We start from the raw sequence: 55,425 nt of genomic DNA, 5'->3' as shown, positions 1-55,425 counted from the left end.
GCCACGGCGACGATATTCTTCACGTTGGGCAGCAGCTTCACGCCGCGTTGCACCGTATGCGCGGTAATCTCGCTTCTAACCGCGACGCGGCTCGCCATCACGCCCGGCACGGCGGCGAGCGCCGCTTCGACCTGCACGCGCACCGCGTCGAACTGGCTCTTCGCCGGATAGCCGAGCACGATCTCGACGCCGACCGTCCCGCCTTCGACGGTGACGTTGCGCACGCCCTTGGCCACCGTGTAGGGATGGCCCGTGTTCGGATCCGTCAAGGCCGCGAGCGCGGCGTCGACCAAAGCCCGATCTATGCTCATTGAAACTCCGTGGGGAGAATGCCGGTCTGCATTAGCGCCGATCCGAGTGTGGACTGATCGCCTACGCGCCGGAAATCGAAAGAAATTGTTAAGCTGCATTGCGCAAAATTGCCCGACAGGGCACGCTTCGCGGCAGCATCGATTTTGTGTGCCGACCAGGTGGTCTCGAAGCCGCGACCTAGCGGCTTTCCGCCTGGCGGTGCAAACCTCAAGGCGTCATTGTAGTAGCTGCCGCCGCGCGCCGTTCGAAGACCCTGTTCGCATGCGGGGCCGCGGACGCCGCGGGCAGCGTCCGTTCCACTCAAGAAAGGAAAGCAAATGAACACAAAAATCCTGACTCGCCTGTCCGTCTTCGCCGTTGCCGGGGCGCTCGTCGCCGGCTGCGCGACGCAGCAGGGCACCAACACGGCTGTCGGCACGGGTGTCGGCGCAGGCACGGGTGCGGCGATCGGCGCCATCTTCGGCGGCGGCAAGGGCGCGGCAATCGGCGCAGGCGCGGGCGCACTGGTCGGCGGCATCACCGGCTACAACTGGCAGAACATCCACAACAAGCTCTCGGGCGCCACCAAGGGCACCGGCACGAAGATCACCGAGCAGCCGGACGGCTCGCTCAAGCTCGACATCCCGAGCAATGTGACGTTCGACACCAGCAGCTACGCGATCAAGCCGTCGTTCGCGCCGGTGCTCGACCAGGTCGCGCAGACGCTCCAGCAGAACCCGGAAGTGGTTGCGCAGGTGGTCGGCCATACGGATAACACGGGCTCCGCCGCGTACAACCAGACGCTGTCGGTCAACCGCGCCCAGAGCGTCGTGAATTACCTCGCGTCTCGCGGCATTCAGATGCAGCGCATGTCGGCAGAGGGACGCGGCGATACGCAACCGATCGCCGACAACAACACCGAAGCGGGCCGCGCTGCTAACCGCCGCGTGGAAATGTACCTGCGCGCGACGTCGCAGCACCAGGGCGGCTAAGCCGGCCAGGCGCAGTCGCCGGAATGCAGTTGCCAGCGACTGCGCCGCAAAAGAGCGACACATCAGCGGGGCGGCAGTCATGCTGCCCCGTTTGCATTTCGATGCGGGCCGAAAGACGCGCTCCGAAATCCTTGCTGGACGGCCATCCGACCCCCGCTTCCACGCGCTGGAAGAGAATCGAAAAAATTTTCGAACTCTCGGGAGAACGTGCTGTCTCTCTTTACGGTACGTGTGCGGCAGTGCCGCCGCGTCACCATTCTCCTCTTGTCGTTGTTGCTCCGGGGCCATTCTTGCCCCGGTTTTTTTTGGCCGCGATTTGTGCGACGCAGCATGACTGTTGCTTGCGCAGCCCGCGCTCCCTCCAGGCATTTCGCATACGAGCGTCCACCTGCCCGCCGAACGGTGGTGCGCCCGCCCTGCTAAAATCGCGCTTTCCCCCCGCAACATCGGACTTCCCCTCACTTATGCCAGCACCCGCCACCGACCTCGCTGCAGCCGGCGCGCACGCCAATCAAAGCGGCCGCCGCCAGGTTCTCGTTACGTCTGCTCTGCCGTACGCCAACGGTCAGATCCACATCGGCCACCTGGTCGAGTACATCCAGACGGACATCTGGGTTCGCGCGCTGCGAATGCATGGCCACGAGGTCTACTACGTCGGTGCCGACGACACGCACGGCACGCCCGTCATGCTGCGCGCGGAGAAGGAAGGCCTCACGCCGCAGCAGCTGATCGCGCGCGTGTGGCAGGAGCACAAGCGCGACTTCGACAGCTTCGGCGTCTCGTTCGACAATTACTATTCGACGGACTCCGAAGAGAACCGCGTGCTCTCCGAGTCGGTCTATCTGGCGCTCAAGGAAGCAGGTTTCATCGAGACACGCGACATCGAGCAGGCCTACGACCCGGTCAAGAACATGTTTCTGCCGGACCGCTTCATCAAGGGCGAGTGCCCGAAGTGCGGCGCGAAGGACCAGTACGGCGACAGCTGCGAAGTGTGCGGCTCGACCTACGCGCCGACTGATCTGAAGAATCCGTACTCGGTGGTCTCGGGCGCAACCCCCATCCGCAAGACCTCGACGCACCACTTCTTCCGCCTCTCGGACCCGCGCTGCGAAGACTTCCTGCGCGGCTGGGTGAGCGGCCTCGCGCAACCGGAAGCGACCAACAAGATGCGCGAGTGGCTCGGCGAGTCGGGCGAATCGAAGCTCGCCGACTGGGACATCTCGCGCGACGCACCCTACTTCGGCTTCGAGATTCCGGGCGCGCCTGGCAAGTACTTCTACGTGTGGCTCGACGCGCCGGTCGGCTATTACGCGAGCTTCAAGAACCTGTGCGAGAAGCGCGGCCTCGATTTCGAGGCATGGGTGAAGGCCGGCTCGAAGACGGAGCAGTACCACTTCATCGGCAAGGACATCCTGTATTTCCATACGCTGTTCTGGCCGGCCATGCTGCAATTCTCGGGTCATCGCACGCCGACCAACGTCTTCGCGCACGGCTTTTTGACCGTGGACGGCGCGAAGATGTCGAAGTCGCGCGGCACCTTCATCACGGCGGAAAGCTATGTGACCACGGGCCTGAACCCCGAGTGGCTGCGCTACTACTTCGCCGCGAAGCTCAACAGCACCATGGAAGACCTCGACCTGAACCTCGAAGACTTCCAGGCGCGCGTGAACAGCGACCTCGTCGGCAAGTACATCAACATCGCAAGCCGCGCGGCGGGCTTCCTGATCAAGCGCTTCGAAGGCCGCGTGCAAGATAGCGCGATGCATCATCCGCTGCTCGAGCAACTGCGCGCCGCGATTGCGCAAATCGCTGCGCACTACGAAGCGCGCGAATACAGCCGCGCACTGCGCCAGACGATGGAGCTCGCCGACGCCGTGAACGGTTACGTCGATACGGCCAAGCCGTGGGAGCAGGCCAGGGATCCCGCCAACTCGGCGGCGCTGCACGAGACCTGCAGCGTGAGCCTCGAAGCGTTCCGCCTGCTTTCGCTCGCTCTGAAGCCGGTGCTGCCCACGCTCGCAGAAGGCGTCGAACAGTTCCTCGCGATCGAGCCGCTGACCTGGGCCGATGCAGGCAAGGCACTCTCGTCGCAACAGCCGATCAACGCGTACAAGCACCTGATGACACGCGTCGATCCGAAGCAGATCGAAGCGCTGCTCGCCGCCAACCGCGATTCGCTGCAGGCAACCGAAGCGCCTGCCGCTGCGGCTGCGGATGCGAACAAGAAGTCGAAGGCTGCCAATGAAGCGAAGAAACCTGCCGCCGATGAAACGCCGGAAATCATCTCGATCGATGACTTCGCGAAGATCGACCTGCGCGTGGCGCTGATCGTCGACTGCAACCTCGTCGAAGGATCGGACAAGCTGCTGCAACTCACGCTCGACGTGGGCGAGGAAAAAACGCGCAACGTGTTCTCGGGTATCCGTTCGGCGTACAAGCCGGAAGACCTCAAGGGCAAGCTCACGGTGATGGTGGCGAACCTCGCGCCGCGCAAGATGAAGTTCGGCATGTCCGAAGGCATGGTGCTCGCGGCTTCCGCCGCCGACGAGAAGGCCGAACCGGGTCTGTACATTCTCGAACCGCATAGCGGCGCGAAGCCGGGCATGCGGGTCAGGTAACACCGTCTCGCCGGTGTCGTGTGAAACGCCCCTTGCGAGGGGCGTTTTTTTGCGCCTGGCTTTTCGAGGCGCTAGCGGCGAAGCCGATCGAAACGCCGCGTATAAAGAATATCGGCGCCGTTGAAGGTGCCGCCGTACACCACGAGCGACCAGTAACGCGAGAGGTTGATCGTGGCCTTCACCGCGTTCGACGCCGACTGCAGGCCCTGCTCATAGCCGATCACGAGACGCTGGTTGATGGCCTTGGCGATCATCACGACCTCGGTGTCGGTCAGGCCCACCTCGCTGCGCCCGATCGAAAATTCGTCGAGGCCGATGCTCTGCGCAATGCGCTTGCCTTGCGCGCTGCCGAGCAGGGCGAGCGCCGTCGTCATCGCGCTCTGCTGGCCGAGGTTGTTGCCCTGGTCGGTGCCGTGCCCGAATAGCAGCCAGGAGAGCTTTTCGTTATCGGGCACGCTGGGCTCGGAAACGAGACGCACCGACGGCGCCTGCACGGTGCCGGTGACCTGCACGCCCGCCTCAACCTGCTGGTTGCGCCGCATGGCGAGAATGTTGATGCCTGGATTGCCCACCGGCCCGTTGAACGTGAAGAAGCCGTTTTCGATATTGAGCTTGGTGCCGAACGCCGTGTACGTGGAGCCTTCGGTCACGCGCACGTTGCCGACCGCGCGCAGCGGGACGTCCGGCTCGCTGTTGACCGAGATCGTGCCCGCAAGGCCCAGATCCGCGCCCTGCCCGCGGAAGCGGAAGTCGTGGCCAAGATCGATGTCGATGTTTGCACGCGGCGCGAAGCGCGGCGCGGGCCTGGTCGATGCCGTTTCCTCGATGGGCGGCCTGCCGCCGACCGTCGTGCCGTCGGGGCGCACGATCACGACGTCGTCGCCGAGCGAAGGTGCGGGTAACTCGGGCATGTCGAAGAGCGCGTGATCGACGGTGAACTTGCCGTCGATCTGCATGCCGCCCAGATGCCCGCCGTTGGCGATGCTCGCGCTGCCGGACAGCGACAGCTTGCGGTCGGGCGAAGCGAAAAGCTCGAGCTTGTCCGCGACAATGCTAGCGGTGAGATCGGGCTCGGCGTTGTCGAGGCGCACCTGGCCCTTTGCGCGCAGCGTGCCGCTCGTCGCGCCGTGGAACTCCACCTGCTGGAAGTCGACGAGGTTCTGCGAGAGCGCGATGCGGATCACGCCGTCCTTCAACTCCACGCCCTGGTCGACCACGGTGGCCGAGATGCCGTCGCCGACCAGCGAGCCCGTGAGATTCGGCTTCGCGACCGTGCCGCCGAGCGCGAGTTGCAGCGCGAGATGGCCGTCGAGCAGGTAAGTCGGGCCGAGCATGCCGCCCGTGTTCCTGAGCGAGGGCACGTTCGCCTTGATGGTGCCGCCGATCGGCGCCTCGTCCGCGACAGTGAGAATGCCGTCGCGCGGCAAGAGTGTCGTGTAGGCATCGATGTCGAGCATGCCCACGCGGCTCGCCTGCGCATGCGCCGTGAGCGTGAGGCGGTTGCCGCCGCTGAAGGCCGCGCGCACGTTGAGCTCGCCCACGCCGAGCGAGGCAAAGCCGCGGCCGACCTCGGTCGTGATGTCGCCCGAGCGGCGCTTGATCTGCACATAGCCGGTGGCCGTCGGGCCGACGGCAAAGTCCCAGTCGCCGTCGAAGATCAGGTCGGTCCGGAGCGTGGACGGCACGCCCGTGAACTGCTGCCGGATCTGCATGATGCGCGCGAGCGACACGTTGGTGAGCGTGCCCGCCGAGCGGATGCGGCCATGGTCGAGATCGAACGATTTCAGGTCGAGCGACGCGCCTTCCCCCGCAATACGCGTCGCGCCAAGCGTGACCTTGCCGGGGCCCGCGCTCACCGTGAGCGGCGACTGCAGTTTCACACCGGGCACGCCGCGGTTCTCGAGTTGCGTCACCGTGCCGTTCCAGCGCGTGCCTTCGCGCGTGTCCTGGAGGCCGCCGTTGGCCGCCACGACGAAGTCGATCGGCTGGCCCTGCACCTTGCCCTTCGCGCTCGCGCTGAGCGTGTGCTTCGCGCGCGTGCCGTCGAGGCGCGCGGTGAGCGTCGCGATGTCGACGCCCGCCACGGCAATGTCGCTCGCGTCGGTGCTGAAGGCGAGCGCGCCGTTCGCGCCGTCGCGCGCGAGCGCCCGGCCCTCGGCATGGCCGACGCGGTTATCGCCGAACACCACGTGGTCGGCCTTGTAGTCGAGCGAGACGTCGGGATGCGCGAAGGTGCCGGTCACGTCGCCGTTCGCCGCGAGCTGGCCCGCGATGCCAAAGCCGAGCCGGTCGAGCTGCGGCGCATCCACGCGAAAGCGCAGGCGGTCGCCCCGCGCGCCGAAGCTGCCTTGCAGATCCACGGTATTGCCCGCGACCGAGAGGTTCGCGCGGCTTGGCAGAATACGCGAGCCCGCCAGCTGGATAAGGCCCTGGCCCGTGAGCGGCAGGTCGTCGTAGACGCTCGGGCCGAGCTTGAACTCGGCCCGCGTCGTGAAGGTGGGCGCGAGTGTGCCGCTCGCATTGAGCGTGCCGTTCACGCGCGCCTCGATGCGCCGGCCTGCGGGACGCGTGGCGGGCCGCGGCTTCGCTACGGGTTCGGCCGCCCCGGCCTGCTCGGTCTGTTTCGCGTTCTCCACGCGCTTTTGCTCGGCGGCCTGCTCGCCCGATTGCGCGGGATTGAGCGACGGGTTGAGCGCCGGATTGAGCGCGAGATTGCGTTGCGGGTTGAGCGCATCGGCGGCGGGTTGGGCCGCGGGTCGCGGCCGGGCGGCCGGCGCGGGCGACTTCGCGGCCGGGCGCGCCGGCGTTTGCGACGTGAGCGACAACGGATCGAAATTGGTCAGCACCGCCTTGAGTTGATACGTGGAACTGGCGTCGTGCTTGAGCGCGCCCGACAGGTCGATGCGCCCCGCCCCCGAAGTCAGCCGCACGTCGTTGAGCGAGAGGCGCGCGGGGTCCTGCGTGATTTTGCCCTGCACGCGCAGCGCCGCCCGCGGATCGACGAGATCGAGTGTGACGCTCTGCACGTCGCCGTTCAGCCGCACGCCGACCGGCCCCGCGAATTGCGTGGCGCGCACGCTCGACTGGATCGCGTTGAGGTCGAGGGCGGCCACCTTCAGGTCGAAGCGCCCGTCGCGCCCGCTGATCGTGCCGCCGCCGGTGATCGTCGCGTTCTTCACGAGACGCACGGCGAGCTTCGGGATGCGCTGCGTCTTCGCATCGAGCACGACATCGGCGTGGGCGTCGATGAGCGGCAGCAGCTTTTCGTCGATGGCGCCCGGCTTCGCGTTCACGATCGAGACCGCGCCCGCCACCGTGAAGCCAGCCGCATTGCTGCGCGCGCGCGCCGCGTCGGCTGCGCCCGAGGCGGCGGAGGCAGCCGCGGCATCGGGCTTCGCGCCACCCGCTGGCGCCGATGCCGACGCCGGCACGGAAGCCGGCGTCACGTCCGACACCGCCGCCGCCCCCGACGCTACCGCTGCGAGCGCCGCCGGCACGCCCGCCGCACCGCCCGGCACTGGCTGCAACTGCGCACGCACCGCGAGGTCGGCGAACGGCGCGCCCGGCGCAAACGCCTGCGGATTGACATGATCGAACGCAAGCGTGACGCGCTGCAGCGGCACGGAAGCAAACGGCGTGGCCTCCACATGCGCGCGGCCGGTGAGCTTCATGCCGCTTGCCTCGACATCAGCCGTGAGCGCCTCGAGCGAGCCGGCGAGGTTTGCGCTGACCTGCACGTCTTCGCCGTTCACCTTGCCGGAGTAGCCCAGGTCGCCCGTGAGCGCGAACGGCCGCACACCGTCGAGCTTCGCCTCGGCGCTCACCGCGCCAAAGGCCGTGTCGAGACGCTCGATGGCGGCCTCGTGATGGCGGCCGTCGCTGCGTCCGTGGAACTGGAAGTGCGAGAACTCGTTGGTCGAGGTGTCTTCGTGCACCGTGAGCTTGTCCACCTGCAGGTCGCGGATCTCGAGCCCGAGCGGCAGCTGCAGGTTTTCCGGCAGCTTCATGGGCGAGGAAGGCTCGTGCGACGGCACGATGCGCATCTCGATGTCGCCGGCGTGCAGATAATCCACCACGAAGCGCCAGGGTTTCTGGCCGAAACCCTGCAGCTCCCATTGGCCGCCGATGCGGTCGACCTTGAGCGTGGTGCCGTCCGTCCCGCGCCAGCTCACGTTGGAAAAACGCACACCGGTCGCGAGCGTGCCGCCTTCGAGCCTGCCCGCGAGCTTGCCGTCGAGCAGCCTGACTGCCGCGCGCCACGCGTAGGCCGTGCCGCGCTCGGTGGTCAGCACGCCATAGAGCAAGCCGGCGACGAGCCCGACGAGCAGCACCGGCACGACGATCGCCCAGGCAAGCGCCTTCCAGAGCCGCGGCCCGCGGCGCCGCGGCGGCGCACCATTGTTGTCACCTGCACCGCCCGCGCCGCCGGCGCCGCCATTGCGTCCGTGGCCGCCGGGTTCACCGCGCGCATCATCGTCCGGGCTGCGACCAGCCTCCCCCGGCGGCACCGCGAACGTGGCCGGGAGCCATGCCATCGCAGCGAGACGACGCGCGCTCATGCCGCCCCCTCGCCGTGCGGCGAAGAAGGCGTTGAAAAGCGGAACAGCGAGCGCGTCATCATCAGAAGGCGATCCCGAGTGTCAGATAAGGCCGCACGCTGTGAGTGCGAAAGCCATAGGCCAGATCGAGGTTGACCGGCCCGACGGGGCTGCGCCAGCGCGCGCCGATACCCGCGCCCGGATCGAACTCCTTTTCGCCCCAGGTGTCGGTGGCGGTGCCGACGTCGAAGAACGCTGCGCCGCCCCAGTCGTGACTGAACCAGTGCTGGTACTCGGCTGAGCCGGTGACGAGGTACTTGGTCGGCAGGATCGAGCCCGACTGGTCGTTACCGATGCTCTGGAATGAGTAGCCGCGCACCGAGTTCGAACCGCCTGCACGGAACAGCAGCGACGCGGGGATACCGTTCGACGGGCCGCTCGTGAACACGCCGCCCAGTTCCGCGCGGAACACCATGATGTCGCTGTGGCCGATCGGCAGGTATTGCTGGCCGCGCATGTAGGCGCGCAGGAAGCTTTGCTCGGCGCCCACGTTCTTGAGCGCGAGGCCCGCCTCCATGCGGATGATGTTGCCCGAGCGCGGAAAGAGCGGGTCGTCGACGTTGCGGCGCGTCCAGCCCCACGTCGGCACGAGCGCATAGGCCCGCGAGGACGGCCCCACGTTCTGCGTGAGGCGGTCGTCGTAGAACATCAGCGCGTACGCGTAGTCGATGTTCTGCGAGGTGCGCGTGCGCTGGACCCCGACACGCGCGCTATAGATGTTCGTGTCCGAGACGTCGGTGGTCGTGTAGGACGCGACGAGGCTGTTGGTCCAGGCGCGCGGCCCCGGCGGCATCGAAAGCTGGACCTGACCGAACTTCTGGATCTGGTCGAGCCGCCCCTGCACCTGGAACGGCCACGCCGCCCCGAACGTGTTCAGGTAGGTGTAGGAACCCTGGACGTGCGCGCCGGTGTCGGTCGAATAACCCACGCCGCCGCGGAAGTTGTTGTAGGGGAACTCGCTCACCTTCACATGCACGGGCGTCTCGAGCGGCTTTTGCGTGTTCGCGTCGACGTCGATCGCCACGCTCGCGTAGTACGGCGTGTTCTGCACCTGGCGCTGCAGTTCGGCCACGCGCTTCAGGTCGTAGATTTCGCCCGGCGAGAGCGGATTCACGTTGTCGATGATGTAGCCCGGATAGCGCCGCGGGCCCGAAACATCGAGCTTGCCCAGCGTGAAGGTCGGCCCGCTGTCGAACGTTACGGAAAGTTGCGCGTCATGTCTGAGCGGATCGACCCGCGCCTCCGAAAACGCGATCTTGGCGCCGAGGTAGCGGCGCGCCTGCAGTGCCTTGAGCGAGGCGTTCTTGGCGTCGTCCCAGCCCGACTGCGTAAAGGCGTCGCCGTCGTGCAGCGAGAACGCGAAGCGCGCGGTGTTCTCCTGCGCCGGGTCTTCCGTGAGGACCGGGCCGCGAAACACAAGCTTCACCGAGGAAATCGTCGTGCGCGGCCCCGGATCGACGCTCACGCGCACGTGCCGCCTGCCGTCGATCGTGCGCACGTCGGTACGCACGACCGGCGTGAAATAGCCCGCCGTCGAGGCGAGGTCGCGTACCTGCTGCGGCGCCGCGGTCACGAGGAACTCGAACTGGTCCTCGTTCACGTCGGCGCGCGTGGCAAAGCGCGCAATGTCGAGGTGCGTCTCGAGCAGCTTGCGCAGGTCGCGCGGCGAGGCCTGGATATCGACGTCGTAGTAGGTGCGCGGGCGCATCCACGGCAGCAGGGTGGTCAGGATGTCGGCCCGGGCGGGCGGCGTCACGGCGCAGAACTCGGCGAGGCACACGATCAGGCACGCGGCGAGCCGTGGCCGCGCCGCCCGCGAGGGGCGCCGCCGTGCGCACCATGCTTCGATCACCCATCCCGCCAAACGCCACCTCCGGCCGTCGTAGAACTGGTTGCCACCGGTTGCGCCGCTCGCGCGCAGGGCACGGGAAGCGGCAACGGGCGCAAACGCGTTATTTCACCACATCGGCGCGTCAAAACCCCAGGAGGAGGCGCAAAGCGTGCCACAACGCCGGCGCAGCCGGACGCATGGCGCGCGCGGAGCGGCCCGAGGCATGGCCGACGCGCGCTGCGCCCGCGCGGATGTTCCGCGGCGTTGGCTTGCGGTAAAATTGCCGCCGACAGAACTAGCGGCGCGGCGCAATCAGGCGCCCCGCCTTATTGGACGGACGTCAGCCATGTATCAGTCGGACATCACGCAGTTCATCAACCAGCTCAAGCAGCAAAAGCCGCAGCTCGAAGAACAGCAACGCAAGGGCCGCGCGCTCCTGTGGGACAAGCAGCCGATCGACCTCGACGAGCGCGAGCGCCAGCAGGCTTCGCGCGTGAGGCAAACGTCTTACGTCTACTACCAGAACTTCTGATGGCCGAGGCCGACGGAGCCGGCGCGCCGCCCGCAGGCGAGCACGCGGCCAGTCACGCGGGCCACGCTGCCGGGCAAACGCCCGGTGAGGCGCTGACCACGCCCGCAACCGACTCGACGCCCGACACGGTCGACGGCGTCGCGTTCGCACGCCTTTACGGCGAGCCGCTCTTCAAGCTCCCGCAGGACCTCTACATCCCGCCGGACGCGCTCGAAGTCTTCCTCGAGACCTTCGAAGGCCCGCTCGACCTGCTGCTGTACCTCATCCGCAAGCAGAACTTCAACGTCCTCGACATCCCGATGGCGGATGTCACGACCCAGTACCTCGGCTATGTCGAGCAACTGCGCAAGACCAACCTCGAACTCGCAGCCGAATATCTGCTGATGGCGGCCATGCTCATCGAGATCAAGTCGCGCATGCTGCTGCCTGTGAAGAAGGCCGATACCGGCGAGGAAGCCGAGGACCCGCGCGCCGAACTCGTGCGCCGCCTGCTCGAATACGAGCAGATGAAGCTCGCCTCTCAGCGCCTGGACCAGTTGCCGCAGCTCGGCCGCGATTTCCTGCGCGCCGAGGTCTTTATCGAACAGAGCATCACGCCGCGCTTTCCCGACGTGGACAGCAACGACCTGCGCGCCGCGTGGGCCGACGTCATCAAGCGCGCGAAGCTCGTCCAGCACCACAAGATCTCGCGCGAGGAGCTCTCGGTGCGCGAGCACATGAGCATCATCCTGCGCCGGCTCCAGGGCGAGCGTTTCATGGAGTTCTGCGAGCTGTTCGACACCACGCGCGGCGTGCCCGTCGTGATCGTGAACTTTATCGCCATGCTGGAGCTGTCGCGCGAATCGCTCATCGAGATCACCCAGCCCGAGCCGTTCGCGCCGATTTACGTGCGGCTCGCGTATTTGCCTGCCTGATTCCTGGGCCGCCCTTGCCCGGGCCCGCGCGCGGCGAGCCAATAAATAGCACCGCATCGCGCAGGACCCTCCGCCGGGCCGCACAGCGGAACGCCAGGACAACTCCCTACCCGAGGCGGGTGCGCCGCATGCACAAATCCACTACAATCGCCCGCGCCTGCCCGGTCTCGTCCCATATACGGGGCACACGAAACACTTGCCGCGCCACCCGCGCGGACCGGGCGCGCGACGTCCGCTCGCGGCCCTTCGTCCGGGTCTCTGGCTTGCGGCCGTGCCACCCAAGTCTTGCCCCGCGCGAGGCACAAAGCATCCGATCATGAAAGTCATTAGCTCGATTCAGGAATTGCGCGACCAGATGCGCGGCCAAAACCGCACCGCGTTCGTGCCGACCATGGGCAACCTGCACGAAGGCCATCTCTCGCTGATGCGCCTCGCACGCCAGCACGGCGACCCGGTCGTAGCGAGTATCTTCGTCAACCGGCTGCAGTTCGGCCCGAACGAGGACTTCGACAAGTATCCGCGCACGCTTCAGGACGACATCGAGAAGCTGCAGAAGGAAAACGTCTACGTGCTGTTCGCGCCGACCGAGCGCGACATGTATCCGCAGCCGCAGGAGTACCGCGTGCGGCCGCCGCACGACCTGGGCGACATTCTGGAAGGCGAATTCCGCCCCGGCTTCTTCGAGGGCGTGTGCACGGTCGTCATGAAACTGATGTCGTGCGTGCAGCCGCGCGTGGCCGTGTTCGGCAAGAAGGACTACCAGCAGCTCATGATCATGCGCGGGATGTGCCAGCAGTTCGCGCTGCCGACCGAGATCGTCGCCGCGGAAACCGTGCGCGACACCAACGGCCTCGCGCTCAGCTCACGCAACCGCTATCTGGGCGACGCCGAGCGCGCCGAGGCGCCGCAACTGGCGGGCGTGCTGCGCGCGATCCGCGAGTCGGTGCTGTCGGGCCGCCGCGACTTCCAGCAGCTCGAACTCGACGCCATGGCGACGCTCGCCGCGCGCGGCTGGAAGCCCGACTACATTGCGATCCGCAAGCGCGCGAACCTGCTGCCGCCCGCGCCGGGCGTGGCCGGCGACGCCGAGTCGCCGCTCGTCGTGCTGGCTGCCGCCAGGCTCGGCGCGACGCGCCTGATCGACAACCTCGAGATCTGAGGCCCGCGGGCGGCCGCGCCGTCCCGCTTTCACCCGATAGCCCCAGATTCCGCCTACCCGCGGCGGGCCGCGCGCCCGCCCGCCTGAGGAGACCCTCCATGCAACGCCATATGCTCAAGTCGAAGATCCACCGCGTCGCGGTCACGCACTGCGAGCTGCACTACGAAGGCTCGTGCGCCATCGACGAAAACCTGCTCGAAGCGGCGAACATCGTCGAAAACGAGCGCATCGACATCTGGAACATCAACAATGGCGAGCGCTTCACGACCTACGCGATCAAGGGCGAGCGCGGCAGCGGGATGATCTCGCTGAACGGCTCGGCCGCACGCCGCGCGCAACTGGGCGACCTCGTGATCATCGCAGCCTTCGCGAACGTGGAAGAGGAAGAGCTCAAGGCCGGCTGGAAGCCGGACCTCGTGTTCGTGGACGAGAACAACCGCGTCAAGGGCAGCCGCGACCACGTGCCCACGCAAAGCTGGAGCTAAAACGCGGGTCTGGCCGGCGCGGCTCATCGGGCCCGCGCCGCCGTCCCTGCACGCTTATTTGCCGTCGACCCAGCCGAGAATCGACTGCCACTGGTCGAGGTCCTTCTCGACCCGGCTCTTCGCGACGTCCCACAGCGTAAGGCCGTGCGCGGCGAGCTGCACGTAGTTCTGGGTGTCGCGCAGATAGCCCAGCACGGGCAGCTCCAGGCCCTCGACGAAGCGCTGCAGCTGCTCGGCCGAGCGCGTGCGCGCGTCCACCCGCATGCCCACCACGCCCACCTGGATCGCGCCCTTGCGCACGGCCTTTTCCTTGGCCAGGCGGTTCAGGAAGTCCTGGGTGGCGAGAATGTCGAACATCGAGGGCTGCAGCGGCACGATCACCCTGTCCGCCAGCTCGATGATCGCCCCGAGCCGGTTGCCGTGCAGGCCGGCGGGCGTGTCGATGACTGCGTGCTCGAGCCCCTTGGGCGGCTTCGCCGGGTTGTCCAGATCGACCTCCCAGCTTTCGATGGCCGGCAGCGTCGCGGGCCGCAGATCGAGCCAGGCGTGCGAGGACTGCTGCCGGTCGAGGTCCGCGAGCGCCACCCACTCGCCCTGCGCGGCGAAATAGCCGGCCAGATTGGTGGACAGCGTGCTCTTTCCCACGCCGCCCTTGGGATTCGCCACCACGATTACCGTCATGAATGCTCCCGTCAGGATGGCTGGCGCATGGCCAGCCGGATTGCCGTGATTTTGCGTGATGCGTTCTTCGATACCTGGCGAGGCGCCTTGCAGACGAGCCGGCGCCCCGAATCAACCGTCCGATATTATCGGCAAATTGCGCGCCGCCGAAGCCCCCCACGAGCGCGCACCCGCAATGTTCATATCAAATCAAGGAGACTGACCGAGCATGAGCACGCTACGCCACGACATCACGATCGAATCCCTGCTCGAACGACAGCGCGGCCGCCTGCCCGATTTGCTGGGCTTTCGCCCGCTAGTCCTCGAGCAAGGCCTGCTGCGCGCCGAACTCGACGTGCGCAGCGACCTGCTCGCCCCCAATGGCTTCCTGCACGCCGCCACGGTAATCGGCCTCGCCGACACGGCCTGCGGCTACGCCTGCCTCGCGCACCTGCCGCCCAACGCGAAGAACTTCACGACCATCGAGATCAAGAGCAATCATCTCGGCACTGCACGCGAAGGCACGATCTCGGCCGTGGCGAAGGGCGTGCACCTCGGGCGCAGCACCCAGGTCTGGGACGCCACCGTGAGCGGCCCGGACGGCAAGACCATCGCGCTGTTCCGCTGTACGCAGATGGTGCTTTACTGAGCCGGTCAGCCGCGCTTTTAGCCGATTACGCCGAACACCTTCTCCAGATCGAGGCTTGCCGCGAGCGTGTCCGCCAGCCGCTCCAGCGACGCCTCGCGCAACGCCGGATAGTCCACCGCGCGCGCCTGCGCGAGCCCGGCCCAGCGCAAGAGCGCCGCGCATGCCTGCGGCGTGTCGAAGAGGCCGTGCACGTAGGTCGCGAGAATCTGGCCATCCGCCGAGCGCGCGCCATCCGGGCGCGTCGCCCCCTCGTCGCCTACAGCGAGCCATAGCGCGGGCGATTCGAGCGAGCGCCCGCGCGTCTCGCCCATATGGATTTCGTAGCCCGCCACGCGCGCCGGGCCCGCGACCGTATCTCCATCCGCGCTTTCCAGCGCGAGCGCGCCCGTCACGTTCTTCAAGGTCTTTTCGCGCGTGAGCACGGTCTCGTAGTCGAGCCAGCCGAAGCCCTCGACCGTGCCCGGCTCGCCCTCCACGCCATGCGGATCGGCAATCGCGCGCCCGAGCATCTGCATGCCGCCGCAAATGCCGATCACGCGCCCGCCATAGCGCAGATGCCGCGCGAGCGCCGTCTGCCAGCCCTGGGCGCGCAGCCACGCGAGGTCGTCGCGCACGTTCTTCGAGCCCGGCAGGATCACGAGATCGGCGGCGGGCGGCGCTTCGCCCGTGCGCACATAGGTGAAATCGACCTGCGGATGCGCGCGCAGCGCGTCGAAGTCAGTGTGGTTGCTGATGTGCGGCAGCGCCGGCACGACCACGCGCAGCGTCTCGCCGCCAGCCTGTGCGCCGCTGTGGGCCGCGCCGGGCAGCATGTCCTCGGCGTCGAGCGTGAGGCCGTGCAGATACGGCACGACGCCCAGCACCGGCTTGCCCGTCTGCTGCTCGAGCCAGACGAGACCGGGTTCCAGCAGCGTGCGGTCGCCGCGAAAGCGGTTGATGACGAAACCTTTGACGCGCGCGCGCTCGCTCTCCGAAAGACAGGCCAGCGTGCCGATCAGATGCGCGAACACGCCGCCCCGGTCGATGTCGGCCACGAGCACGACCGGGCAATCGACCGCCTCGGCAAAACCCATGTTCGCGATGTCGTTGGCGCGCAGGTTGACTTCGGCGGGGCTGCCCGCGCCTTCCACGAACACCGTGTCGTAGCGCGCGCGCAGACGCGCATAGGACGCCAGCACGGCCTCGCGCGCGAGCGGCTTGTAGTCCTGGTACGCGCGCGCGCCCAGGTTCATGCGCGCCTTGCCGTGGATGATGACCTGCGAGCCGAGGTCGCTATTGGGTTTGAGCAGCACCGGATTGAGGTCGGTATGCGCCTCGATGCCGGCGGCGACGGCCTGCAGCGCCTGGGCGCGGCCGATCTCGCCGCCGTCCACGGTCACGGCGCTGTTGAGGGCCATGTTCTGCGGCTTGAACGGCGCGACGCGCGCCCCCGCGCGGCGCGCGAGGCGGCACAGGCCGGCGACGAGCGTGCTCTTGCCGGCGTCGGAGGTCGTGCCCTGGATCATCAGCGTGCCGGTGGGTACGCGGGCGGGTAGCGTGGCGGTCATGAAGCGCTTGGGTGGGCGGCGAAGGCGAACGCGCATTATCCCATCGCCCCGCCGCCCAATACAGGACCACGGCGCAGGACCACGGCGCGACATTGGCCGAACGGACAACGGCGGGCCTGAGCGCAGCCGTTACAATCACGCGATGACTTCGCGCGATCTCACCTTCATCGTCGGCGGCGCGCGCTCGGGCAAGAGCGCGCACGCCGAACGCCTCGCCGACGCGAGCGCACTGCCGGTCACCTATATCGCCACCGCGCGCGTGACCGGCGACACTGAGTTCGCCGAACGCATCGCGCACCATCGCGCGCGCCGGCCCGCGCACTGGGCGCTCGCCGAGGCGCCCCTCGATCTCGCTCCCGCCCTCGACGCAGCAGCGGCGCCCGGCCAGTGCGTGCTGATCGACTGCCTCACGCTGTGGCTCGCGAACCTGCTTTGCCCCGCCGACTCCGAAGCGCCGCTGCCCGACTGGCGCGAGCGCCTCGACGCCTTCGCCGCCGCCTGCGAGCGCGCACAAGGCACGGTGCTCGTGGTGAGCAACGAGATCGGCATGGGCGTCGTGCCGATGGGCGCGGCCACACGCCTTTACGTGGACGAACTCGGCCGCCTCAATCAGCGCATCGCGGCGCTCGCCGACCGCGCCACGCTCGTCGCCGCGGGCCTGCCTCTGGTGCTCAAAGCGCCGCGCGGGACCTCATGATGCTCTCGCTACCCGTCACCGCCGCGCTCGCCGTGGCCGGCGTCGCCGTGGACCGCTGGCTCGGCGAGCCGCGCCGCGCCCACCCACTCGTCGCCTTCGGCCGCTACGCGAACCGCATCGAGGCGCGCCTGAACATAGGCCGCCGCGGCCGTCCGCTCGGCCTCGTCGCATGGCTCGCCGCCGTTGCGCCGCCCGTCGTCGTCGCCGCGCTGCTGTGCGCACTGCTGCCCTGGCCGCTCGCCTGGGCGCTCCACGTTGCGCTGCTCTGGTTCGCGCTCGGTGCGCGCAGCCTCACGGAGCACATCGCGCCGATCGGCGCCGCGCTCGCCCGGCGCGACCTCGCAGCCGCGCGCGAGTTGACGGGCCGCATCGTCTCGCGCGACACAGCCGGGGCCGACGCCACCGCGCTCTCGCGTGCGGCCGTCGAATCGGCGCTCGAAAACGGCAACGACGCGATCTTCGGCGCGCTGTTCTGGTTCGCGATCGCGGGCGGCCCGGGCGCCCTCGCGTTCCGTCTCGCCAACACGCTCGATGCCATGTGGGGCTACCGCACGCCGCGCTTCCTGCGCTTTGGCTGGGCGGCCGCGCGCATCGACGACGTACTCAACTGGATGCCCGCGCGCCTCACGGCCGCGAGCTACGCGCTGCTCGGCGATACGCGCATGGCGCTGCGCTGCTGGCGCGAACAGGCGCATCGCTGGGAGAGCCCGAACGCGGGCCCGGTGATGGCCTCCGGCGCGGGCAGCCTGAACGTGCTGCTGGGCGGCGCGGCCGTTTATCACGGCATGCTCGAGGAGCGCCCGGCGCTCGGCGCGGGCTCGCCGCCGCGCGCGCAGCACGTGGATGCGGCCCTGCGGCTCGTCGAGCGCACCACCATTTTGTGGCTCGCGGCGCTGCTCGCACTGGCCTTCGTGAGCGTGGCGACCCATGTCTGAGCAGCCAGCCGCACTCGTCGCGCACGGCGGCAATCTGCACGAAGCCGCACAGCGTTACGGCATCGCCTGGGACGCGTGGATCGACCTCTCCACCGGCATCAATCCGCATGGCTACCCCGTGCCGCCGGTGCCGCCCACGGCATGGCGGCGCCTGCCCGACGACGGCGACGGCTTCGCCGCGTGCGCCGCGCGCTACTACGGCGCACCCGATGCCCGCCACCTGTTGCCGGTGGCGGGCAGTCAGGCCGCGATCCGCGCGCTGCCGGCGCTGCTGCCGGGTGCGCGTGTAGCGATCGCACCGCTCACCTACGGCGAGTACGCACCGGCGTTCGCGCGCGCAGGCCATGAGATCGTGCCGCTCGACGTCATGCAGGACACGCTGCCCGATACCGTCACGCATGCCGTCGTGGTGAATCCGAACAATCCGACAGCCACGCATCTTGCTGCCGACCGCCTGCTGCATTGGCATGCGCAGCTCGCGGCGCGCGGCGGCACGCTGATCGTCGACGAAGCGTTTGCCGATGCCTTCGGCCACGAGCGATCCGAAACGCTTGCGCACGCAACCCGCCGCGAGGGACTCGTCGTGCTGCGCTCGCCCGGCAAGTTCTTCGGGCTCGCGGGCGCGCGCTGTGGATTCGTGCTCGCCGCACCCGCCCTGCTGGCCGCGTTGCGCGCGAGTCTGGGCGCGTGGACCGTGAGCGGGCCGGCGCGCCACGCCGTCACCCATGCATTCGAAGACAGCGCGTGGCAGAACGAGGCGCGCATTCGCCTCGCCGCCGAAAGCGCGCGCCTCGTCGCGCTGTTGCAGACTCACGGCTTCACGCCGCGCGCCACGCCGCTGTTCGCGTGGATGACGGACCCGCGCGCGCCGGCGCTGCAGGACGCCCTCGCGCGCCACGCCGTGTGGACGCGCCGCTTCGACGCGCCGGCCAGCCTGCGCTTTGGCCTGCCCGCGTCCGAAGGCGAATGGCAGCGCTTCGACAGCGCACTCGGGCAAGCCATGCGGACGATCGGCTGATGCGCGCGGCCGCTATTGCGCTGGCGCTGCTGGTCGCGACGATACTGCCCTGCGCCGCGCATGCGACCGTCACCGCCATCGACGACGCCGGCAACACCGTCACCCTCCCCGCGCCTGCGCGGCGCGTGGTGAGCCTCGCGCCCCACGCGACCGAGCTGCTCTACGCCGCGGGCGGCGGCGCGAAAGTGGTCGGCGCCGTGGCCTACAGCGACTACCCGCCCGACGCACAAAAGGTGCCGCGCGTGGGCGACAATCGCGCGCTCGACCTCGAGCGCATCGCCGCGCTCAAGCCCGATCTCATCGTGGTCTGGCGTCACGGCAACGCGCAGCAACAGCTCGATCGTCTGCGCGCACTGCACATCCCCCTCTTTTTCAGCGAGCCGCACAAGCTCGACGACGTCGCGACCTCGCTCATGCGCCTCGGCGTGCTGCTCGGCACCGAAGACACCGCGCAGGCCGCCGCGACTGCTTATCGCCGCGACATCGCGCAGCTGCGCGCACGCTATGCGCAGCGCGCACCCGTGAGCGTGTTCTACGAAGTCTGGGATCAGCCGCTGATGACCCTCAACGGCTCGCATATGACCAGCGACGTGATCGCGCTCTGCGGCGGGCGCAACGTGTTCGCGGCGCTCGAACCGCTCGTGCCGACGGTAACGACTGAAGCCGTCCTCGCCGCCAATCCCGATGCGATCGTCACCGCGTCACAGGGCGCGACCTCGCCGGACCGCCCGCTGCCGAGCCTCGAGCGCTGGCGCGCCTGGCCCGCGCTCGCCGCCGTTGCGCACGGCAATCTCTTCGCCATCGACGGCGATCTGCTCACGCGCCCCGCGCCACGCATCGCCCTGGGCGCGGCGCAGTTGTGCGAGGATCTCGACCTCGCCCGCTCGCGCAATGCCGCGGCGCATTGATTCGCTATCCTCAGCGACTTACCATGCGTTCCAGCGCGCGAGCAGCCATAGGGCGCTCGACGAGTCGTAACGCAAATGCACGATGGCGCCCATCTCCAGCGGCCAGCGCACGCAGCGCGCGAGCGGCATGCCGAGCGCGCGCGCCGTGACGGCGCGAATCACGCCCGCATGCGTGACGGCCCAAACGGCGGACTTCTCGCACGCGTCGAGCGCGTCGAACCAGCCGCTCACGCGCGCATCGAACTGCGCAACGCTCTCGCCGCCGTGCTCACACGCATGCTCGAAATTCGCGGCCCATGCGTCGATCTGCGCGCGCTCGATCGCGTCCCAGCGCTGCATCTCCCACGCGCCGAAATCCATCTCTGCGAGGCGTGCTTCGGCTTGCGGCGTGTAGCCGCGCAGACGGCCAAGCGCCGCCGCCACGCTCGCGCAGCGCGTGAGCGGGCTCGTTTCGATATGTTGCGGTTCGCGCACGCCGAGCGCCGCAATCCGCCCGGCAATCGACGCGGCCTGCTGCGTCGCGTCGCCCGCGAGCGGCACATCGCTCGCGCCGTAGCACACCCCTGCATCCACCGCCACGGCCGGATGGCGGATCAGAACGAGATCCATGCGAGCCCCACGAGGTAGACGGCAATCTCGAACACCTGTTGCGCGAAGCCGAGACAATCGCCCGTATAGCCACCGATGCGGCGCACGAAGTAACGGCCCAACCCATAGCGCAACCCGGCGAGCACGACGAGCGTCGCTGCGCCCGCGCGCCAGTCGGGCGCGCCGGACCCCGCCGGCCAGAACAGCCACGGCAAGCCGAACATGCACGCGCACAGCCACGCGGGCACGCTCATGCGCTGCGCGACGGGCTTGGCCTTGCCCTCGGGACGCACATACCCGAGCGAGACGAGATAGCTGATCGCGCACGCGCGACTCGCGGCGTGGCCGGCGATCATCAGCATCGCGGCGCGCGCCGGCGGCAGCGCCGCGAGCGTCTGCCACTTGAGCGCGAGCGCCACCACGAGACCGATCGCGCCAAACGCGCCGATGCGCGAATCGTGCATGATGCGCAGCACGTCCTCACGGGTGTACGCGCCGCCGAATGCGTCGAGGCAGTCGGCGAGACCATCCTCGTGGAAGGCGCCCGTCGCGAGGAGCGTGAGCGCCATCGACAGCAGCACGGCCACGTTCGCCGGAAACACGCGCAACGCGGCGAGATAGACGAGCGCCCCAAGCGCGCCGATCAACGCGCCGACGAGCGGAAAGTAGCGCGCCGCCGCGTTGAGCCATGCGGGCTCGAAGCCCACCCAGCGCGGCACTGGCACGCGCGTGAAATAGCCCAGCGCCGTGAAGAAATAACGCAGCTCCGCAAGCGGATTCATCGCGCGGCGCTCAGGCGTGGCGATCACTGCGATTGTCGACGCCGGCCGACTCGAAGCTGGCCATGTCGTTGAGGAACGCCACCGCCGCGCGCAGCAGCGGCACCGCGAGCGCCGCACCCGTGCCCTCGCCCAGACGCAGATCGAGCGCGAGCAGTTCGCGCGCACCGAAGTGATCGAGCATGCGGCGGTGCCCCGCTTCGTTCGATGCGTGCGCAAACACGCAGTAGTCGCGCACGTTCGGCGCGAGCGAGTCGGCCACGAGCAGCGCCGAGGTGGCGATGAAGCCGTCCACGAGAATCGCCATGCGCGAGCGTGCCGCTTCGAGGTACGCGCCCGTCATCATCGCGATCTCGAAGCCGCCGAACGCGGCGAGCACGTCGAGCGGCTCGCGCGCGTCGGCGTGATGCGCGAGCGCCGCCGCGAGCACATTGCGCTTTTTCGCAAGACCCGCATTGTCGAGGCCCGTGCCGCGCCCGACGCATTCGTCGATCGGCACGCCGCACAGCCGGCTCATCAGGCACGCGGCCGACGACGTGTTCGCAATGCCCATTTCGCCGAAGCCGATCACGTTCGTGCCGAGCGCCGCGTGATGGCGCACGCGCCCAGCGCCCGCCGCGAGCGCGGCGATGGCTTCGTCGCGCGTCATGGCGCGCTCGCGCGCGAAGTTGCGCGTGCCGGCCGCGATGGGCACGTCGACGAGTGTGGGCGACGGCGGCAGCGGCGTCGCCACGCCCGCGTTGACGACTTCGAGCGTGAGTCCCGCCACGTTGCTGAACACGTTGATCGCCGCGCCCCCTGCCACGAAGTTCGCGACCATCTGCGCGGTCACGGCCTGCGGATACGGGCTCACGCCTTCGGCGGCAACGCCGTGGTCCCCTGCGAACACGATCATCACGGGACGCTCGACGCTCGGGTGCGTCGTGCCCTGGATCATGCCGAGCTGGCGCGCCAGTGTTTCGAGGCGGCCGAGACTGCCGGGCGGTTTGGTCTTCGTGTCGATGAGGCGTTGCAGTTCGTCGCGCAACGAGAGGTCGAGCGGTTCGACGGCGAGCAGTTCGGTAAGCGATGACGTCATGGTGTGTTTCGTTTCGAAGTGATGCGGGCGACAGCGGCGCACTGGTGCACGCCGTTCGATCCCGGCGAATGCGGTGATGAAGATGTCGAGCCGAGTGCAGGGACGAGTGCAGGGACAAGCGCCTCGTGCGCGCCCTCGCGTATCAGCACGAGCGGATGACCGAATGCGGCGCTCGCGCGCTCCGGCGTGAGCACATCGCGCACGGGGCCCGCGTGAAAGCCGCCGCGGCCGTCGAGCAGGAGCGCGTGCGTTGCGAAACGCCGCGCAAGATTGAGATCGTGGCACGAAAACAGCACCGTCCGCGCTTCACTGCGCACCCAGTGCGAGAGCGCTTGAAGACACGCGATCTGATGATGCAGGTCCAGATGCGCGAGCGGCTCGTCGAGCAGCAGGAGCGGCGCGCCCTGGCACAGCGCGGCGGCGAGGGCGACACGCTGGCGCTCACCGCCGGAGAGCGACAGCACATCACGCGCGGCGAACGCTTCGAGGCCGAGCGTGGCGAGCGCGGCATGCGCGGCGGCGCGATCGGCGTCGCCTTCCCAGCCCCAGCCCGAAAGATGCGGATAGCGATTGAGCAGCACGGTGTCGATCACGCTCGCACTGAAGGCGTCACGCTGGTCCTGCGGCATCAGCGCGCGGCGCTGCGCGAGGCGCACCGGCGGCCACTGCGAGAGCGCGATGCCCTCCACTTCCACACGTCCCGCCGAGGGCTCGCCCAGGCCCGCGAGCGCGCCAATCAGCGTGGTCTTGCCCGCGCCATTCGCGCCCGCCACGCACCAGATTTCGCCAGCGGCAAACCTTTGCGTGAGCGATTCCACGAGCGTGCGCGCGCCCGCGCGCAACGTGAGCGCGTGGACCGCGAGCAAGGGTGGATGCGTATCGCTCATCGTCCACGCCTCGCGAGCAGCATCCACAGGAAAACGGGTACGCCCGCGAGCGCAGTCACGACGCCCACCGGCAACTGCGCGGGCGCCGCCACCGTACGCGCAACGAGGTCCGCGCCCATCACGGCCACGCCGCCCGCGAGCGCGGCGGCGGGCACGAGCATGCGCTGGTCGTTGCCGAACGCGAGGCGCAGCATGTGGGGCACGACGAGCCCCACGAAGCCGATGGTGCCGCCCGTCGTCACGGCAGCGGCCGCCGCGAGCGACGCGGCAAGATAAATGCCCACGCGCAGACGCAGCACCGGCACACCGAGCGCCTGCGCAGCAGCGTCGCCGCGCAGCAGCACGTTGAGCATCGGCGCGGCGGGCACGATGCACGCAAGGACCACGCCAAGCGTCGCGAGCGCGGGCCATGGCGTGCTCACGCCATTGAGATCGCCCGTGAGCCAGAACAGCATGCCGCGCAAGCGCGTGTCAGGCGCGAGCGTGAGCAGCAGCGTGATCAATGCGCCCCAGCCTGCCGCCGTCACCGCGCCCGTCAGGAGCAGCCGCGGCGAGCTGTCTTGCGGCTCGCCGCGCCACAACTCGCGGCGCGCGAGGCCGAGCACGAGCAGGATCGAAACGAATGCACCCGCGCATGCGCTCGCCTGCACGCCCCACCACGCCACGCCCGCGATCATCGCCACGAGTGCGAACGCGGCAGCGCCTCCCGACACGCCCAGCACATAGGGCTCCGCAAGCGGATTGCGCAGCAGCACCTGCAGCAGCGCGCCCGCCAGCGCGAGCAAGCCGCCACATGCAAAACCCGCCAACGCGCGCGGCAAGCGCAGCGTGCGCACGATTTCGACTGCCATGTCCGGCGCGCCATGCACGTCATGCACGTCACGCGCGGGAGCCAGCGCCGCCAGCGCCTGCGCAAACGTCACGCTCACGCTGCCGGTTGCGAGCGATGCAGCGAACACCACGAGCGCCACTGCCGCGAGCGCGCCCCAGATCATGCACGCGCGGCGCGCGCTCATCGAGCGGCGCGGCAACGCGTGCATCGGTGGCACAGGCGGCACAGCGTGGGACTCATCGCGGCTCATGGAACGCATCGGGAAACTCGGCGGCGGATTTCAATCAAGTTCACACAGAAAGACAACAGGGCTATCGCAGGCCACGACAGAGCGAGTATGTTTGTCGCGAAAGATTCAGCATGACGCGTAGCAGAAGCGGCATGGCACAAGCCGTTCGCAAAAGCACTGGCAAAAGACCATGAATCCGTGATGTTATAACGCGCGGACCACGATCGAGACGATGCGCTGCGCGCGCGGCTTTGGCAAATTACGTTCCCGCCCGGCGTATGCAGCACACGTAGCGAGGGTTTTGGGCCTGATTCGGGTAAGAAGCCGGGTTGTTACGTCTGGAAACGACACAATTATCAAAATACGCGTTAATCCGCGCTAGAATGCCTGTCTTTAGAGGACGCAGCACATGCTCAACGAACTCGAAACACTCTCACAAAACATCGGGCGGCTGATCGAGATTAATCAGCGCCAACACGAAGCACGCCTCGCACTCGAAGAGCAACTCGCGCAGCTGCGTGCGCAATGCGACGAAACACGCACCGAACTCGAACAGGTCCGCGAGGAGCGCGCCGCGCTACAAGCCGAGCGCGATGCACTCTCGGCCAAGATCGACGATGCGCAGGTGCGGCTGAACGCGATCCTCGAAAAGCTGCCACGCGCACGCGCAGGTAACGAGCGCGACAACCAGCTCGATCTGCTTGAGCCGTCGCAGAGCAACGACGACGACAGCAACGCGGCCCGCCACGGAGAAAATGCATGACCACCAAGCAGATCGAAGCGACGATACTCGGCCAAACCTATCGCCTCGTCTGTTCGCCGGAAACGGAACAGGCGCTGCTCGAAGCCGTGGCGCGCGTGGACGCCGAAATGTCCAAGATCCGCAATCACAGCAACGTGCGCGGCATCGATCGCATCGCCGTCATGGCGGCGCTCTCGCTCGCCTCGGAACTGCTGCGCCTGCAAACGAGCGTGCGACACGGCGAAGCATTCCCAGCCGAAGAAATCCGTCGTACAATGCGCCAAATGAACGAACAACTCGGCGCTGTGATTCACCAGTACGGTGTGCAATAAGCGCTGTCGTACGTCGCAGTTGTCAGCGCTAATGTGCGGTATGATGTTGTTCATAGGTAGCGTTGATTTGTTTAGAAACGCGCGTTTCTAAACACGCTGCCAACCAGTTTAGTCAGCTTCCCTGCCTGGTTCGCCAAGGTCATATATTCCTTGAACCAATGCCATGTGCACGGTTGCGGAAATTTGTAGCACGGGCGTGCGCGTCACACAGTCTGATGTACCCGAAGTGCTGCTAACTGCGACCAATTCTGAACCCTCGGTTCAGGATGCCGGCCTAGCGGCTATGGCGGGGACCTATTCAAACGGCATCGGACCACAGTCCGATGCCGTTTTCCATTGTGCGGCCTGCACTTGCCTTGTTGCGTGGCGCGCACGCTCGCCCCTCCCCATTTCGACGTGAACTTCGACTCATGCGCTACTGGCTGATGAAGTCCGAACCCGACGAAGCAAGCATCGACGACCTCGCAAATGCGCCGCAGCGCACGCTGCCCTGGACCGGCGTACGAAACTATCAGGCGCGCAATTTCATGCGCGACACCATGCAGCAAGGCGACGGCGTGCTGTTCTATCACTCGAGCTGCCCTGAGCCCGGTATTGCGGGCCTCGCGCAGGTGTCGTCCACGGCCTACCCCGATCCCACTCAGTTCGATCCGAAAAGCCCTTACTACGACGCGAAATCGACGCACGAAAATCCGCGCTGGATACTCGTCGACGTCGTGTTCAAGAAGAAGTGCCCGCTGATTGCGCTGGCCGCCTTGCGCGAGCACGAGGAACTCGCGGACATGCGCGTGCTCGCCAAGGGCAATCGCCTTTCGATCACGCCGGTCACGACGGCCGAGTGGAACTTCATCACGAAACATCTGATGTGATGCGGTGTTGACGTGGCCGGGCACGCACACAGCATTCGTGCGCGACTTCAAGCACAATCGCGCACAGTCGCGCGTCACGAATGCCTTGCGCGCGACGCCAGTTCTGCAAGGAGTCTCAATGAACCGAAAAACCGCCGTCACGCTCGCCGCCGCATTGGCTGCCGCCCTCCCCCTCGCCATGACGCTCGCGCCGGGCGCCGCGTTCGCACAGAGCGACGCGCGCTTCCAGCAGCCCTCGGGCGTGCTTTCACTGTCCGCGCAGGCGAGCGCCGAAGTGCCTCAGGACGTCGTCAACATCACGCTGTTCTACGAACAGGAAGCGAACGATCCCGCCTCGCTCACCGCAACGCTCAATCAGCGCGCCGACGCCGCGCTCCAACGCGCCAGAGGCGTCGCGAACGTGACCGCGCACTCCGGCCAGTTCTCGATCTTCCCTTCCACGGATCGCGACGGGCGCATCTCCGCCTGGCGCGGCCGCACGGAAGTCGTGCTCGAGTCGCATGATTTCGCCGCGGCGTCGAAGCTCGCCGGCGACCTCTCGTCGATCATGCAGGTGGGCAACGTGCAGTTCTCGCTGTCGCCCGAGGCGCAGCGCGCCGCCGAGCAAAAGCTTTCGGGCCAGGCCATCGCCTCGTTTCGCGACCAGGCGCTCTCGGCCACGCGCGCGTTCGGCTACAGCAGCTACACGATTCGCGACGTGAACGTGGGGCACTCGGGCGTGATGCCGCGCCCCATGATGATGATGAGCGCGCGCGCCGCTTCGGCTGACGCGAAGATGTCGGCGCCTGTGCCGCTCGAAGGCGGCACGTCCACGGTGACGGTCAACGTCTCCGGCTCGGTGCAGATGAAGTAAGGCGCGCCAAACAAGCAGTTCAGGCACGCAAGTAAAAAAGGCCACGGTGAAAACCGTGGCCTTTTTCATGGGCTAAAACGCGGAGCGCGTCGTGCGCGTGTCAGCTCTTTGCGCCCGCTACCTGCGCGCCGTCGTTGCCACGCTTGGCGCGGCGATACGCCCACGTCATCAAGCCAATCCCCACGATGATCATCGGCAGCGAGAGCCACTGGCCCATCGAGAGGCCGAGCGCGAGCAGGCCGAGGAAGTCATCGGGTTCGCGTGCGAACTCGACCGTGAAGCGCGCGAGACCATAGCCGATCAGAAACATGGCCGAAATCGCGCCAACGGGGCGCGGCTTGCGCGCGAACAGAATCAGCACGATGAACAGCGCGATGCCTTCCAGCGCGATTTCATACAGCTCCGAAGGATGGCGCGGCAGCAGATGGTACTGCGCGAACACCTCGTTCAGATGCCACTGCGCGGCCAGTTGCGGATGCGCGGCGAGCCACGCGGCATCGTCGTTCGCGGCGCCCGGAAACAGCATGGCCCACGGCGAGTCGGGCGAGGTCACGCGGCCCCACAGCTCGCCGTTGATGAAGTTGCCGAGACGGCCAAAGGCGAGCCCCGTGGGCACCATCGGCGCGACGAAGTCGGTCACTTGCAGCCAGGTGCGCCCGCGTTGCCACGCGAACAGAACCATCGCGAACGTCACGCCGAGGAAGCCGCCGTGAAACGACATGCCGCCTTCCCACACCTTGAAGATGTCGAGCGGATGCGCGAAATACCAGCTCGCCTTGTAGAACAGCACGTAACCCAGGCGCCCGCCAAGTATCGTGCCGAGCACACCGTAGAACAGCATGTCGTCGATGTCTTTCGCGGTCCAGCCCTGCGCGGCCACGTACGGCAAACGCAGGCGCAGACGGCCGATCACGATCGCCAGAATGAAGCCGACGAGATACATGAGGCCGTACCAGCGCACGGCGAGCGGCCCCAGATGAATGGCGACGGGGTCGAAGTTCGGGTGGATGAGCATCGTGGATGAAGTCTTGTCGGCGATATCGATTGAAATCGGGTTGTAAGCAGTAGCGCGCCGCTCACGAAAGCGGGCAAAGCGCGTTGGACGTTTGCATAGCGGCGAGGTTCGCCGCCGGCGCGTCATGGCGTGACATTATCGCCGACGCGAGGGGGCGCGAACCAAAATGCAGGTTTGGCGATGCGCGGCGAGTGTCACGGTGACAGATGACGTGCGCGGCCCACCCAGCTTCAGGCTAGCCCTCGCGCGCCGGCCCGCCCGCTGTCGCCGCGTGCGCGCGCACGATCTCGATGAACGCCGCGAGCACCGGGCTCACCTCGGCCGAGCGCCAGACGAGGCCTGTTTCGATGGCCGGCACCGCCCCGGTAAGCGGCCGGTACACGACGCCCGTGCGCCGCAGATGGCGCAGCGACTGCGGCACGAGCGCCACGCCCATGCCGGCCGAGACGAGGCTCACGATCGTCTGCATCTGGATCGCTTCCTGGCCGATGAGGGGCGCGAGGCCGGCCGCGCCGTAGCAGTCCATGATGGTGTCGTAGAAACCGGGGGCCAGATGGCGCGGGAAGACGACGAGCGGCGCATCGGCGAGATCGCGCAGGCTCACGGGCTCGTCGTGCCAGTCGTCGGCGCACGGGCCGCCAAGGCGCGCCGAAAGCGCCGTGGGCATCGCGACCACGAGCGGCTCGCGCGCGATCGGCTGGTAAGCGAGCTGGGCCGCGTGGCGCGGCGGCACGGGTGCGATCACGAGGCCGGCATCGATGCGGCCCGCCACCAGCTCTTCCACCTGCACGTCGCTCGTGGCTTCGGCGAGCTGCAGGCGCACGCGCGGATAGTGCGCGCCGAAGTCGCGCAGCAAAAGCGGCAGCAAGCCGTAGTCGGCGGTCGAAACGAAGGCCAGCGCGAGCACGCCCGCCTCGCCGCGCGCGAGGCTCTGGGCGAGCGGCCGCAGCGCTTCGGCGCTCGCCAGGAGGCGCCGCACCTCCGGCAGCAGATCGGCGCCCACGGCTGTCAATTCCACCGAACGGCGAGTGCGCGCGAACAGCTCCACGCCCAGCGTCTCCTCCAGCGCGCGAATGGCCTGCGAGAGCGGCGGCTGCGTCATCGACAGGCGCGCCGCCGCGCGGCCGAAATGCTGCTCCTCGGCCACGGCGACGAAATAGCGAAGCTGGCGCAGATCGGGGATAGTCGGATTCATCGGCAGCGGTCTCGCGCTGTTGTCATGCTGATATGTTTTTCGACTCAATAGACCACGAATAATATATTGGACAGCGTTCTCGCGAAATCGCATGCTTCCATAGACTTGCCGGCGCTCCCCCAAACCAGAACCCACACCCGGCATCCGAGACAAAATCCACCGGAGGTCCCCATGCCCTATAACCGTCGTTCGAAGCACATCACGCAAGGCGTCGCCCGCTCGCCCAATCGTTCGATGTATTACGCGCTCGGCTACGAGAAGGCCGATTTCGACAAGCCGATGATCGGCGTGGCCAATGGCCATTCGACCATCACGCCGTGCAACGCCGGCCTGCAGCGCCTGACCGACGCGGCCGTCGACGCCATCAAGCGCGCCGACGCGAACCCGCAGACCTTCGGCACGCCCACGATCTCGGACGGCATGTCGATGGGCACCGAGGGCATGAAGTACTCGCTCGTCTCGCGCGAAGTCATCGCGGACTGCATCGAGACCTGCGTGCAAGGCCAGTGGATGGACGGCGTGGTCGTGATCGGCGGCTGCGACAAGAACATGCCCGGCGGCATGATCGCGCTCGCGCGCATCAACGTGCCCGGCATTTACGTGTACGGCGGCACGATCCGCCCGGGTAACTGGAAGGGTCGTGCCCTCACCATCGTCTCGGCGTTCGAGGCCGTGGGCGAATTCACCGCGGGGCGCATGACCGAAGAAGATTTCGAAGGCGTCGAGAAAAACGCCTGCCCTTCCACGGGTTCGTGCGGCGGCATGTACACCGCGAACACGATGAGTTCGTCGTTCGAGGCGCTCGGCATGTCGCTCATGTATTCGTCGACGATGGCCAACCCCGACGAGGAGAAAGTCGACTCGGCGGCGGAATCGGCGCGTGTGCTGGTCGAGGCCGTCAAGCAGGACCTCAAGCCGCGCGACATCATCACGAAGAAGTCGATCGAGAACGCCGTGGCGCTCATCATGGCGACGGGCGGCTCGACCAATGCCGTGCTGCACTATCTCGCCATCGCGCACGCCGCGGAAATCGAATGGACCATCGACGACTTTGAGCGCATGCGCAAGAAGGTGCCGGTGATCTGCGACCTGAAGCCCTCGGGCCAGTACGTCGCCACCGACCTGCACGAGGCCGGCGGCATTCCGCAGGTCCTCAAGATCCTGCTCGATGCGGGCCTCCTGCATGGCGACTGCATCACCATCACGGGCAAGACCATCGCGGAAGAACTCAAGGACGTGCCGTCCACGCCGCGCGCGGACCAGCGGGTGATCTTCCCGATCAGCCAGGCGCTGTACAAGGAAGGCCACCTGGCGATCCTCAAGGGCAACCTCGCGACCGAGGGCGCGGTCGCCAAGATCACAGGCCTGAAGAATCCGGTCATCACGGGCCCCGCGCGCGTATTCGACGACGAGCAGAGCGCGATGGAAGCCATCCTCGCAGACGAGATCAAGGCAGGCGACGTGGTCGTGCTGCGCTATCTCGGCCCGAAGGGCGGTCCCGGCATGCCGGAAATGCTCGCGCCGACTTCGGCGATCATCGGCAAGGGGCTTGGGGAGTCGGTTGGGCTGATCACCGATGGACGCTTCTCGGGCGGCACCTGGGGCATGGTGGTGGGCCACGTCGCGCCGGAAGCGTTTGAGGGCGGCACGATCGCGCTCGTGCAGGAAGGCGACTCGATCACCATCGACGCTCACACGCTCCTGCTGCAACTGAACGTGGACGACGCCGAACTCGCGCGCCGGCGCGCGGCGTGGAAGCAGCCCGCGCCGCGTTACACCCGCGGTGTCATGGCGAAGTATGCGGCGCTCGCGCGCCCGGCGAACCTGGGCGCGGTGACGGGCTAGGCGGGGCTGAGCCGCGCCGGCGAGGGCCAGGCGCCGCTCGAATCTCGACCTGCAGTAACGCAAAGGGCGCACGTCCAGGACGTGCGCCCTTTGCTTTTATAATGCGACGACACAGCCGGCGCATACGCTGGCGGAGACCAGTATGAAACGGAAGTCGCAAGCGAAGAACAAGACAGCGACGCTCGCCGCCGCGCTCGCCATCGGCCTTGCCGGCGCACTCGGGGCAGCCCCGGCCCGCGCGCAGCATGGCCCCACCGGCCTCGCGCTCGCCCAGCAGCAGAACTGCATGAGCTGCCACTCGGTGACCCGCAATTTCATGGGTCCCGCCCTGCGCGATGTCGCCGCGAAGTACGCGGGCAAGCCCGACGCGCAGACCTATCTCACCCACAAGATTCTGGAAGGCAGCAGCGGCGTGTGGGGCACGGTGCAGATGCCGGCCAACACGCAGCTGAACCCAGGCCAGGCGGCCCAGCTCGCGAACTGGATCCTCACGCTCAAGTGAGGCGAACGGGGTGATGGCGCGGGCCCCGGGTGAGCGCTCGCCGCCTCACACTTGACTGAATCAGGCCGAAGGCGGTCGCCCCGCGCGCGCCGCCAACTCTTCGCGCACGGCGGCCTTCACCCAGTTCGTGAGCTCCGTTTCGAGCGCAAGACCGATTTCGCGCGACACCTGGCCCACGAGCCAGTTCGTATGTTCCTGCATCGCGGCGCTGCAGCGCGCCTCGATCACGGCGCGGCCTTCGCCGGTGAGCCAGGTCAGGCAACGGCCCCGCAGGCGCTCGACGAGCGCGTCGGCGTCGTGCGCGAACAGGCCCTCCTCGCGCTCGGCCACGGCGGCCTTGACGGCAGCGGCCGTCGCGCTCTTCGCCTCTTCGACGTTGTGCGCGCGCAGCGGATTGCCGGACACCATCACCTCGCTCAAGAGCGGGATCGAAGCCTCTTCCGATTCGTGCATGCCGGACATGTATACCTCCATCGATCGGGGCAGTCGGCCGCGCGCCGGTACGCCTCTCGCGTCCGGCCTTAGCCGCCCTGCTTGTAGTTGTTGAGCGCGTAACCGCGGTCGCGGTAGAAACGATAGCGCTCACGGCCCGACGCGAGTTCGTCGGGCGCATCGCCAATCACTTCGAGCAGGCGTTCGAAGCGTGCGAACTGAGGCGGGACTTCCGCGCCGAGATTGAGCAGCACACGATGATGCGGCGCACGCTCGAGATCCGTTGCCAGCACGATGGGCGATTCGCCCGCGTGCGGGCTGTCGGCCATGCAGTGCGGCACGAACTCGAGCGGCGAAAAGGTCCACAACATTTCGTCGAACGCGCGCAGTCGCGCGGGCTCGGCCAGCACCACCGCCTGCTGGCCCGCCTGATACGCCTTGCGCACCAGGCGGCACGCATACAGCAGCGAGTCGCCGACGTTCGTGTGGAAATCGATGCGCGTCATGCCCACACCACTTTACACACCGTCAGGTGGGCAGCAATCGCCATACCTGCCCTCATTGCCCGGCGCGATCGATCAGGAACTGGGCGAGCAGCGGCACCGGACGGCCCGTTGCCCCCTTGGCCGCGCCGCTCTTCCACGCCGTGCCCGCGATGTCGAGGTGCGCCCACGGGTAGTTTTCGGTGAAGCGCGACAGGAAGCACGCCGCCGTCACGCTGCCCGCCGGACGCCCGCCGATGTTGGCGAGGTCGGCAAAGTTCGACTTGAGCTGGTCCTGATACTCGTCGTCGAGCGGCAGGCGCCAGGCCGGATCGTTCGCTTCGCGCGAAGCGTCGAGCAGTTCGCCCGCGAGCGCGTCGTCCTTCGAGAAAAGGCCGCTGTTGTGATGGCCGAGCGCGATGATGCAGGCGCCCGTGAGCGTGGCGATGTCCACCACGGCGGCCGGCTTGAAGCGCTCGGCATAGGTGAGCGCGTCGCACAGGATCAGGCGGCCTTCGGCGTCGGTGTTGAGCACTTCGACCGTCAGGCCCGCCATCGTCGTGACGATGTCGCCCGGCTTCGTGGCGTTGCCCGCGGGCATGTTCTCGCAGGTCGGGATGATGCCGATCACGTTGAGCTTGAGCCCCATTTCGGCGACCGCGCGGATCGTGCCGAGCACCGAGCCCGCGCCGCACATGTCGTACTTCATCTCGTCCATGCCCTCGCCCGGCTTGAGCGAAATGCCGCCCGTGTCGAACGTGATGCCCTTGCCGACTAGCACGATCGGCGCGGCCTTGGCGCTGGCGCCCTGATAGTGCAGCACGATGAACTGCGGCGGCTCGACGGAGCCTTTAGTTACAGAAAGAAACGAACCCATCTTGAGCGTCTCGATCTGGCGCTGGCCGAGCACCTCGACCTTGAGCTTCCAGTCGCGCGCCAGCTTCTTGGCCGTGGCCGCGAGATAGGTCGGCGTGCAGACGTTGCCCGGCAGATTGCCGAGGTCGCGCGTGAGGTCCATGCCGTTGGCGAGCGCGACAGACTGCTTCGCCGCAAGCTTGGCGGCCTTCTCTTCGGCGGCGTCGATGCTGAAGACCACGCGCTTGAGGGCCCGCTGCGAGACGTCGGGCTTGCTCTTCATCTGCGTGAAGCGATAGGTCTCGTTGCGCAGCGCGAGAATGGCGGTGCGCACACCCCAGTCGCCCGTGCGCTCCTTCACCGGCAATTGCGCGAGCGTGAAGGTGACCTGTGCGATTTTCGTGCCGAGGATCGCGCGCCAGGCGGCCTTGACCGCGTCGCCGTAAGCCTTCTGGCCGAACGCGTCCTGCTTGCCGAGACCCACGAGCAGCACGCGCGAGGCGCCGATGCCGCTCACTTCCGGCAGGAACAGCGTGGAGCCGGCCTTGCCGTCGATGTCGCCGGCCTTGACGACGCGCGCGATTGCGCCGCCAATGGCGCTGTCGATCGCGAACGCCGCGCCCGAGAGCGTTTGCGCCTCGAACACGCCGACTACGACACAATCCGACTTGCCGGTCAGGAAGGGGCCGTCCCCGCCTTTGCTCCAGTCACAGGCTTTTATGCTAAAGTCCATCGCGCTTGTCCTCGGATAAAATCAGGGCTTAGGATGAAAGCCGCAATTATCCGCTATTTTTCCCGCGGCGGCTCCTGGGCGGTTGCGCGAACTGCGCGCCTCCCGGCATGGTCCGCCCGCCCTGCCCATCAAGAATGATCTTCGAACGTTCCCTGCAGCGCGAACTCGCGTACACGGCCGGCGCCGTGTTCATGGTTCTGCTCACGATCATGCTGACGACGATGATGATCCGCATCGTCGGCTTCGCCGCGTCCGGTCAGATCGACCCGCGCGACGTGCTGGTGCTGATCGGACTCACCGTGATCGGCTACATGGCCGTCATGCTCATCGTCACGCTGTTCGTGTCGATCCTGTTCGTCCTCACGCGCTGGTACAAGGATTCCGAAATGGTCGTGTGGCTCTCCTCCGGGGTAAGCCTCACGCGCCTGATCAAACCGGTCGCCACCTTTGCCGCGCCGATCATCCTGCTCATCGTGTTCTTCGCGTTCATCGGCTGGCCGTGGTCGAATGCGCAAAGCAAACTGATTCGCGCGCGCTTCCAGCAGCGCGATGAAGTGTCGCTGCTGGCGCCTGGCCAGTTCCGCGAATCGCCCACCACGCACCGCGTATTCTTCATCGAGAGCATGAGCCCCGACCAGGGCCGCGTGGAGAACGTGTTCGTCACGAGCACGGAAAACGGCAAGGTGAGCGTGATCGTCTCGAAGACGGGCCACACCGAAACCATGAAGAGCGGCGAGCGCTTCGTCGTGCTCGAAAACGGCCGCCGCTACGACGGCGAGCCCGGCCACCCGGACTTCCGCATCAGCGAGTTCCAGCGTTACGGCGTGAAGATCACGAGCCAGCCGCTGGTGAACACGCCTTCGGCGAGCACGACGTCCACGCCGGGCCTCCTGCGCCATCCGACCAACGACAACCTGGGCGAACTCGCCTGGCGCGCCGGCCTGCCGCTCATCGCGATCAACCTGATGCTGCTCGGCATTCCGCTTGCCTACCAGAACCCGCGCCGCAGCCGCACGATCAACCTCGTGATGGCAGTGCTGATCTATCTCACCTATTCGAACCTGCTCAACGTCGTGCAATCGCAGATCGAGCAAGGCAAGATGGCCTTCGGCGTCGGCCTCGTCCTGCTGCACGCCGTGGTGCTCGCGCTCGTCGTGTTCATCTTCTGGATACGCGTGCGCAACCGGCCGCTCTTCACACGTGCGATGTTCCGGCGCGCCTCTCCTGGCAACTGAGAGGGAAACTGAACAATGCGCATCTACGAAAAATACTTCGCTCGCCAGGTCTACCTGTCGTTCATCTTCATCCTGTTCGCCTTCTCCGGCCTGTTCTTCTTCTTCGACCTCATCAACGAGCTGAACTCGGTCGGCCACGGCAACTACAAATTCCAGTACGCGGTGCTGCGCGTGGCGCTCCAGGCGCCATCGCGGCTCTACGAGATCATCCCGGTCGCAGCGCTCATCGCCGCGATCTACGTGTTCGCGCAAATGGCCGCGAATTCCGAGTACACGATCTTTCGCGTGTCGGGCCTCGCCACCAACCAGGCGCTGCGCTCGCTGCTCAAGATCGGCGTGCCGCTCGTGCTGCTCACCTACCTGATCGGCGAAGTCGTCGGCCCTTACACCGACCAGCTCTCCGAGCGCGTACGTCTCGAGGCGTTGGGCTCGGCGGTGTCGAGCAACTTCCAGTCGGGTGTGTGGGTGAAGGACACGCTCACCGCGCGCGCCGACGGCGAGCAGGTCACGCGTTTCGTGAACGTCGGCGAGCTGCTGCCCGACGCGACCATCACGAACGTGCGCATCTACGAATTCGATTCGCAGTTCCGGCTTTCCAACGTGCGCCTCGCGAAGAGCGGCACGTTCCAGCCGCCGGGCCACTGGCTGCTCAAGGACGTGACCGATACGCAACTGATCGGCGTGCCGCCGCCGCAGAACCAGCCGGTCGATGCGCTCAATCCGGTCTATCGCGCACAGCAGACCTCCGCGCCCGAATACTCGCTGCGCTCGGAGCTCACGCCGAACATTCTCTCGGTGCTGCTCGTTTCGCCCGACCGGATGTCGATGTTCAACCTGTTCCGCTACATCCAGCATCTGACCGAGAACCATCAGGACGCGCAGCGCTACCAGATTGCGTTCTGGCGCAAGCTGCTCTACCCGTTCGCCGTGTTCGTGATGCTCGTGCTCTCGCTGCCGTTCGCGTATCTGCATACGCGCGCCGGCGTGGTCGGCATGAAGGTGTTCGGCGGGATCATGCTCGGCATGAGCTTCCAGCTCGTCAACACGCTGTTCTCGCACGTGGGTACACTAAACACCTGGCCCGCGCCGCTCACGGCGGCGACACCGGGGCTCATCTATCTCGCGGTCGGGCTGATCGGGCTCAAATGGGTCGACCGGCATTGATGCCGGAAGCGTTCGGCCGCTAATTCGCACAGGCTCGCAAGCATGGGCACGCACGGCATGATTCTCTTCGGCCACGGCGCGCGCGACGCGCGCTGGCAAGAGCCGTTTCAGCGCCTGGCCACGAGGCTCGCCGCCTCGCGCGGCGATGCGGGTCCGGTCGGTCTCGCCTTTCTCGAACTCATGACGCCGAGCCTGCCCGATGCGATCGCCGGGCAGGCTGCGGCGGGCTGCGACACGATCACGGTCGTGCCCGTGTTCTTTGGCCAGGGCGGCCACGTGCGCCGCGATCTGCCCGCGCTGATCGCGCAATGCCAGAGCGAGCATCCGGGTGTGCGCCTGCGCTGTGTGGGCGCGGTCGGCGAGGACGATGCGGTGCTCGATGCGATCGTGCGCTACTGCATCGAAAACGATCGCGACTAAAACCGCTTACGCATAAAAAACGGGCTCGCTTTTCAGCGAGCCCGTTTTGCTTTGCTGGCCTTGTTTTCGCGGCGCTTATGCCGCGGCGCGACGGCCTCGATGGTCGTCCTGCGCATCATCCTCGCGTTGCGCCTGCCCTGAGCGTTCGGCGAACGCATCGCCGATCATGAGCAGGCTTGGCTGCGCCGGGTCGAGCCACTCCTGCGCCTCACCCGCTGCGAGACCGGCCAGCGTCAGCGTCAGCGTGCGCTCGCGCGCGGTGCTGCAAGCTTCGACGATCGCCACCGGCGTGGCGCCCGCGCGGCCCGCCTCGATCAGCTGGCGCGCGATCTCGGGCGCGCTGTCGCGGCCCATGTAGAACACGAGTGAATCGGCGTTGACCTGCTCGCGAATCTCCTCGCTGCCCGCCGCGCGCGAATACGTCGCAAGCGCGACACTGCGCGCCACGCCGCGCAGCGTGAGCGAGCGTTGCAGCGTCGCCGCGCTCGCCAGCGCCGCGGTAATGCCCGGCACGACTTCGAACTCGATGCCAGCCGCTTCGAGCGCGCGCATCTCCTCGTCGGCTCGGCCGAACAGCATCGGGTCGCCGCCCTTCAGGCGCACGACCACGGCGTGCTCGCGCGCCGCATCGACAAGTTGCTTGTTGATGAAGTGCTGCGCCGTGGAGCGCTGCCCGCAGCGCTTGCCGACCGCGATGAACTTCGCGGTTGGCGGCGCGTACCCGAGCATGGCCGGCTCGACGAGCGCGTCGTGCAGCACGACGTCGGCGCTCGCGAGCAGCCGTGCGCCGCGTACCGTGATGAGGTCCGCTGCGCCCGGTCCCGCGCCGATCAGATATACCTTGCCCATATGCTTCGAATCCATTGTTGCGGCCGCGCGCGGCCGCAACCTCGCGCAATGCCTTACGCCGAGAACGCGCGGATCATGCCCGCGGCCACCGTGTGATGCGTCGCCTCGTCGATCAGCACGAATGCGCCGGTGCCAGGATTGGCATCATACAGGTCGCAGACGAGCGGCTTCTGCAGCGAGAGCGCCACGCGGCCGATATCGTTCATCGCGAGTTCGTGGCGGTCGGTGGCGTGCGAGAGCGTGTGCACGTCGAGCACCTGCTTGACCGCGCCGATCTTCGCGAACACCGTGCTCGTGGTCTGCTTGAGCAGGTACTTGCGCTGCTGCGAGAGCGGCTCTTCGTCGAACCAGCAGAGGTCCGCTTCGAGCTTCTTCGCGGGTTGCGCAGCATCGGCCGCGGGCACGAAGGTGTCGCCGCGCGAGACGTCCACGTCTTCCGAAAGACGGATCGTGACGGTCTGGCCCGCGAACGCGCGATCCACCTGCCCCGTACCGCCCGGCACCGGCGCGATGATTTCGGCCACCGTTGCGCTGCGGCCAGCCGGCAGCACCGAAATGGCGTCGCCAAGCTTCACTTCGCCCGCTTCGACACGGCCCATGTAACCGCGGAAGTCGTCGGCGCTGGAACCGTCCTGGCGCGCGACCCACTGCACCGGGAAGCGCAGCGCTTCGCCCGTCGCTTGCGCGACCGGCAGCTGTTCGAGCACGTCGAGCAGCGGCTCGCCCGCATACCACGGCATACGCTCGCTCGCGGCGACGATGTTGTCGCCCTTGAGCGCCGAAACCGGCACGAAGCGCACGTCATTGAGGCCAAGCTGGCGCGCGAGCGCGACATAGGCGTCGCGGATCAGGTCGAACGTCGCTTCGCTGTAATCGACCAGATCCATCTTGTTGATCGCGACGATCACGTGCTGCAGGCCCAGCAGCTTGACGATGGCGCTGTGGCGCTTGGTCTGCGGCAGCAGTTGCGTGACACCGTTCTCGACCGTCACGCGCGTCGGGTCGATCAGGATGATCGCGGCGTGCGCTGTCGAAGCGCCCGTGACCATGTTGCGCGTGTACTGCTCGTGGCCCGGCGTGTCGGCGATGATGAACTTGCGCTTGGCCGTGGCGAAGTAACGGTACGCCACGTCGATCGTGATGCCCTGCTCGCGCTCGGCTTCGAGGCCGTCGGTGAGCAGCGACAGGTCGATCTCGTCGCCCACCGTGCGCTTGTTCTTCGCACGCGAAAGCGCCGAGAGCTGGTCGCTCAGAACAGCCTTGCTGTCGTACAGCAGGCGGCCGATCAGCGTGCTCTTGCCGTCGTCCACGCTGCCCGCCGTGATGAAGCGCAGCACGCCGAGGTCTTCAGGTTGATGCGTCGTAACCATGTCTAATCTTTCCTCTGCGTGCTCTTTAGAAATAACCTTGCTTCTTGCGCTGTTCCATCGCGGCTTCCGACGCCTGGTCGTCCATGCGCGTCGCACCGCGTTCCGTGATCTCGGTCACGGCCGTTTCAGCGATGATCTTCTCGACGTTGTCGGCATCGCTCGCCACCGGGCACGTGCAGCTGATGTCGCCCACGGTGCGAAAACGCACCTGCGCCATTTCGCTGACTTCGCCTTCCTTCATCGGCGTGAGCGGCGTGACCGGCACGAGCAGGCCGTTGCGGCGTACGATCTCGCGCTGGTGCGCGTAGTAGATCGACGGCAGTTCGAGCTTCTCGCGCTCGATGTATTGCCACACGTCCAGTTCCGTCCAGTTCGAGATCGGGAACACGCGCAGGTGCTCGCCCTTGTGCAGGCGCGCGTTGTACAGGCTCCAGAGTTCCGGGCGCTGCGCCTTCGGGTCCCACTGGCCGAATTCGTCGCGGAACGAGAAGATGCGCTCCTTCGCGCGGGCCTTCTCTTCGTCGCGGCGTGCACCACCGATCATCGCGGTGTAGCCGTATTGCTCGATGGTTTCCAGCAGCGTGACCGCTTGCGCGGCGTTGCGCGAATCGGTTTCGCGGCGCAGGCGCACGGTGCCGCGCTTGATCGAATCTTCCACGTGACCGACCACGAGTTCCGCGCCGATTTCGGCTGCGCGGCGATCGCGGAAGTCGATCACTTCCTCGTAGTTGTGGCCCGTGTCGATGTGCACGAGCGGGAACGGCAGCGCGGTCTTGCGGTTCGCGCCGAGGCCGAACGCCTTGAGTGCGAGCGCCAGCACGACGACCGAGTCCTTGCCGCCCGAGAACAGCAGCGCAGGCTTGCTGCATTCGGCGACGAGTTCACGCAGGATGTGGATCGACTCGGCTTCGAGCCAGTCGAGATGGTCCATGCGGTTCGCCGTGACCTGGAGCGGTGCGTTCACTGCTGAGTCGAGCGTGGTGCTCATGTTCGGATCCTTCGTTTATTCGCGCCCTTTTTACGGGGCGCGCAGTACTCGGTGTTCGGTAGCGCGCCGGTCTTCACGACGGCGCGACAAACTTGAATCTTAGTTCGCCTGGCCGATTGGCGACACTTCGGACGACACTTCGACGACCGGAATGGCCGACACGGACGTGATGTGCAAGCCACATTCCTTCGTGTCGCGCGATTCCCACCACCAGCGGCCCGCGCGGCTGTCTTCGCCGGGACGGATCGCGCGCGTGCAGGGCTCGCAGCCGATGCTCGGGTAGCCGCGGGCGTGCAGCGGGTTCACCGGCACCTCGAAGGCGCGCAGGTAGGCCCACACATCGGCTTCGGTCCAGTCGGCGAGCGGATTGAATTTGTCGATGTTGCGCGCTTCGTCGCGTTCTTCCTCGTGCAACTCCGCGCGCGTGACCGACTGCTCGCGGCGCTGGCCCGTGACCCAGGCGGAAACGTTTGAGAGCGCACGGTTCAGCGGCTCGACCTTGCGGATTTCGCAGCAGCGCTTGCGCAGATCGACGCTCTCGTAGAACGCATTCAGGCCGTGCTGGGCGACGTATTCGTCCACCGCGTCCTGTTGCGGATGAAACTGCTCGATCTCGTAGCCGTAGCGCTCGCGCACCACGTCGATCATGCCGAGCGTTTCGGCGTGCAGGCGGCCCGTGTTCAGCGAGAAGACGCCGATTTTCACAGCGCGCGAAAGAATCGCGTGCGTGAGCAGCATGTCTTCCGCTGCGAGGCTGCTGGCCAGCTTCACGTTGGCGTGACGCGCCGCGATCGAATCGAGCAGCGCGTCGAGGCGCTCGATCTTCGCCTGCAGGTCAGCCGTGATTTCGTTCGCGACGGTGCTCATGCTGCCGAACCTGGTTGCGCTTGTTGAGCCAGACGGCGGCGGAACAGCGGCGACGGTTCGTCGAAGGCGCCCTGGTATTGCACCGTGAACTCGGTGAACGCCTTGAGCGCGTCGTGGATGTCCTTGTCGGCGCGCACGGCGAACGCATCGAAGCCGCAGCGTTCGTGAAAGCGCAGCTGGTCGCGCAGCACGTCGCCGATCGCGCGCAGTTCGCCCTTGTAGCCATAGCGCTCGCGCAACAGACGGCCGATCGAAAAGCCGCGGCCATCGCGGAACACGGGAAAGTCCACGCCGATCAGCGCGAGCTTGTCGAAATCGCCGGCGATATCGGCCGGTTCGCTATCCGGCGCGAGCCACACGCCGAGTTCGTCCTTGCCGCGCGCAGCGACCAGCGCATCGCGCTGCGCTTGCCAGTAGGCGAGCGGCACCAGCACCTTGCCGGCGGGCAGCGCGGCGACCTCGGGCAATGCGCCGTCTTCGGCCGCACGCACGACTTGCCAGTTGTCTTCAACGATCTCGCGTTTTTTGATGATCAATGCCATTGCTCGAATCTCGTAGTCTCGTTGCGTACTTCAGTTGCGTACGTTAAGCGTGGGCCGGCTGGCGCGATGCGTACACGCGCTCCTTGAACGGCGCGATGCCGAGGCGGTCGTACGTGTCGATGAAGCGCTCGCCGTCGATGCGCAGTTCGACGAACGTGTCGACCACCTTCTGGATCACGTCGGGCATCTCTTCCGCCGAGAACGACGGTCCGATCACGCGGCCAAGGCGCGCGCCGTTGCCCTGCTCGCCGCCGAGCGACACCTGGTACCACTCCGAGCCGTCCTTATCCACGCCCAGAATGCCGATGTTGCCGACGTGGTGGTGACCGCACGAGTTCATGCAACCCGAGATATTGAGCGACAGGTCGCCCAGGTCGTAGACGAAATCGAGGTTGTCGAAACGCTCCTGAATGGCCAGCGCGATGGGGATCGACTTCGCATTGGCGAGCGAGCAGAAGTCGCCGCCCGGGCACGCGATGATGTCGGTCAACAGGCCGATGTTCGCGGTCGCGAAACCTTGCGCCTTGGCCTTTTCCCACAGCGCGAACAGGTCGTGCTTCTTGACGTCGGCGAGAATCAGGTTCTGCTCGTGCGAGACGCGGATCTGGCCGAACGAGTATTCGTCGGCCCAGTCGGCCACGGCTTCCATCTGCGCGTCGGTGGCGTCGCCCGGCGCGATGTTGCGCGGCTTGAGCGAGAGCGTGACCGACGAATAGCCCGGCACGCGGTGCGGGCGCACGTTGCGCTCGACCCAGCGCGCGAACGCACGGTTTTCCAGCAGATGCTTTTCGTACGTCGTATCCGTATCGGCGATCTTTTCATACGCCGGCGGCACGAAGGACTGCGAGACGCGATCGAGTTCTTCCTGCGTGAGCGTCGAGGGGCCGTCTTTCAGGTGCTGCCACTCTTCTTCGACCTGCTCGGCGAACTTCGCCGGCGAGAGCGCCTTCACGAGGATCTTGATGCGCGCCTTGTACATGTTGTCGCGGCGGCCGTAGCGGTTGTACACGCGCAGCACGGCTTCGCAGTAGGTCAGCAGGTGCTGCCACGGCAGGTCGCGCTTGATGATGGCGCCGACGATCGGCGTACGGCCGAGGCCACCGCCCGCGAGGATGCTCGCGACGATTTCGCCCTTCTCGTTACGCTCGAGGTAGACGCCCAGATCGTGGATCTGCACGGCGGCGCGGTCTTCCTTCGTGCCGGAAACGGCGATCTTGAACTTGCGCGGCAGCCACGCGAATTCCGGGTGGAACGTCGACCACTGGCGCAGGATTTCGGCCCACGGGCGCGGATCGACGATCTCGTCGGGCGCGACGCCCGCGAACTGGTCGGCGGTGATGTTGCGAATGCAGTTGCCCGACGTCTGGATGCCGTGCATCTGCACGGAGGCCAGCTTGCGCAGGATTTCCGGCGTGTCTTCGAGCTTGATCCAGTTGTACTGGATGTTCGAGCGCGTCGAGAAGTGGCCGTAGCCGCGGTCGTGCTCGCGCGCGATCGTGCCGAGCATGCGGAGCTGGTCGCTGCGCAGATTGCCGTACGGAATCGCGATGCGGTGCATGTAGGCGTGACGCTGGTAGTACAGGCCGTTTTGCAGACGCAGCGGACGGAACTCTTCTTCGCTCAATTCGCCCGACAGGCGGCGGCGGACCTGGTCGCTGTATTGCGCGACGCGTTCGTCGACGATGGTCTGGTCGTACTGATCGTATTGGTACATTCGGGGACCCCAGGGTTTGGTTCAATCGCGGCGTTCCGGTTACGCCGCGCTCCGATTTCTCGACTTCGCTCTTTCCGCTCTGTCCTGCCTCTCGCGAGGCGGCCGCGCCTTCAACCGCGCCGGTCATTTGCTAATGACCAAAACAGATATCCATATTGGAAAAGTTGGAGGAATGGTAATAAACTCGCCTTATATTTCAAACGACTCAAAAATCAGGTCGATATGCAAACAGGTTATAAGGGTTATCTATGAACCTGCACCAGTTCCGCTTCGTGCGTGAGGCGGTACGCCAGAACTTCAACCTCACGGAAGCGGCCAAGGCACTGTATACAAGCCAGCCGGGCGTCTCGAAGGCGATCATCGAGCTGGAAGACGAGCTTGGAGTCGAAATCTTTACGCGCCACGGCAAGCGCGTGCGCTCGCTCACGGAGCCGGGCCGGATCATCCTCGCCTCGGTGGAGCGCATTCTGCAGGAAGTGGAGAGCCTCAAGCGCGTGGGCAAGGACTACGCGGCGCAGGATCAGGGCAACCTCACCATCGCCGCCACGCACACGCAGGCGCGCTATTCGCTGCCCGCCGCCATCGCCGAGTTCAAGCGGCGCTTTCCGAAGGTGCACCTCTCGATCCTGCAAGGCAGCCCCACCCAGGTCGCGGAAATGGTGCTCCATGACCAGGCCGATCTGTGCATCGCGACCGAGGCCATCTCCGGCTACAAGGAACTGGTGTCGCTGCCCTGCTTCACGTGGCATCACGTGGCGGTGATGCTGCCCGACCACCCGCTGCTCGAGCGCAAGCCGCTTTCGCTCGACGATCTGGCCCAGTATCCGTTGATCACCTACGACAATGCGTTCGCCGGGCGTACCAAGATCAACGACGCGTTCCGCCTGCGCGCGCTCTCGCCCGACATCGTGCTGGAAGCCATCGACGCCGACGTGATCAAAACCTATGTGGAGCTGGGCCTGGGCGTCGGGATCATGGCCGACATCGCCTTCAACGCCGAGCGCGACCGGCACCTGCGCGCGTTGCCCGTGGGGCATCTGTTCGGCAGCAACGTCACGCGCGTCGCACTCAAGCAGGGCGCTTACCTGCGCAGCTATGTGTATACGCTCGTCGAGCTGCTTTCGCCGAGCCTGAATCGCAAGCTCATCGAGCAGGCGCTCAAGGGCGAACACGAGACTTACGAGCTGTAGCGCCTCACGCCGGTGCCGGAACAAAAATCAGACAAAATCCGCATTACAACAACATCACTTCTCGCCAGCTCTGCATGGGGTCAGAGTAAGGCGCTGAAGCGCCAACTCTGATCGACAGGAGACCCAACGGATGAAGCTGTCCACGCTTTTGCGCCCGCTCGCCGCGGCTGTCGCCCTTGCCGCCGCCACGTTCGCCCCGGCCGCCCACGCCGACATCAAGGTAGGCATCGACCTCTCGAGCACGGGGCCCGCTGCCGTCATCGGCATCACGAGCAAGAACGCCATGCTGATGTGGCCCGAGACGATTGCGGGCCAGAAGGCCGACTACATCGTGCTCGACGACGGCTCGGACCCGGGCGCCGCCGTGCGCAACATCCACAAGCTCATCAACGAAGATCACGTGGACGTGATCGTCGGGCCGAATATCACGCCGGCGGCGCTCGCGGCACTCGACCCGGTGGCGGAAAGCAAGACGCCGATGATCACGCTGGTCGGCTCGGGCTCGGTGGTCGAGCCGCAGCAGGGCGCGCGCGTGTGGGCCTTCAAGATGGCGCAGACCGATGCCGCGATGGCCGACGTCATGACGCGCTATATGGCCGCGCACGGCGTGAAAAGCGTGGGCTTCATCGGTTTCGCGGACAGCTACGGCGACAGCTGGCTCAACGAATTCACGAAGTACGCGAAGGAACGCAACATCCAGATCGTGGCGACCGAGCGCTACAACCGCACCGACGCCAGCGTGACGGGCCAGATTCTCAAGCTGATGGCGGCCAGACCGGACGCCATGCTGATCGCTGGCGCAGGCACGCCGACCGTGCTGCCGCAACGCACGTTGATCGAGCGCGGCTACAAGGGGCCGATCTACCAGACGCACGGCATCGCCACGCCTGAATTCATCAAGCTGGGCGGCAAGGACGTGGAAGGCACCCTGTTCCCGACCCAGCCGGTGGTGGTGGCGCGCACGCTGCCGGCCGACCAGCCGGCGCAAAAGGCGGCGCTCGCCTTCGTCGATGCCTACGAGGCGAAGTACGGCCCGGGCACGGTCACGCAATTCGCAGGCGACGCGGCTGGCGTGTACCCGCGCCTGCAAGACGCGGTCGCGCGCGCGCTCAAGACCGCACAGCCGGGCACTGAAGCGTTCCGCGTGGCGTTGCGCAGCGAACTGGAGCACGCGCACGAAGTGGTCGTGCCCAACGGCATGGTGAACACGAGCCCGACGGACCACGTGGGCCTCGACCAGCGCGCGAGCGTGATGGGCACGGTACGCGGGGGCAAGTTCGTGTATCTGGGGCAGTAAGCCTCTTCGCTCAATTCATCCGAATGGCCAATCACGGCCGCACGATGCTGCGCCAGGCACCGCCCGCCGCGCTGCTTGCCAGCACGGCGTCGATAAAGCGCAGTCCCTCCACGCCGTCGTCGACCGTCGTCAGCAGCCGGCTTGCGCTCGGCGCGGCCTCGCCGGCGTCGCGCGCCAGGATCTGCGCGGCGGCGTCGCGATAGAGCTGCGCGAACGCCTCCAGATAGCCTTCCGGATGCCCCGGCGGCACGCGCGTCGCGTGCCGTGCGGCGGCCCCCGTCACGCGCCCGCGCGTAAGCCGCTGCGCCTCGCCGCCCTGCGGCGTGAACCACAGCAGATTAGGCTCCTCCTGATCGAACGCGAGGCTCGCCTTCGTGCCATACACGCGCAGCCGCAACGCGTTCTCCGCGCCGCTCGCCACCTGGCTTGCCCACAGCATGCCGCGCGCGCCATTGGCGTAGCGCAGCATGGCCTGCACGTGGTCGTCCACGCGGCGTCCGGGCACGAAGGTATGCACTTCTGCCGCGAGCGATTCGGGCACGAGCGCGCTCACGAACGCCGCCAGCTGATACGCATGCGTGCCGATGTCGCCCAGACACCCTGCCGGCCCCGCGAGCGCCGGATCGGTGCGCCACGATGCCTGGCGGTTCGCGCCGCTGCTCTCGACGGGATTGGCGAGCCAGTCCTGCGCGTACTCGACCTGCACGATGCGCACCTCGCCGATCTCACCCGCCTCCACCAGTTCGCGCGCATGCCGCGCGAGTGGATAGCCCGAATACGTATGCGTGAGCGCGAACACGAGATTCGCGTCGCGTGCGTGTTGCGCGAGCGCTTCGCCCTCGGCGAGCGAAACCGCGAGCGGCTTGTCGCAGATCACGTGAATGCCCGCCTCCATGAATGCATGCGCCACCGGCGCGTGCAGATGGTTCGGCGTGACGATGGCCACCGCGTCGATGCCATCCTCGCGCGCGCCTTCCACGCTCGCCATCTCGCGCCAGTGGGCGTAGCTTCGCGCGAGGCCGAGCGCCTCGGCGCTCGACTGCGCGCGCGCCGCATCGGACGACAGTGCGCCCGCGACGAGTTCGAAACCATCGTCGAGACGCGCCGCGATGCGATGCACGGCGCCGATGAACGCCCCCTCGCCGCCGCCGACCATCCCGAGCCTGAGTCTTCGAGTCATTGCGTAGCTCCTCAGAGAATCGCGTTCAGAGGCCCAGCACGCCCCTCACCTGCGTCGCATCGACGCCGCTGCCCGCGAAGTCGTCGAACGCGTGCCCGGCCACGCGGATGATGTGCCGCTTGATGAAGTCCGCGCCTTCGCGCGCGCCGTCGTGCGGATGCTTGAGGGCGCACTCCCATTCGAGCACCGCCCAGCCCGGATAGTCGTACTGCGTGAGCTTCGAGAAGATCGCGCCGAAGTCGATCTGCCCGTCGCCGAGCGAGCGAAAGCGCCCCGCGCGCTCCACCCAACCGCTATAGCCGCCGTACACACCTTGTTTGCCCGTGGGGCGGAATTCGGCGTCCTTCACGTGAAAGGCCTTGATGCGCGCGTGATAGATGTCGATGAACGCGAGGTAATCGAGCTGCTGCAGCACGAAGTGGCTCGGGTCGTAGAGGATGTTCGCGCGCGGATGATCGCCCACTGCCGCAAGAAAGCGCTCGAAGGTCACGCCATCGTGCAGATCCTCGCCCGGGTGCAGTTCGTAGCAAACGTCGACACCCGCTGCATCGAACGCGTCGAGAATCGGCCGCCAGCGGCGCGCGAGTTCATCGAAGGCGGCTTCGACGAGACCCGCCGGCCGCTGCGGCCACGGATAGAAGTACGGCCACGCCAGCGCGCCCGAAAACGTCACGTGCGCGGCAAGCCCCAGATTCTTCGAGGCGCGCGCGGCCAGCATCAACTGCTCGACGGCCCACGCTGTGCGCGCTTCGCGATCGCCGCGCAGCTGCGGCGGCGCGAAGCCGTCGAACAGCGTGTCGTAGGCGGGATGCACGGCCACGAGCTGCCCTTGCAGATGCGTGGAAAGCTCGGTGATCGTCACCCCCGCGTCGTCGGCCTGCTGGCGCAGGTCGTCGCAGTACGCCACGCTCGACGCGGCCTGCGCGAGATCGACGAGGCGCGCATCCGTGGGCACCTGGATGCCCTTGTAGCCGAGCTGGGCCGCCCAGCCGGCCATGTGCGCGAAACAGTCGAACGGCGCGTCGTCGCCGAGAAACTGCGCGAGGAATATCGCTGGGCCTTTGATTGTCTTCATCGCAAGCCCCGTCCTCAGAACGGCGAATCGGGGAAGTAGAACTGCTTCGCGTTCTCCTTCGTGATCAGCACCGAAGGGATGATCGTGGTGGGCGGCAGCGACTTGCCCTGCAAACGCGCTTCGGCCGTGAGCTTGATCGCGTCGTAGATAAACTTCGGCGAGTACGACACATCGGCCTTGATGAGCGGGTCGCCGTCCATCACGCGCTTGACCATTTCCTTCGACCCCGCACCGCCGAACACAATCTTGATGTCGTTGCGCTTGGCCTGGTCGATTGCCTTGAGGACTCCCACGGCCATGTCGTCGTCGGCGGCCCAGACGGCGTCGATGTGCTTGAAGCGCGTGAGGTAGTCCTGCATCGTGCGGAATGCGTCGTCGCGGTTCCAGTTCGCGTATTTTGCGTCGAGGATCTTGATGCCGGGATCGCCCTTGAGCACCGACGTGAACGCGGTCCAGCGCTCGTTGTCGAGCGTGGTGGGAATGCCGCGCAGCGCGACGATATCGCCCTTGCCGCCCAGCTGCTTCGCAAGGTATTCGGCGGGGATTTTGCCGAACGCCGTGTTGTCGCCGGCCACATAGGCATCCTGCGCGCTCGTGTCGGTCAGGCCACGATCGACCACCGTCACGTACACGCCCTGCTTCTTCACCTGGGCGACCGGCTGCGTGAGCGAAGCCGATTCATACGGGAAGATCACGAGCGCGTTGATCTTGTTGACGGTCACGAGGTCCTGCAACTGGTTCGCCTGATCGGGCGCGTTCGCCGCCGTCTTGACGATGATCTTGAGGTCCGGGTGCGCCTTTTCGAGGTCCTTCTTCGCCTCGTTCGCCCACCACACGATGCCGCCCGTGAAGCCATGGTCGGCCGTGGGAATCGCCACGCCCAGCGTGACCTTGTCGTCGGCGCGCGCCGCGCCCGCACCGAACGTCGCCGCTACGCCAAGCGCCAGCGCGCCCGCACACATCGTTCGAATCGTCTTCTTCATGATGCCGTCTCCTATCGTGCGGGCCAGCGCCCGTTCTTGCGTTGAGTTTTCGCTGCCTCCTCCGACTTCCCCACCGCCCTGCCAGATCTGCTTCGATATCCTTACCGTCTGCCGCGCTGCAAGAAGGCCACCGCAATGATTGCCACGCCCTGCACCGCCGCATTCAGATACACGCTGATGATGCTCGTGAGATTGAGAATATTGGCGATGACCGAGAGCAGCACCGCGCCCACCACGGTGCCCGCCACGCGCCCTTCGCCGCCCTTGAGCGCCGTGCCGCCCACCACCACGGCGGCGATCGCCTCCAGTTCCCACAGCAAACCGGTGGTCGGCGTGGCGGAGCCCAGGCGCGGCACATAGAGCACGGTCGCCACGCCCACGCACACGCCCAGCAGCACGTAGGTTGCGCACTTCACGCGATCGACGCGGATCGCCGCATAGCGCGCGACCTGCTCGTTCGAGCCGATCGCCTGCACGTGCCGACCGAACGCTGTGCGGTTGAGAATGAGCGCGCCGCCCGCCGCCGAGAGCGCGAACACCCACACGGGCACCGGAATGCCAAAGAGGCTCGCGTAATAGACCGGCCCGTAGAAGTCGACGAGATTGTTCTGCAGCGTGAGCGCGCCGCCATCGGCCAGCCAGGTGAGCACCGAGCGGAAGATGCCGAGCGTGCCGAGCGTGACGATGAAAGGCTCGATGCGCCCGCGCGTGATCAGCAAGCCATGCGCAAGGCCGAACACCGCGCCGAGCACGAGCGCGATCGCCATGCCGATCGCGACGATGGCCAGGGGCGCAAACGCATGTTCGGTCGCGGCCAGCGTGTTCATCACCCAGATCATCACGCCCGCGATGAGCGCGGCCATCGAGCCGACCGAAAGATCGATGCCGCCCGAAATGATCACGAACGTCATGCCCACGGAAATGATGCCGATGAACGAGGTGCGCGTGAGCACGTTGAGCAGGTTGCCGGCGGTGGCGAAATCGCGGTTGAGCAGCGTGCCGAGCACGCACAGCAGGATCAGGCCGATGAGCGGCCCGACGCCCGCGAGCCGGTGCACGAATCGCGCCGCGGCCGAGCGCGCGCCACGGCCTTCGGACGCCGCGTCAGTGGGTGCCGGTTGCATGAGCGATCAGCTCCTCTTCGTTCAGATGTTCGTGCCCGAGCGTGGCGACGAGCCGGCCCGCGCGCATCACGGCCACGCGATGCGCGAGCCCGATCAGCTCGACCAGCTCGGAGGAGATCACGACGACCGCGCGCCCCGAGGCCGCGAGGCGCTGGATCAGGAAATAGATGTCGCGCTTCGCGCCCACGTCCACGCCGCGCGTGGGCTCATCGAGCACGATCACGCGTGGGTCGGGCTGCAGGAACTTGGCGAGCGCGAGCTTCTGCTGGTTGCCGCCCGAGAGCATGCGCGCGCGGCTGTCGAGGTCGCCGGTGCGGATGCCGAATTCGCGCACCGCTTTTTCCAGCGCGCGGCGGGCCGCCCTGAGGTCGAGCAGCGGATGGCCGTAGCGCTCGAGCGTCATGAGCGTGAGGTTGTCCTGCAGCGTGAGGTTCATGTGCAGGCCGCGGCCCTTGCGGTCTTCGCTCAGGTACGTGAGGCCGTGGCGCATCGCGTCGCGCGGGTGGCGCAGCGTCACGGCGCGGCCGTCGATCTCGATCTCGCCCGCATGCTTGTGGCGCAGGCCCACGATCGCCTCGAACGCCTCGCTGCGCCCCGCGCCCACGAGACCCGCGAAGCCGAGAATCTCGCCCGCGCGTACCTCGAAGCTCAGATCCTCGACCCAGCCCGCCACGGCGAGATTCGTCACGCGCAGCGCGACGGGGGCAATCTCGGGCGCTTCGCTCTTCTCCGGAAACATGTCGGAGACGTCGCGGCCCACCATGAGGTTCGCCATCTGCTGGCGCGCAAGACCCGCCGTCGCGCTCGCGGCCACGAAGCGGCCGTCGCGCATCACGACCACGTCGTCGGTGATCTTCTCCACCTCGTCGAGCTTGTGCGAGATGTAGACGAGCGTCGTGCCCGCGGCGCGCAGCTTCGTCATCAGCGCGAAAAGGCGCGCGGTTTCGGCGGGCGTGAGCGTGGCCGTGGGCTCGTCCATGATAAGCAGGCGCGCGTGCCGCGAGAGCGCCTTGGCGATCTCCACGAGCTGTTTCTCGGCGACGATCAGGTCGCGCACCTTCACGTCCGGGTCGCGCGAAAGCCCCACCTGCGCGAGCAGTTCGCGCGCTTCGCGGCGCATGGCGGTGTCGTCGACGAGCCAGCCTTTGCGCTTCTCGTGGCCGAGGAAGATGTTCTGCGCGATCGTCAGGTGCTCGGCCAGATTGAACTCCTGGTGGATCAGCACGATGCCGGCGGCTTCGGCCTCGCGCGAGCCTTCGAAGCAGCGCGCCACGCCGTCCACGAGCATCTCGCCCGCGCTCGCGTTTTCGTAGCCCGCGAGGATCTTCATGAGCGTGGACTTGCCCGCGCCGTTCTCGCCCAGCAGCCCGTGAATGCGCCCCGGCGCGAGCTCGAAGCTCACGCCGTACAGCACGCGCACGGGACCGAAGTCCTTGCGGATGTCGTTGAACTTCACGGCGACGCTCATGCGCGTGCGCTCCTCCAGTGGCCTTGTCGGCGGGCTCCGGCGGGCGGCTTGCGCCACCCGCCATCACGCCGCTGGTCTCCCCTGCTATGTGTTCGCTTGCGTTTTTTTGGCTTCACCCGCTCTCACGCACCACCAGCCGATGCGGCAGCAGCACGCCCGGCACGCTCGCGCGCGGGTCGGCGAAACGCCGCAGCAACAGGCGCGCAGCGGTCTCGCCCAGTTCCCGCATGGGCTGCGCGATCGTCGTGAGCGGCGGGTCGATCTGCGCGGCGAGCGCGATATCGTCGAAGCCGACCACGGCGACGTCGTGCGGCACGCGCCGCCCCGCGCCGCGCAGGCCGTTGACCACGCCCACCGCGAGCGTGTCCGACACCGCGAAGATCGCGTCGGGCGCGTCGCCCGCCGGCAACTGCATGAGCGCGGCGGCGGCCTGCGCGCCCGCCTCGTAGTCAAGGCAGTTCACGTTCACGCGCCAGGCGTCGCGCAGCGCGATGCCCGCTTCGCCGAGCGCATCGCGCCAGCCGTCGCGGCGCTGCTGTGCGTAGAGGTAGTGCTCGTCGGAGTTGATGAGCGCGACACGTCGCCGCCCCCGCGCGATCAGATGCCGCACCGCGTCGTGCGCGGCCCGGTAGTTGTCGATGCCCACATACGGCACGCCCACGTCCGGGTCGAACTCGCAGCAGGCCACCCACGGCAGCGCCGTCGATTCGGCGGCCAGCGCGTGCTGCACCGTTGCCGGGTCGAGACAGATCGCCCCGTCCGCGCGATGGCGGCGCAGCAGGTCAAAGTAGCTGCGCTCGCGCCCGGCGTCGGCGCCCGTGTCGCACAGCAGCAAGAAAAAGCCGTGCTGGCGCGCAACGCTGTCGATGCCGCGCACGATCTCCGCGTAAAACGGGTTGCCGAAGTCGGGCACCATCGTCAGGAGCAGGCGGCTTTCGGCGGTGCGCAGGTTGCGCGCGAGTTCGTTCACGCGGTAGCCGCTCGTCTCGATCTCGGCGAGCACGCGCTCGCGGGTCGCGGCGCGCACGTTCGCATGGCCGTTGAGCACGCGCGAGACCGTCGCAACCGAGACGCCCGCGCGCTGCGCCACCGCCGCGATCGAGCCCCCGCGCGCGGCGGTGTCGGCGCTGGCATCTTCGTCCTGCGGCTGCGGTGATCGGGACGAGCGGGCGGACATGGGCGAAGGCGATCGTGACCGGTTCGGAAACCTGCGGCGGCGGCGTGAGCCGTTCGGACGCGTCAAAATGTAATCGATTACATTTTTGGTACGAGAACCGCAAAACCGCAAGGCGCACGAAGCCAGGACAAACACCGATCCGTCAATGCCCCCGGAACCCCCTCCCGCTGCCGTCGGCGCGGCCAGGCCAGAGCCGGTTTGCTACAATTCTCCGATTGCCCGACGCCCTTTTTGCCGGGCTTCGATCCGAACCGATCCCGACCACAACGCCGAGTCACCATGAACATCGAACAAGCGCGTTTCAACATGATCGAACAGCAGATTCGCCCCTGGGAAGTGCTCGACCAGGACGTGCTGAACCTGCTCTCGATCGTCAAGCGTGAGCATTTCGTCCCCGAGGTCTACACCGCCCTCGCGTTCGCCGACCTCGAAGTGCCGCTGCCGAACGGCCAGCACATGATGGCGCCGCGCGTCGAAGCGCGCGTGCTGCAGGAACTCGCGGTGAAGAAGCATGAGAGCGTGCTGGAAATCGGCGCGGGCTCCGGCTACATGGCGGCGCTGCTTGCGCACCGGGCGCAGAAGGTGCTGAGCGTGGAGATCGACACGGAACTCGCCGAATTCGCGCGCGCGAACTTCGTCAAGAACGGTGTGCTGAACGCCGAAGTCGTGCTCGGCGACGGCGCACGCGGCTGGGCCGCGAATGCGCCGTACGACGTGATCTGCGTCTCGGGCGGCCTGCCGGTCGTGCCGCAGGAACTGCTCGAGCAGCTCAAGGTGGGCGGGCGTCTGGCCGCTTTCGTGGGCGGCGCGCCGGTCATGGAAGCGCAGATCATCACGCGCATCGACGAAAAGCAGTTCCGCATTGCCGGCGTGTTCGAGACTTACGTCGAGCCGCTGCAGAACGCCGTGCATCCGCCGCGCTTCAAGTTCTAAGGCGCTGCCAACCTGCCGCATCGCCGGGTTCCATGCACGGCAGCCCGGCTTACTTACCCGATTGAGTGTTCCATGCAGAATCTGACCGCCCCCGCCCTCGCCGAATGGCTTGCCGATACCTCGCGCGAGACTCCCGTACTGCTCGACGTGCGCGAGCCGTGGGAAATCGAAACGGCAAAGATCGCCGGCAGCACGTCGATCCCCATGCGCGAGATCCCCGCGCGCAGCGAGGAACTGGACGACGAGGCGCAGATCGTCTGCATTTGCCACCACGGCGCACGCAGCGCCCAGGTGGCGATGTTCCTCGAGTCGCGCGGCTACACGAAGGTGTTCAACCTGCAAGGCGGCATCGACGCCTGGTCGCGTCAGGTCGACCCCAAGGTGCCGACGTACTAAGCAGGCGCACGCCAGCTTAACGAAAAGGCGCGAAAGGGCGCGGCTCAGGCCGCGCCCTTTGTCATTTCTGGGCCGCTCGCTGCGGTCCACGGCGTGCAGCACCCGCACGCCCCTCATGCACAACGATGCAGCGCGCCCTGCCGCACCGTTCGTCCCGCTTCATGCATGCGCGCACTGAGACGATGCAACGCGCCCGAACATGCATCTCGCTGCACCACAATCGCCCGCCCATTGTGTGGCCACCGATGCGTCCCGCATCGCCGCGCGCCTGATGGGGCAAGCCTGGCGCTTTCCCTTCGCGCTGGCACAACGCTTGCAGAAGGGTGTGCGCAAGACACGCCACACACACCGGGCGGCGCGCAAGACGACAAACGACCACGCGCCACGGCCCACGACTCACTCACGGACAAGAGGCACAACAATGAAACGTCGCAGTCTGTTGAAACTCGGGACGATGTCGGGCGCACTCGCGGCTGCGGGGCGCATGCCGTTCGCGCACGCGGACACCGGCAGCGGGCCGATCAAGGTCGGCATCCTGCATTCGCTCTCGGGCACGATGGCCATTTCGGAGACCTCACTGAAAGACACCGCGTTGATGACGATCGCCGACATCAACAAGAACGGCGGCGTGATGGGGCGTCAGATCCAGCCCGTGGTGGTCGATCCGGCCTCGAACTGGCCGCTCTTCGCCGAAAAGGCGCGCCAGCTCCTCACGCAGGACAAGGTGGCCTGCGTATTCGGCTGCTGGACCTCGGTGTCGCGCAAGTCGGTGCTGCCGGTGTTCGAGGAACTCAACGGCCTGCTCTACTACCCCGTGCAATACGAAGGGGAAGAGATGTCGCGCAACGTGTTCTACACGGGCGCGGCGCCCAACCAGCAGGCCATTCCCGCGGTGCAATACCTGATGAGCGCCGAAGGCGGCGGCGCGAAGCGCTTCTTCCTGCTCGGCACCGACTATGTGTATCCGCGCACGACCAACAAGATCCTGCGGTCCTTTCTGCACTCGAAGGGCGTGAAGGACAGCGATATTCAGGAGGTCTACACGCCGTTCGGTCATAGCGACTATCAGACCATCGTCGCGAACATCAAGACGTTCTCGCAAGGCGGCAAGACCACCGTCGTGTCGACCATCAACGGCGACTCGAACGTGCCGTTCTACAAGGAGCTCGGCAACCAGGGCATCAAGGCGACCGACGTGCCGGTGGTCGCGTTCTCCGTGGGCGAGGAAGAGCTGCGCGGCATCGACACGAAGCCGCTCGTGGGGCACCTCGCGGCGTGGAACTACTTCATGTCGGTGAAAGGCCCGAACAACACGAAGTTCAAGGAGCAGTTCGAAGCCTGGGTGCAGGCGAACAACCTGCCCGGCGGCAG

At 66.9% G+C, this 55,425-nt stretch carries 52 protein-coding genes and 1 other RNA gene (2 of these 53 running past the window's edge); 26 read left to right on the top strand and 27 right to left on the bottom strand.

Annotated features, from left to right (window positions below):
* On the bottom strand, positions 1–311 hold the start of the coding sequence (apbC, locus tag M3A49_RS28005; RefSeq protein WP_254355981.1) for an iron-sulfur cluster carrier protein ApbC. 778 nt of this gene lie to the left of the window's left edge; the window shows 311 of its 1,089 coding nt (coding positions 1–311); it begins with the start codon at positions 309–311; the stop codon falls past the left edge of the window.
* Positions 312–629: 318 nt separating this feature from the next.
* On the opposite strand from apbC, the gene M3A49_RS28000 reads away from it, so the two are divergent.
* Both M3A49_RS28000 and metG read left to right on the top strand, forming a co-directional pair.
* Positions 630–1,283, top strand: a complete 654-nt coding sequence (locus M3A49_RS28000; RefSeq protein ID WP_266231920.1) for an OmpA family protein — start codon at positions 630–632, stop codon at positions 1,281–1,283.
* Between the two features lie 464 nt (positions 1,284–1,747).
* Positions 1,748–3,901, top strand: a complete 2,154-nt coding sequence (gene metG, locus M3A49_RS27995; RefSeq protein ID WP_266231919.1) for a methionine--tRNA ligase — start codon at positions 1,748–1,750, stop codon at positions 3,899–3,901.
* Between the two features lie 71 nt (positions 3,902–3,972).
* Here metG and M3A49_RS27990 read toward each other — a convergent pair whose 3' ends face one another.
* Positions 3,973–8,460: a translocation/assembly module TamB domain-containing protein gene (locus tag M3A49_RS27990; RefSeq protein WP_266231918.1), complete on the bottom strand. Its 4,488-nt coding sequence runs from the start codon at positions 8,458–8,460 to the stop codon at positions 3,973–3,975.
* Positions 8,461–8,521: 61 nt separating this feature from the next.
* Complete coding sequence (locus M3A49_RS27985) at positions 8,522–10,207, bottom strand: autotransporter assembly complex protein TamA (protein WP_266231946.1); 1,686 nt, start codon at positions 10,205–10,207, stop codon at positions 8,522–8,524.
* 469 nt (positions 10,208–10,676) lie between these two features.
* On the opposite strand from M3A49_RS27985, the gene M3A49_RS27980 reads away from it, so the two are divergent.
* From M3A49_RS27980 to panD, 4 genes are all read left to right on the top strand, one after another.
* Complete coding sequence (locus M3A49_RS27980; RefSeq protein WP_028207745.1) at positions 10,677–10,862, top strand: DUF3460 family protein; 186 nt, start codon at positions 10,677–10,679, stop codon at positions 10,860–10,862.
* Complete coding sequence (locus M3A49_RS27975) at positions 10,862–11,776, top strand: segregation and condensation protein A (protein ID WP_266231917.1); 915 nt, start codon at positions 10,862–10,864, stop codon at positions 11,774–11,776. Before M3A49_RS27980 ends, M3A49_RS27975 begins: the two co-directional genes overlap by 1 nt.
* 316 nt (positions 11,777–12,092) lie before the next feature.
* Positions 12,093–12,935: a pantoate--beta-alanine ligase gene (gene panC / locus M3A49_RS27970; protein WP_266231916.1), complete on the top strand. Its 843-nt coding sequence runs from the start codon at positions 12,093–12,095 to the stop codon at positions 12,933–12,935.
* Between the two features lie 98 nt (positions 12,936–13,033).
* Positions 13,034–13,420, top strand: a complete 387-nt coding sequence (gene panD, locus M3A49_RS27965; protein WP_266231915.1) for an aspartate 1-decarboxylase — start codon at positions 13,034–13,036, stop codon at positions 13,418–13,420.
* A 54-nt stretch (positions 13,421–13,474) separates the two neighbouring features.
* Here panD and M3A49_RS27960 read toward each other — a convergent pair whose 3' ends face one another.
* Positions 13,475–14,101 (bottom strand): ParA family protein, encoded by a 627-nt coding sequence (locus tag M3A49_RS27960; RefSeq protein WP_266231914.1) that lies wholly within the window; start codon positions 14,099–14,101, stop codon positions 13,475–13,477.
* A 208-nt stretch (positions 14,102–14,309) separates the two neighbouring features.
* Here M3A49_RS27960 and M3A49_RS27955 point away from each other — a divergent pair, with 208 nt between their 5' ends.
* A complete protein-coding gene (locus M3A49_RS27955; protein ID WP_069265444.1) occupies positions 14,310–14,729 on the top strand; it encodes a PaaI family thioesterase in 420 nt (139 codons plus the stop codon).
* A 17-nt stretch (positions 14,730–14,746) separates the two neighbouring features.
* Here M3A49_RS27955 and M3A49_RS27950 read toward each other — a convergent pair whose 3' ends face one another.
* Positions 14,747–16,276 (bottom strand): cobyric acid synthase, encoded by a 1,530-nt coding sequence (locus M3A49_RS27950; RefSeq protein ID WP_266231913.1) that lies wholly within the window; start codon positions 16,274–16,276, stop codon positions 14,747–14,749.
* Between the two features lie 142 nt (positions 16,277–16,418).
* Between M3A49_RS27950 and cobU the strand changes: the two genes are divergently transcribed.
* From cobU to M3A49_RS27930, 4 genes are read left to right on the top strand one after another with little or no spacing between them, the layout of a single operon-like run.
* Positions 16,419–16,973, top strand: coding sequence for a bifunctional adenosylcobinamide kinase/adenosylcobinamide-phosphate guanylyltransferase (gene cobU / locus M3A49_RS27945; RefSeq protein ID WP_266231912.1), 555 nt, complete (start codon positions 16,419–16,421; stop codon positions 16,971–16,973).
* Positions 16,973–17,908 carry an adenosylcobinamide-phosphate synthase CbiB gene (cbiB, locus tag M3A49_RS27940; RefSeq protein WP_266231944.1) on the top strand — a complete coding sequence of 312 codons (936 nt, stop codon included), beginning with the start codon at positions 16,973–16,975 and terminating at the stop codon, positions 17,906–17,908. Before cobU ends, cbiB begins: the two co-directional genes overlap by 1 nt.
* Positions 17,901–18,926, top strand: coding sequence for a threonine-phosphate decarboxylase CobD (gene cobD, locus M3A49_RS27935; RefSeq protein WP_266231911.1), 1,026 nt, complete (start codon positions 17,901–17,903; stop codon positions 18,924–18,926). Before cbiB ends, cobD begins: the two co-directional genes overlap by 8 nt.
* Positions 18,926–19,834 carry a cobalamin-binding protein gene (locus tag M3A49_RS27930; protein WP_254355972.1) on the top strand — a complete coding sequence of 303 codons (909 nt, stop codon included), beginning with the start codon at positions 18,926–18,928 and terminating at the stop codon, positions 19,832–19,834. The genes cobD and M3A49_RS27930 overlap by 1 nt, the downstream gene beginning before the upstream one ends.
* A gap of 18 nt (positions 19,835–19,852) precedes the next feature.
* Here the strand turns inward: M3A49_RS27930 and cobC are convergent, their stop codons facing one another.
* The 5 genes from cobC to M3A49_RS27905 are packed head-to-tail and all read right to left on the bottom strand — an operon-like array spanning position 19,853 to position 24,248.
* Entirely contained in the window at positions 19,853–20,443 is a 591-nt protein-coding gene (cobC, locus tag M3A49_RS27925; RefSeq protein ID WP_266231910.1) for an alpha-ribazole phosphatase, read from the bottom strand.
* Positions 20,428–21,204 (bottom strand): adenosylcobinamide-GDP ribazoletransferase, encoded by a 777-nt coding sequence (locus tag M3A49_RS27920; RefSeq protein WP_266231943.1) that lies wholly within the window; start codon positions 21,202–21,204, stop codon positions 20,428–20,430. The genes cobC and M3A49_RS27920 overlap by 16 nt, the downstream gene beginning before the upstream one ends.
* Before the next feature lie 10 nt (positions 21,205–21,214).
* Positions 21,215–22,279: a nicotinate-nucleotide--dimethylbenzimidazole phosphoribosyltransferase gene (gene cobT, locus M3A49_RS27915; protein WP_266231909.1), complete on the bottom strand. Its 1,065-nt coding sequence runs from the start codon at positions 22,277–22,279 to the stop codon at positions 21,215–21,217.
* A complete protein-coding gene (locus tag M3A49_RS27910; RefSeq protein WP_266231908.1) occupies positions 22,276–23,166 on the bottom strand; it encodes an ABC transporter ATP-binding protein in 891 nt (296 codons plus the stop codon). Before M3A49_RS27910 ends, cobT begins: the two co-directional genes overlap by 4 nt.
* Complete coding sequence (locus tag M3A49_RS27905) at positions 23,163–24,248, bottom strand: FecCD family ABC transporter permease (protein WP_416339024.1); 1,086 nt, start codon at positions 24,246–24,248, stop codon at positions 23,163–23,165. Before M3A49_RS27905 ends, M3A49_RS27910 begins: the two co-directional genes overlap by 4 nt.
* 388 nt (positions 24,249–24,636) lie before the next feature.
* On the opposite strand from M3A49_RS27905, the gene M3A49_RS27900 reads away from it, so the two are divergent.
* From M3A49_RS27900 to M3A49_RS27880, 5 genes are all read left to right on the top strand, one after another.
* Positions 24,637–24,990: a hypothetical protein gene (locus M3A49_RS27900; protein WP_028207759.1), complete on the top strand. Its 354-nt coding sequence runs from the start codon at positions 24,637–24,639 to the stop codon at positions 24,988–24,990.
* Complete coding sequence (locus M3A49_RS27895) at positions 24,987–25,301, top strand: cell division protein ZapA (RefSeq protein WP_028207760.1); 315 nt, start codon at positions 24,987–24,989, stop codon at positions 25,299–25,301. Before M3A49_RS27900 ends, M3A49_RS27895 begins: the two co-directional genes overlap by 4 nt.
* A 115-nt stretch (positions 25,302–25,416) precedes the next feature.
* A non-coding RNA gene (ssrS, locus tag M3A49_RS27890) (6S RNA) lies at positions 25,417–25,598 on the top strand.
* A 113-nt stretch (positions 25,599–25,711) separates the two neighbouring features.
* Positions 25,712–26,170: an EVE domain-containing protein gene (locus M3A49_RS27885; protein WP_254355968.1), complete on the top strand. Its 459-nt coding sequence runs from the start codon at positions 25,712–25,714 to the stop codon at positions 26,168–26,170.
* A gap of 118 nt (positions 26,171–26,288) precedes the next feature.
* Positions 26,289–27,023: an SIMPL domain-containing protein gene (locus M3A49_RS27880; RefSeq protein ID WP_266231907.1), complete on the top strand. Its 735-nt coding sequence runs from the start codon at positions 26,289–26,291 to the stop codon at positions 27,021–27,023.
* Positions 27,024–27,123: 100 nt separating this feature from the next.
* On the opposite strand, the gene lgt is transcribed toward M3A49_RS27880, so the two are convergent.
* Positions 27,124–28,038, bottom strand: a complete 915-nt coding sequence (lgt, locus tag M3A49_RS27875) for a prolipoprotein diacylglyceryl transferase (protein ID WP_266231906.1) — start codon at positions 28,036–28,038, stop codon at positions 27,124–27,126.
* Positions 28,039–28,273: 235 nt separating this feature from the next.
* On the bottom strand, positions 28,274–29,233 hold the full coding sequence (locus M3A49_RS27870) for a LysR family transcriptional regulator (protein ID WP_266231905.1): 960 nt from the start codon (positions 29,231–29,233) through the stop codon (positions 28,274–28,276).
* A gap of 171 nt (positions 29,234–29,404) precedes the next feature.
* Between M3A49_RS27870 and ilvD the strand changes: the two genes are divergently transcribed.
* Together ilvD and M3A49_RS27860 are read left to right on the top strand one after the other, a co-directional pair.
* On the top strand, positions 29,405–31,078 hold the full coding sequence (gene ilvD, locus M3A49_RS27865) for a dihydroxy-acid dehydratase (protein WP_254355964.1): 1,674 nt from the start codon (positions 29,405–29,407) through the stop codon (positions 31,076–31,078).
* Positions 31,079–31,220: 142 nt separating this feature from the next.
* Positions 31,221–31,580 carry a c-type cytochrome gene (locus M3A49_RS27860; protein ID WP_028207766.1) on the top strand — a complete coding sequence of 120 codons (360 nt, stop codon included), beginning with the start codon at positions 31,221–31,223 and terminating at the stop codon, positions 31,578–31,580.
* A 60-nt stretch (positions 31,581–31,640) separates the two neighbouring features.
* On the opposite strand, the gene M3A49_RS27855 is transcribed toward M3A49_RS27860, so the two are convergent.
* Genes M3A49_RS27855 through M3A49_RS27845 form a run of 3 tightly spaced genes read right to left on the bottom strand, consistent with a single transcriptional unit; the run spans position 31,641 to position 34,082 of the window.
* A complete protein-coding gene (locus tag M3A49_RS27855) occupies positions 31,641–32,042 on the bottom strand; it encodes a DUF2486 family protein (protein ID WP_266231904.1) in 402 nt (133 codons plus the stop codon).
* Positions 32,043–32,101: 59 nt separating this feature from the next.
* Positions 32,102–32,518: a DNA polymerase III subunit chi gene (locus M3A49_RS27850; protein WP_266231903.1), complete on the bottom strand. Its 417-nt coding sequence runs from the start codon at positions 32,516–32,518 to the stop codon at positions 32,102–32,104.
* 52 nt (positions 32,519–32,570) lie between these two features.
* Positions 32,571–34,082, bottom strand: a complete 1,512-nt coding sequence (locus tag M3A49_RS27845; RefSeq protein ID WP_069265459.1) for a leucyl aminopeptidase — start codon at positions 34,080–34,082, stop codon at positions 32,571–32,573.
* Positions 34,083–34,216: 134 nt separating this feature from the next.
* Between M3A49_RS27845 and lptF the strand changes: the two genes are divergently transcribed.
* The 3 genes from lptF to M3A49_RS27830 are packed head-to-tail and all read left to right on the top strand — an operon-like array spanning position 34,217 to position 36,901.
* On the top strand, positions 34,217–35,317 hold the full coding sequence (lptF, locus tag M3A49_RS27840; protein ID WP_254355961.1) for an LPS export ABC transporter permease LptF: 1,101 nt from the start codon (positions 34,217–34,219) through the stop codon (positions 35,315–35,317).
* 15 nt (positions 35,318–35,332) lie between these two features.
* Complete coding sequence (gene lptG, locus M3A49_RS27835; protein ID WP_254355960.1) at positions 35,333–36,481, top strand: LPS export ABC transporter permease LptG; 1,149 nt, start codon at positions 35,333–35,335, stop codon at positions 36,479–36,481.
* Positions 36,482–36,523: 42 nt separating this feature from the next.
* Entirely contained in the window at positions 36,524–36,901 is a 378-nt protein-coding gene (locus M3A49_RS27830) for a sirohydrochlorin chelatase (protein ID WP_266231902.1), read from the top strand.
* Between the two features lie 75 nt (positions 36,902–36,976).
* Here M3A49_RS27830 and cobA read toward each other — a convergent pair whose 3' ends face one another.
* From cobA to M3A49_RS27800, 6 genes are all read right to left on the bottom strand, one after another.
* Entirely contained in the window at positions 36,977–37,750 is a 774-nt protein-coding gene (gene cobA, locus M3A49_RS27825) for a uroporphyrinogen-III C-methyltransferase (protein WP_266231901.1), read from the bottom strand.
* Positions 37,751–37,803: 53 nt separating this feature from the next.
* Positions 37,804–39,120: a sulfate adenylyltransferase subunit 1 gene (locus M3A49_RS27820; RefSeq protein WP_266231900.1), complete on the bottom strand. Its 1,317-nt coding sequence runs from the start codon at positions 39,118–39,120 to the stop codon at positions 37,804–37,806.
* A gap of 25 nt (positions 39,121–39,145) precedes the next feature.
* Positions 39,146–40,108: a sulfate adenylyltransferase subunit CysD gene (gene cysD, locus M3A49_RS27815; RefSeq protein WP_028207775.1), complete on the bottom strand. Its 963-nt coding sequence runs from the start codon at positions 40,106–40,108 to the stop codon at positions 39,146–39,148.
* A gap of 99 nt (positions 40,109–40,207) precedes the next feature.
* On the bottom strand, positions 40,208–40,975 hold the full coding sequence (locus tag M3A49_RS27810) for a phosphoadenylyl-sulfate reductase (RefSeq protein WP_266231899.1): 768 nt from the start codon (positions 40,973–40,975) through the stop codon (positions 40,208–40,210).
* A complete protein-coding gene (locus tag M3A49_RS27805) occupies positions 40,972–41,517 on the bottom strand; it encodes a DUF934 domain-containing protein (protein ID WP_266231898.1) in 546 nt (181 codons plus the stop codon). The genes M3A49_RS27810 and M3A49_RS27805 overlap by 4 nt, the downstream gene beginning before the upstream one ends.
* A 43-nt stretch (positions 41,518–41,560) precedes the next feature.
* Positions 41,561–43,231: a nitrite/sulfite reductase gene (locus tag M3A49_RS27800; RefSeq protein ID WP_266231897.1), complete on the bottom strand. Its 1,671-nt coding sequence runs from the start codon at positions 43,229–43,231 to the stop codon at positions 41,561–41,563.
* A gap of 248 nt (positions 43,232–43,479) precedes the next feature.
* On the opposite strand from M3A49_RS27800, the gene M3A49_RS27795 reads away from it, so the two are divergent.
* Together M3A49_RS27795 and M3A49_RS27790 are read left to right on the top strand one after the other, a co-directional pair.
* The gene (locus M3A49_RS27795) at positions 43,480–44,421 is read left to right on the top strand and encodes a CysB family HTH-type transcriptional regulator (protein ID WP_254355953.1); all 942 of its coding nucleotides are present in this window, start codon (positions 43,480–43,482) and stop codon (positions 44,419–44,421) included.
* A 130-nt stretch (positions 44,422–44,551) separates the two neighbouring features.
* Positions 44,552–45,718, top strand: a complete 1,167-nt coding sequence (locus M3A49_RS27790) for an ABC transporter substrate-binding protein (RefSeq protein WP_266231896.1) — start codon at positions 44,552–44,554, stop codon at positions 45,716–45,718.
* Between the two features lie 31 nt (positions 45,719–45,749).
* On the opposite strand, the gene M3A49_RS27785 is transcribed toward M3A49_RS27790, so the two are convergent.
* The 6 genes from M3A49_RS27785 to M3A49_RS27760 form a co-directional block, all read right to left on the bottom strand.
* Positions 45,750–46,898, bottom strand: coding sequence for a Gfo/Idh/MocA family protein (locus M3A49_RS27785; protein ID WP_266231895.1), 1,149 nt, complete (start codon positions 46,896–46,898; stop codon positions 45,750–45,752).
* A gap of 25 nt (positions 46,899–46,923) precedes the next feature.
* Positions 46,924–47,973, bottom strand: coding sequence for a sugar phosphate isomerase/epimerase family protein (locus tag M3A49_RS27780; RefSeq protein WP_266231894.1), 1,050 nt, complete (start codon positions 47,971–47,973; stop codon positions 46,924–46,926).
* A 14-nt stretch (positions 47,974–47,987) separates the two neighbouring features.
* Entirely contained in the window at positions 47,988–48,956 is a 969-nt protein-coding gene (locus M3A49_RS27775; RefSeq protein WP_266231893.1) for a substrate-binding domain-containing protein, read from the bottom strand.
* 101 nt (positions 48,957–49,057) lie between these two features.
* Positions 49,058–50,080, bottom strand: coding sequence for an ABC transporter permease (locus M3A49_RS27770; protein WP_266231892.1), 1,023 nt, complete (start codon positions 50,078–50,080; stop codon positions 49,058–49,060).
* Complete coding sequence (locus tag M3A49_RS27765) at positions 50,061–51,548, bottom strand: sugar ABC transporter ATP-binding protein (RefSeq protein WP_266231891.1); 1,488 nt, start codon at positions 51,546–51,548, stop codon at positions 50,061–50,063. The genes M3A49_RS27770 and M3A49_RS27765 overlap by 20 nt, the downstream gene beginning before the upstream one ends.
* Positions 51,549–51,660: 112 nt before the next feature.
* Positions 51,661–52,725, bottom strand: a complete 1,065-nt coding sequence (locus tag M3A49_RS27760; protein WP_266231890.1) for a LacI family DNA-binding transcriptional regulator — start codon at positions 52,723–52,725, stop codon at positions 51,661–51,663.
* 279 nt (positions 52,726–53,004) lie between these two features.
* Between M3A49_RS27760 and M3A49_RS27755 the strand changes: the two genes are divergently transcribed.
* The 3 genes from M3A49_RS27755 to urtA all read left to right on the top strand — a co-directional run.
* The gene (locus M3A49_RS27755; RefSeq protein ID WP_266231889.1) at positions 53,005–53,658 is read left to right on the top strand and encodes a protein-L-isoaspartate O-methyltransferase family protein; all 654 of its coding nucleotides are present in this window, start codon (positions 53,005–53,007) and stop codon (positions 53,656–53,658) included.
* A gap of 72 nt (positions 53,659–53,730) precedes the next feature.
* Complete coding sequence (locus M3A49_RS27750; RefSeq protein ID WP_266231888.1) at positions 53,731–54,054, top strand: rhodanese-like domain-containing protein; 324 nt, start codon at positions 53,731–53,733, stop codon at positions 54,052–54,054.
* A 421-nt stretch (positions 54,055–54,475) separates the two neighbouring features.
* A protein-coding gene (gene urtA, locus M3A49_RS27745; protein ID WP_254355941.1) for an urea ABC transporter substrate-binding protein crosses the window boundary here: on the top strand, positions 54,476–55,425 show its 5' portion. Its footprint extends 355 nt past the window's final position; the window shows 950 of its 1,305 coding nt (coding positions 1–950); the start codon lies at positions 54,476–54,478; its stop codon lies off the right edge, out of view.

Source organism: Paraburkholderia sp. CNPSo 3076 (genome assembly GCF_026343935.1).
Classification (GTDB): domain Bacteria; phylum Pseudomonadota; class Gammaproteobacteria; order Burkholderiales; family Burkholderiaceae; genus Paraburkholderia; species Paraburkholderia nodosa.
Note: the sequence above shows the minus strand (reverse complement) of the source record. Positions and strands in the feature narration are given on the sequence as shown.

What these genes read in the sequence shown, in the direction of transcription:
- M3A49_RS27765 (WP_266231891.1), bottom strand. Translation starts at nt 51,548, where the DNA reads ATGAGCGTCGCCGTGAAGTTCAACGACATCCGCAAGGACTTCGGTCCC.
- M3A49_RS27830 (WP_266231902.1), top strand. Translation starts at nt 36,524, where the DNA reads ATGGGCACGCACGGCATGATTCTCTTCGGCCACGGCGCGCGCGACGCG.
- lptF (WP_254355961.1), top strand. Translation starts at nt 34,217, where the DNA reads ATGATCTTCGAACGTTCCCTGCAGCGCGAACTCGCGTACACGGCCGGC.
- panD (WP_266231915.1), top strand. Translation starts at nt 13,034, where the DNA reads ATGCAACGCCATATGCTCAAGTCGAAGATCCACCGCGTCGCGGTCACG.
- cobT (WP_266231909.1), bottom strand. Translation starts at nt 22,279, where the DNA reads ATGACGTCATCGCTTACCGAACTGCTCGCCGTCGAACCGCTCGACCTC.
- M3A49_RS27795 (WP_254355953.1), top strand. Translation starts at nt 43,480, where the DNA reads ATGAACCTGCACCAGTTCCGCTTCGTGCGTGAGGCGGTACGCCAGAAC.
- M3A49_RS27805 (WP_266231898.1), bottom strand. Translation starts at nt 41,517, where the DNA reads ATGGCATTGATCATCAAAAAACGCGAGATCGTTGAAGACAACTGGCAA.
- M3A49_RS27895 (WP_028207760.1), top strand. Translation starts at nt 24,987, where the DNA reads ATGACCACCAAGCAGATCGAAGCGACGATACTCGGCCAAACCTATCGC.
- M3A49_RS27810 (WP_266231899.1), bottom strand. Translation starts at nt 40,975, where the DNA reads ATGAGCACCGTCGCGAACGAAATCACGGCTGACCTGCAGGCGAAGATC.
- cbiB (WP_266231944.1), top strand. Translation starts at nt 16,973, where the DNA reads ATGCTCTCGCTACCCGTCACCGCCGCGCTCGCCGTGGCCGGCGTCGCC.
- cobD (WP_266231911.1), top strand. Translation starts at nt 17,901, where the DNA reads ATGTCTGAGCAGCCAGCCGCACTCGTCGCGCACGGCGGCAATCTGCAC.
- M3A49_RS27800 (WP_266231897.1), bottom strand. Translation starts at nt 43,231, where the DNA reads ATGTACCAATACGATCAGTACGACCAGACCATCGTCGACGAACGCGTC.
- M3A49_RS27985 (WP_266231946.1), bottom strand. Translation starts at nt 10,207, where the DNA reads ATGCGCCCGCGCACCTACTACGACGTCGATATCCAGGCCTCGCCGCGC.
- M3A49_RS27850 (WP_266231903.1), bottom strand. Translation starts at nt 32,518, where the DNA reads ATGACGCGCATCGATTTCCACACGAACGTCGGCGACTCGCTGCTGTAT.
- cobA (WP_266231901.1), bottom strand. Translation starts at nt 37,750, where the DNA reads ATGGGCAAGGTATATCTGATCGGCGCGGGACCGGGCGCAGCGGACCTC.
- M3A49_RS27930 (WP_254355972.1), top strand. Translation starts at nt 18,926, where the DNA reads ATGCGCGCGGCCGCTATTGCGCTGGCGCTGCTGGTCGCGACGATACTG.
- metG (WP_266231919.1), top strand. Translation starts at nt 1,748, where the DNA reads ATGCCAGCACCCGCCACCGACCTCGCTGCAGCCGGCGCGCACGCCAAT.
- M3A49_RS27790 (WP_266231896.1), top strand. Translation starts at nt 44,552, where the DNA reads ATGAAGCTGTCCACGCTTTTGCGCCCGCTCGCCGCGGCTGTCGCCCTT.
- M3A49_RS27960 (WP_266231914.1), bottom strand. Translation starts at nt 14,101, where the DNA reads ATGACGGTAATCGTGGTGGCGAATCCCAAGGGCGGCGTGGGAAAGAGC.
- M3A49_RS27885 (WP_254355968.1), top strand. Translation starts at nt 25,712, where the DNA reads ATGCGCTACTGGCTGATGAAGTCCGAACCCGACGAAGCAAGCATCGAC.
- panC (WP_266231916.1), top strand. Translation starts at nt 12,093, where the DNA reads ATGAAAGTCATTAGCTCGATTCAGGAATTGCGCGACCAGATGCGCGGC.
- cysD (WP_028207775.1), bottom strand. Translation starts at nt 40,108, where the DNA reads ATGAGCACCACGCTCGACTCAGCAGTGAACGCACCGCTCCAGGTCACG.
- lgt (WP_266231906.1), bottom strand. Translation starts at nt 28,038, where the DNA reads ATGCTCATCCACCCGAACTTCGACCCCGTCGCCATTCATCTGGGGCCG.
- M3A49_RS27750 (WP_266231888.1), top strand. Translation starts at nt 53,731, where the DNA reads ATGCAGAATCTGACCGCCCCCGCCCTCGCCGAATGGCTTGCCGATACC.
- M3A49_RS27910 (WP_266231908.1), bottom strand. Translation starts at nt 23,166, where the DNA reads ATGAGCGATACGCATCCACCCTTGCTCGCGGTCCACGCGCTCACGTTG.
- M3A49_RS28000 (WP_266231920.1), top strand. Translation starts at nt 630, where the DNA reads ATGAACACAAAAATCCTGACTCGCCTGTCCGTCTTCGCCGTTGCCGGG.
- M3A49_RS27920 (WP_266231943.1), bottom strand. Translation starts at nt 21,204, where the DNA reads ATGAATCCGCTTGCGGAGCTGCGTTATTTCTTCACGGCGCTGGGCTAT.
- M3A49_RS27855 (WP_266231904.1), bottom strand. Translation starts at nt 32,042, where the DNA reads ATGTCCGGCATGCACGAATCGGAAGAGGCTTCGATCCCGCTCTTGAGC.
- M3A49_RS27760 (WP_266231890.1), bottom strand. Translation starts at nt 52,725, where the DNA reads ATGTCCGCCCGCTCGTCCCGATCACCGCAGCCGCAGGACGAAGATGCC.
- M3A49_RS27955 (WP_069265444.1), top strand. Translation starts at nt 14,310, where the DNA reads ATGAGCACGCTACGCCACGACATCACGATCGAATCCCTGCTCGAACGA.
- M3A49_RS27775 (WP_266231893.1), bottom strand. Translation starts at nt 48,956, where the DNA reads ATGAAGAAGACGATTCGAACGATGTGTGCGGGCGCGCTGGCGCTTGGC.
- M3A49_RS27900 (WP_028207759.1), top strand. Translation starts at nt 24,637, where the DNA reads ATGCTCAACGAACTCGAAACACTCTCACAAAACATCGGGCGGCTGATC.
- M3A49_RS27780 (WP_266231894.1), bottom strand. Translation starts at nt 47,973, where the DNA reads ATGAAGACAATCAAAGGCCCAGCGATATTCCTCGCGCAGTTTCTCGGC.
- M3A49_RS27975 (WP_266231917.1), top strand. Translation starts at nt 10,862, where the DNA reads ATGGCCGAGGCCGACGGAGCCGGCGCGCCGCCCGCAGGCGAGCACGCG.
- M3A49_RS27820 (WP_266231900.1), bottom strand. Translation starts at nt 39,120, where the DNA reads ATGGTTACGACGCATCAACCTGAAGACCTCGGCGTGCTGCGCTTCATC.
- M3A49_RS27870 (WP_266231905.1), bottom strand. Translation starts at nt 29,233, where the DNA reads ATGAATCCGACTATCCCCGATCTGCGCCAGCTTCGCTATTTCGTCGCC.
- M3A49_RS27755 (WP_266231889.1), top strand. Translation starts at nt 53,005, where the DNA reads ATGAACATCGAACAAGCGCGTTTCAACATGATCGAACAGCAGATTCGC.
- M3A49_RS27845 (WP_069265459.1), bottom strand. Translation starts at nt 34,082, where the DNA reads ATGGACTTTAGCATAAAAGCCTGTGACTGGAGCAAAGGCGGGGACGGC.
- M3A49_RS27860 (WP_028207766.1), top strand. Translation starts at nt 31,221, where the DNA reads ATGAAACGGAAGTCGCAAGCGAAGAACAAGACAGCGACGCTCGCCGCC.
- M3A49_RS27990 (WP_266231918.1), bottom strand. Translation starts at nt 8,460, where the DNA reads ATGAGCGCGCGTCGTCTCGCTGCGATGGCATGGCTCCCGGCCACGTTC.
- M3A49_RS27770 (WP_266231892.1), bottom strand. Translation starts at nt 50,080, where the DNA reads ATGCAACCGGCACCCACTGACGCGGCGTCCGAAGGCCGTGGCGCGCGC.
- cobC (WP_266231910.1), bottom strand. Translation starts at nt 20,443, where the DNA reads ATGGATCTCGTTCTGATCCGCCATCCGGCCGTGGCGGTGGATGCAGGG.
- M3A49_RS27785 (WP_266231895.1), bottom strand. Translation starts at nt 46,898, where the DNA reads ATGACTCGAAGACTCAGGCTCGGGATGGTCGGCGGCGGCGAGGGGGCG.
- cobU (WP_266231912.1), top strand. Translation starts at nt 16,419, where the DNA reads ATGACTTCGCGCGATCTCACCTTCATCGTCGGCGGCGCGCGCTCGGGC.
- M3A49_RS27905 (WP_416339024.1), bottom strand. Translation starts at nt 24,248, where the DNA reads ATGAGCCGCGATGAGTCCCACGCTGTGCCGCCTGTGCCACCGATGCAC.
- lptG (WP_254355960.1), top strand. Translation starts at nt 35,333, where the DNA reads ATGCGCATCTACGAAAAATACTTCGCTCGCCAGGTCTACCTGTCGTTC.
- M3A49_RS27980 (WP_028207745.1), top strand. Translation starts at nt 10,677, where the DNA reads ATGTATCAGTCGGACATCACGCAGTTCATCAACCAGCTCAAGCAGCAA.
- M3A49_RS27950 (WP_266231913.1), bottom strand. Translation starts at nt 16,276, where the DNA reads ATGACCGCCACGCTACCCGCCCGCGTACCCACCGGCACGCTGATGATC.
- M3A49_RS27880 (WP_266231907.1), top strand. Translation starts at nt 26,289, where the DNA reads ATGAACCGAAAAACCGCCGTCACGCTCGCCGCCGCATTGGCTGCCGCC.
- ilvD (WP_254355964.1), top strand. Translation starts at nt 29,405, where the DNA reads ATGCCCTATAACCGTCGTTCGAAGCACATCACGCAAGGCGTCGCCCGC.